Origin of the sequence: Staphylococcus nepalensis, from assembly GCF_014635045.1 — a bacterium.
GTDB classification, from domain to species: domain Bacteria; phylum Bacillota; class Bacilli; order Staphylococcales; family Staphylococcaceae; genus Staphylococcus; species Staphylococcus nepalensis.
On record NZ_BMCF01000006.1, the window covers coordinates 1 to 57,671 of the forward strand.

The following is a 57,671-nucleotide window of genomic DNA, read 5'->3' on the forward strand; positions in this document are numbered from 1 at the left end:
GCACTTAACTGAAGGTAAAGACGGAAACGTACAAGGGTTTAAAGTTATATTTGCGCTTATCATTACTTTAATTACTGTTATCGGTACTTATTGGGTAATGCAAGGTGGACACTCAAGCCACTTATAGCTCAAGCAAAGGCTTCTCGAAAGAGAAGCCTTTTTTATTTTATTTATTAACCTCCCTTTTCATTTTTGGATGATAGTTTGCTTTTTAACATTTTATTCGAGAAAAGTTGTAGAATATAATTAATAAGGTAACTTACGCAATAGGAGGATTAAAAATTTGATGAAACAACCAATTATTATAGATACAGACCCAGGCATTGATGATGCAGCAGCAATAAGTATTGCTTTAAATCATCCCAACTTCGATTTGAAAATGATTACTACAGTTAACGGTAATGTAGGAATTGAAAAAACAACTGCCAATGCGTTAAAACTCAAACAATTTTTCAATAGTAATGTCCCTGTACATAGAGGTGCATCTCAACCACTACTTTCAGAAATAGTTGATGCAAGCGATGTACATGGTGAATCAGGTATGGAGGGTTATATTTTCCCTGAAATAGCGGAAAGTAATTTAGCATCTACGCATGCTGTTGAAGCTATGAAAAATGCTTTGCTAAATAGTGATGCGCCGATTACGCTTGTCCCTATTGGACCTTTAACAAATATCGCATTGTTACTTACGACTTACCCAGAAGTAAAAACATATGTTAAGGAGATCGTATTAATGGGCGGTTCGGCATCTCGAGGTAATGTGACCCCTTTAGCTGAGTTTAATATTTACTGTGATCCCGAAGCTGCTCAAATTGTCTTTAATTCTGGATTGCCATTAACAATGGTAGGCTTAGATGTAGCAAGAAGTTCTAGTTTAACGCACGATACTATAAATGAATTACAATCCATAAATGACACAGGTAATATGCTACATCAACTGTTCAAACACTATAGAGGAGACGATTTTGAAAAAGGTATTAACGTTTACGATGCATATACCATCCTATATCTTCTTCATCCTGAAAATTTTGCGGTTCAAGAAGCTGATGTGCAAATTGAAACAAACGGCAAACTGACTAAAGGTGCTACAGTAACAGATTTCAAATCACATTTCCCTAATACATCAGTAGTTCTGTCAGTACAAGCAAATATCTTTAAACAAATGTTTATCGATGCCTTACAATACTGTAAATAAATTCGTATTAATAAAAAAAGCATCCAACGATTCATTTTATTAGAATCATTGAATGCTTTTTTTATTTTTTTAGTATGGTTGCTTTACTTTATTATATGACCCACCCTGTTGAAGTATATCAAAGTAAATATGCTTCATTTTCTGCTCGTTACTTGTTTTTCCGTTTTCGTAATTTGTAGCTAAAACGATAATATAATTATCATTAAAATATACAGTAAATATATTTCCATAAAAAATACCATTAATTCGATTTTTATCTGCAAAAGAATAAAAACCATAACGATATGCTTGAGGGTATTGTATAGTTAAACTTTCGTGGATAAAAGGTCTCGTAATCGTCGCATTAAAAATTTTATTTTTTTGTAGATTTAAAACGACTTTCCCCATGTCGTAAGGCGTCATATAAAGGTTGCCTGCCCCATCATATTGACTTAAAGTGTTAGGATTCTGTTTGACGCGCTTTCCAGTACTTTTATCCTTTTTATAACCAGTAGCCATATATTTTTTAAAATTTGAATCATTATACCGGCCCGTATATTTTAAATTGTAAGGCTTCACTATTCTATCGTTTAAATTTTGAGTATACGATTGATATGTAACTGCTTCTATAACTTCTGACAATACTAGATAATTGGCATCATTGTATTGATATTGATTATAATATAATGGGTTAATACCTCTTTTTATTATTGCGTGTATAGCTTCGTCTAAGGTTTTTAATTTTGGGTGAGCTTGATATTTATATAAACCGCTTTGATGTAACATCAACTGCTTTAAAGCGACAGGGTATGCTAATTCAAAATATGGTAGATATTGCTTCACGGGTGCTACCATACTAATTTCACCTTCAGTTTCTAATTGTTTTAACATAAGCCCTGTCATAAATTTTTGTGCGGAACCTATCAAAAACATTGTATTAGCCGTATTAGTTTCATTTTTTTCAAAATCTTTAAACCCATAACCCTTATTTAGACTTAATTGACCTTTTTTAAAAACTGTTACAGTACCATTAAATTGGCCTTCCTCTAAGTATTGATCTATTTGCTTCATTTGTGAATCACTGCGATCAACCACTGTTTTTAATTCTTTTTCCTTTTTAGTTGTTTGTTTTTTATTTACCTTTTGTGAAGCATGAGTAGGATGCATAGCGTCTTTAGTCTGTTTATCATGTCTGTAACTATACACCCCTACTATTATAAAAATAAAAATGATTATAACAATAATTAATTTGAACTTGTTGACTTTCATCTAGCTGCCTCTTTATGTTTTATTTAATATTATTAATAAATTCATCTTTAAATTGATCTGTTAAAGCAGTCATATGCTCTATATTTAATGAAAAATATAGTTTGATTTTAGGTTCAGTACCGGATGGTCTTAATGCTATAAAACCATTTTCAAAAATAAATCTAATTAAATTAGTTTTAGGTAACGTCAGTGCTTCTGTTGTACCTTCTTTAATATTTTTAATTGTACCCAATTCATAATCTTCAATTTGTTTTACTTCAAGACCACAAATTGTTGATACTTCTTTATTTCTAAATTGGTTCATTATTTTCGAAATTTTTTCAACGCCTTCTGCCCCTTCAAACGAAGGAGACAATGTTTTATCTTTATATGAACCGATATGAGCATAAATATCTTCCATAGTATCTTTAAATGTCATACCATTATTTGCTAATAAATTTTTATATTTTATTAATAATGGGATCATTTGAATTGCATCTTTATCTCTTGAAAAAGGTTTTGCTAAATAGCCATGACTTTCTTCAAAAGCAAGTAATAGTTGCTTTTCTTGTTCTGAGCTTTCTTGTTCTAGTAAATCAGAAATATATTTAAAACCAGTCAAGACATTTTTCACTTCGACATCTAAAGCTATAGCTAACCTCTCAGCTAGTTCGCTTGTGACGATTGATTTAACCATATACAGTGGTTTACCTTCATCTGCTAAATCTTGAAATCTTAATTTAGTTAATAATATACCAATTTCATTCCCATTAAAATATCTATACTCATTATCATTATAACGTTCAATAAAACCTAATCTGTCCGCGTCTGGATCTGTTGCTATAATCAGTTGTGCATCTGTATCATTTGCCAATTTTAGCCCTCGTTCAAAAACTGCTTCATCTTCAGGATTCGCAATTGCTACAGTCGGAAAATTGCCATCTGGCATTGATTGTTCTTTTTCAATTACAAAGTTATCATAATTTAATTCAGTTAAAATTTCAGATGCTAAAGGTAAACTCGTACCATGTAAACTTGTGAGTACCACTTTTGCTTCTTTTTCCGGAATTGTATCTACTAAGGATTTAACTTCATGTTTGTATGCTTCAGTGACTTCATGGGACATATATTGAATTTGGTTTTTTTGTAGCAATGCATTAAAATCACCTCGATGAATTTGTAATGGATATTCTATCGCATTGATATAATGACTTAAGCGCTCTGATTCATCTGGCAACAATTGACCACCGTTTTGGTCATATATTTTGATACCATTATAATGCTTAGGGTTATGACTAGCAGTAATCATCACACCTGCATCTGTTTTTAAATGTCTTACTGCAAATGATAATTCCGGCGTAGATTTGTAATTTTCTGATAAAATTGTTGTCACATTATTTTCAGCTAAGACAGATGCCATTTCTTCAGAAAATGCTTTAGATAGCAATCTAGTATCAAAATGTATCACTATTGAAGGTTCACTAAACTTTTCATTCAAATATTGTGCTAATCCTAATGCAACCTTGCGTATTGTAAATGCATTTAAACGACCAGGCCCTAATCCAAAAGTACTACGTATGCCAGCAGTGCCAAATGTTAATTCGTCTTTAAATCCTTCTTCTTTTTCTTTTTCAGTTTGTGCTTCATAAAACGTTTTTACCAAACTTTCGTCTATTCTATCCAACCATTCTGACTTCATGGCTAAATCCTCCTTGTTTCTTTAATGTGTTAGAATTCATTAATAAGCATCTATTATAATGATTTAAAAAGGATTATGCTTTATGACACCTTTTATAAGTTATTTTAAAATTTCAAACTATGCTATCCACTTTATTTTTAATCTTTGAACTTATTTTTTAAACATCATCTCTTTAACCATCAATAACATTTATCATATGCTAATTATATCGTATGTTTATAAATAAATCATTTTTAGCTACATGTCTTTTTTATAATTATTTTTAATTGTGATTGACGTCGTTTCTATCAGTGATCATATTCTATGATATACATTTCAAACTTTAGTTGGATAAATTCTTTGTTGATATTTTATTATGTTAGATATAAAATTATAAGTTATAGTACAAATTTCTCTTTACAATAATTTAATGAAATTAGCGAAATTTTAACATTAAACCAATATTGTAATATAAACCAAATCATATACAATGGGGAGCTTCTTACATGAATAAATTTTTTAAATACTTTTTAATATTTCTATCTTTAATTCTTGTAGTTGTTCCAGTTATATTTGCCATTTTATTACTTAAATCATCGCAAGGTGCTTTTGAAAATTCATTGAACACAAGTGATACGTCCAGAGAATCAAGTATTCGTGAAACAAAAGTCAACCCTTCTGAAGATCCAATTTCTATTTTGTTTTTAGGTATCGATGATAATAGTGGTCGTCAAAAAAATGGTCAAAGTGCTGAACAATCAAGAACTGACGCAATGATACTATCAACATTTAATGCAGATAAAGAACAAATACGAATGTTAAGTATTCCACGTGATACTATCAGTTATATTCCAGAAGTTGGGTATTATGATAAAATTACACATGCACACGCCTATGGCGGCCCTACAGCATCAATGGATTCTGTAGAAGCAACGATGAATGTTCCAGTCGATTATTATGTAAGAATTAATATGGAAGCATTTGTAGATGCTGTAGATGAACTAGGCGGTATTGAGTATGACGTTCCATACGATATCTCCGAGCCAAATACAAATGATACTGGCAAGATTAAAGTTAAAAAAGGTCATCAAAATTTAAATGGTGATGAAGCTTTAGCAGTTGCTAGAACACGTCATCAAGATTCAGATTTAAAACGTGGTCAAAGACAAATGGATTTAATCAAGAAACTATTTGTCAAAGCTCAAAAAGCAGATTCATTTAGTAAGTTAGACGACGTTATTGAAATAGTTGGTAAAAACGCCAAACATAATTTAAGCTATAAAGATGTTAAGGCATTAGCTACTTCTTACTTAAAAGACGACGTTGAAATTAAAAGTAAACAACTTGAAGGTGAAGATGATTACTTAAACGGTGTATATTACTACAACCCTAATATTAAAAATATACAAGATACTGCTAATATTTTGCGTGGTGATTTAAATTTACCTAAAATTACAGACACAAATGATTTCTTAAATAAACGTGTTATTGATTTTTATGGTACACTCGTACCACAAACAGAAATTGATAGTAGTTTATTAAGAAAAAACCAAAAGAGCAGTTCTGACCAAAAAGATGATAACTCAAACGAAGATAATTCAGGAACGTCTTCCGAAGAAAATAATATGAACCAACAAGAAACTGAAATGCCAAATGGAAACCAACAAAATAATAATCAATCAATGCAACAACCAAATGAATCAAACCAACAAATGGATCCAAATCAGCAACAAAATCCTAATCAACAACCAAACCAAAACCAACAACCAAATCAAAACCAACAGCAAAATACGCAAGAATTAGAAACAAATTTATATTAGGCTGTAGAAAGGAGCACGTGGTATGTCACGAAAAACATATGAAAAATTAGTAAACATAAACGGCATGTTCAATGTTTTAGAACAACAATTAATCCATAGCCAAGATATGGCACATTTTAGAAATGAATTTTTCTATGTTAATCACGCACACCGTGAAAATTATGAAGCTTTGCGGATATACTACAAAGATAGTGACCATAATCCAGTTGTGGATGGTGCGTGTTATATCGTTGCACTTCCAGAAATTTTTGAAAAAGTTGATGTTTTCCAATCAGAATTGCCCTTTTCTTGGGTTTATAACCAGAATGGCATCACGGAAACTATGAAACAAATCAGTGTGCCCTTACAATATTTAATTGCCGCAGCTTTGGAAGTAACAGACGTCAATTTATTTAGACCGTCAGGATTTACTATGGGGATGAACAATTGGAATATCGCGCAAATGAGAATTTTTTGGCAATACACTGCCTTGGTTAGACAAGAAGCTCAATAATTCGTAAAATAACTACCCTATCACACTATAGTTGTGATAGGGTAGTTTTATTATATTAATAGAAAAGAGGCTATTTATGATTTTTAAAATTGTTAATACATCTGATATGTTAAACGATGCATATGAAATTAGAAAAAAAGTTTTTGTGCTTGAACAAGGCGTCCCACTCGAAAATGAAATAGATCAATTTGAATCTTCTTCCACTCATGTTATAGGTTATGACAATCTTCAGTCCCCTTTTGCTACTGGAAGATTTAGAACCTATAAAAATGGCGCAAAAATTGAAAGAGTGGCTATTTTAGCTTCTCATAGAAAACTAGGATACGGTAAATCTCTAATGCAATTTATCGAAGCAGCAGCAAAAGAAGCAGACTATCATACTTTAACTTTGAATGCTCAGTGTCATGCACAACACTTTTATGAAACATTGGGATACACAACATTTGGTGATGTTTTCTTAGAAGAAAATATAGAACATATCGTTATGACGAAAACAATCTAAATAAATTATATTTAAAATGCATCTTTATTATGTAACATTCCAAAGGGTGTAATATTTTAATACCAAAAAAATAAGGCGTGTTTACGCCTTTTTTAAATGTTTTATACTTTTCCCCCGGCTTAATAAGATTAATTTTATATTACAAATCAATGAAATCAATTTATTAAAACTATAGTCGTATTATAATGGTATTAAATAATAACAGTAAAAGGGGCAGTTAAATGACTAAGAAAAAATTAACTTATAAAGTACCTTCAATCGTTGCATTAACATTAGCCGGCACAGCTTTGACAACACATCACGCACATGCGGCTGACAATAATCAAAACCAAACGTCAAGTAAGAATGTGTTAGACGATGGAAATACTTTAAAACAAGGCGAAGAAATAAAGTCTGAAATTAGCAAACCAACAACCAATATTTCAGGCACTCAAATTTATAATGACCCTACGCAAATTCAAGCACTTTCAACAGATGAACCTGAAAATTATGACGCTCAGTTAGATGAACTAGATAAAAACACATCAAGTCAAAATACATATAATGCTCAAAATCAAGAAGAACAAATTAATTCAGAACAAAAAGAAACTGAAACTAATGAAACTTCAAAACAATCATTAGAGAAAACTTCAACTACTGCTGAACAAATTCAACAAGATCTAGTTGAACCTACTTCTGAAAATGAAACTGCTACTCAAGCAGAAAAAACGAGCGATACTCAATATGACCAAGTGGATAATATTACAACTGGTACAAAAGACAATAACGCTTCTCATGAAAATACTGAAACAGAATCTGACAAAGCATCTACCAAAACGGGAGATATTAACGATGCTCAAGTTAATGGAAACACAGCTAGTGTAGCAAATAGCAACGCTTCTAATAATGATGCAGAAACTCAATCTGAGGACACAACTCCGTCTAATCAATCAGTAAACAATGATAACAGTGGCGAAGTGGAAACGGATGATTCTACTACTGTCGCTAAAGATAATGATGCTGCTAATGATGAAACTGAGGCAAAATCTGATGAAGTGGCTTCTCAAAAAAAAGATACAAGCGATGCTAAACATGCGCAAGACAATGACACAACAACTAACGTAAAAGACAACAACACTTCTAACGATGCAGAAACTCAATCTGAGAACACAACTCCGTCTAATCAATTAGTAGACAATGATAACAGTGACGACGTAGAAACGGATGATCCTACTACTGTCGCTAAAGATAATGATGCTTCTAATGATGAAACTGAAGCAAAATCTGATGAAGTGGCTTCTCAAAAAGAAGATACAAGCGATGCTAAACATGCGCAAAACAATGACACAACAACTAACGTAAAAGACAACAACACTTCTAACGATGCAGAAACTCAATCTGAGGACACAACTCCGTCTAATCAATTAGTAGACAATGATAACAGTAATGACGTAGAAACGGATGATTCTACTACTGTCGCTAAAGATAATGATGCTGCTAATGATGAAACTGAGGCAAAATCTGATGAAGTGGCTTCTCAAAAAGAAGATACAAGCGATGCTAAACATGCGCAAAACAATGACACAACAACTAACGTAAAAGACAACAACACTTCTAACGATGCAGAAACTCAATCTGAGGACACAACTCCGTCTAATCAATTAGTAGACAATGATAACAGTGACGACGTAGAAACGGATGATCCTACTACTGTCGCTAAAGATAATGATGCTGCTAATGATGAAACTGAAGCAAAATCTGATGAAGTGGATTCTCAAAAAGAAGATACAAGCGATACTAAACATATACAAGCAGTTAATAACAAAACAACTAATGTAGCAGACAGCAAATTTTCTAACGATAAGGTTGAAACAAAATCTGATAAAGTATCTACACCTTCTCCATCTGTCAGTACAGATATAAAAGAAAATGATTCAACAAACTCAGATAATAATACATCACAGGAAATTGCACATGTATACAGTAATGCATCTGCGCCAAAACTAAGAATGGCAAGATCTGTAAGTAGCAGCCCAACAACAGCAACAAGGTCTGCTGTTAGCACTAAATCTGCAACTAAAAGTGCATTACCAAAATATACACCAAAAGTAAATTCATCTATTAATAATTATATTCGTAATAATAATTTCCAAGCGCCAAATTATGAGCAAGATATTGCAAGTTATTTACCAAAATATCAGTATCGTTATGGCAAACCTGAAGGTATCGTTATGCATGATACAGCCAACGATAATTCAACAATTACTGGCGAAATTAATTATATGAAAAATAATTATAATAGTGCATTTGTACATGCCTACGTAGATGGTAACCGTATTATTGAAACAGCAAATACTGATTATTTAGCATGGGGCGCTGGCCCAGCTGCAAACGACCGTTTTATACACGTTGAGTTAGTTCATACGCATGATTACGATTCATTTGCACGTTCAATCAATAACTATGCTGATTATGCAGCTACAAATTTACAATATTATGGTCTCGCACCTGATAGTGCTGAGTACGATGGTGTTGGTACTGTTTGGACGCATCAAGCAGTCAGCAAATATTTAGGAGGATCTGACCATACTGATCCTCATGGTTATTTGGCAAACCACAATTATAGTTATGACGAACTTTACGATTTAATTTATGAAAAATATTTAATTAAAACTGGCCAGGCAGCTGCTTGGGGCTCAAGTTCATCAGGAAGTACAAGTGGCAGTAAAAATGAATCAAATAATTCTACGACGAAACCAAACACTGGTAAATTAACTGTATCTAAAAATGATGGTGTTGGACGTATAAATACTAATAATAATGGTTTATATACGACAGTTTATGATCAAAATGGCAAGAAAACGAATCGTACAAACCAAACATTAAAAGTTACAAAATCAGCTACTCTAGGAGATAAAAACTTCTATTTAGTTTCTGATTACAATAATGGTAATTTAATTGGTTGGGTGCACCAAGCTGATGTGGATTATAATACAGCTAAAACAGTTACAAAGCATAATCAAACTTATAAAATAAAACCTGGTGAAGTTGTTTATACAGTACCTTGGGGCACAAGTTCTCAAAAAGCAGGCACAGTTTCTGGTACTTCTAACCAAACTTTTAAAGCAACAAAACAGCAACAAATAGGTAAAACAAATTACGTTTACGGTACAGTTAACAATTTATCTGGTTGGGTAAGCGTAAGCAAGTTATCTTCAACAAATAATACAGCTACCTCCCCTACTACAAACACAGGACAATTGACTGTAAATACACTTACAAACAAACAAGGTACTGTAGCTAAATCGAATCATGGCGTTTATACATCTGTGTATGATAAACAAGGTGTTCAAAAATCTTATGTTAATGGCAATACTTACAAATTAAGTAAGAAAGCTACGTTAGGAAATAATTCATTCTATTTAATTACTGATAATAAAACAAATACAAACTTAGGTTGGATGCAGACACGAGATATCACAGTTAAAGAGGCAGCTACACAAGCTACTTCAACGCCGACTAAATCAGTTAGTAAGATTGGTCAATTAAATACAAATAATGCAGGCATCAAAACGACTGTTTACGATCAAAAAGGTAAAGATGCATCTAAATTTGCTGGACGTACATTTACAGTTACAAAGCAACGTACTCAAGGCGACAACACGTATGTTTTAATCCAAAATTCGAAACAGAATACGCCTATTGGTTGGGTCAATACCAAAGACATTAATACTCGTAATTTAAGTAAAACTAAAGCTACAAATGGACAATACACAGTGAAGGGAACTAATAATGGCTTATATGCAATCCCATGGGGAACTAAAGCACAGCAATTAGATACCCAAAATAATATTAAGCATAACAACTTCAATGCCTCTAAATCTGTATTCGTTGATAAAGATGAATACCTTTACGGCAACGTTAATAATAAAACAGGTTGGGTTTCTGCTAAAGATTTAAATGCAGTTCAATCGCAATCGGATATCACACCACAAAAATTCGATTATATCATTTACAACGCTAATGGAAGTTACTATCTTGATCCAAATTCTACAAAAGCAGCTGGCTCATTAAAAGATTTCCATGAAAGTATCTTCACGGTTTTTGAAAAACAAATCATTAATGGTGTAACTTGGTATCATGGTAAATTATCTAACGGCAAGGTCGTTTGGATTAAAGAAAATGATTTACGCAAAGAACTTGTGAAATACTATAAATCTAATTTAACTTTAGATCAGGCAGTAGCATTACAACATGGTTTAAAATTCAAGCCTCAAATTCAGCGTACACCTGGAAAATGGGAAGATGCTACAGCTAATGAAATTAAAAACGCTATGGATAGTAATAAACTTGCTAAAGATCCAACTCAAAAATATCAATTTTTACGCTTAGACAAAGCACAAAATATTTCTGGAATGGATTTAGATAAATTACTTGTTGGTAAAGGAATTTTAGAAGGTCAAGGGGAAGCATTTAGTGAAGCTGCACAAGCTTATAACATTAATGAAGTTTACTTAGTTTCACATGCACTTCTTGAAACAGGTAACGGCACTTCAACGCTTGCTAATGGCGGCGATGTTGTAAATAATAAAGTTGTTACTGATGGATCGAAAAAATACTATAACATGTTCGGTATAGGTGCAGTTGATAGTGACGCTGTTAAACAAGGCTTTGTCACGGCTAAAAACAATGGTTGGGATACTGTTAAAAAAGCAATTGTAGGCGGCGCTAAATTTATTGCAAATTCGTACATCAATCAAGGGCAAAACACTTTATATAAAATGCGTTGGAATCCGGACAACCCAGGGGTACATCAATATGCAACAGATGTTGCATGGGCATCTCATAATGCTACACGTATCAAAGGTTTCTATGATTCAATGGATAAATTAGGTAAATATTTCGACGTAGATACGTATAAATAATTCAATTTAATTGGCTCTTTGTCAAAGAGAACTGATACAAAATTTTGAGATTAAGCAACCTAAGTTGTTTAATCTCTTTTTTTGATCGAAGAAACGTCAAGTCTCGGAATTAATATGATATGCAGTATATATAAAAAAACAGGTCTGACTTTTATATCAGCCCTGTTTAATATAGAATCTTAAAAAGCCTTAGCCATAGAAAGTGTCTACAACCTTTATAATATTGGCAGAAGTTGATTAGGATAAGCTTAAACTATTATCGAACTATTTCATTCCCTTTCGTTCATATATAAATCAAGATAGCGAAATACTACTCATAAAGTTGATTTATATTAGTGAATAATTCTAAGTGTATGATTTTGAATCTTTTCTATTGGACGTAGGTATGCCGATTATTTAGTTTATGTAATAAGTTATTTAAACACTCAATATCCGTTGAGGTTAAATTTTGACATCTCGCTTCAATTAAAGCTACCCTTACTTCATTGATTTGTTGCACAAGCGCTTTGGTTTTTTCTGTAACCATTAAATCTTTACATCTTAAATCTTTGCTTGATTGTTTACTCGTAATATAGCCCATCTGACAAAGTTTTTTAATCCATCGAGAGACAATAGACTGTTCTTTATTAATTTTCATAGTTAAATCATATTGCGATAACATGTTGTAATGGTGTAAAATACGTAACATTTCTAATTGTTCTGATGTCAGATCAGTGCGCTGCCCAAACCTTCTGCTAACTAAATTTAAATCGTTACTTGTAAGTGTAATTAATTGCTCAAGTTGTTTATACATGTTGTTTCATCTCCACTACTTTAATTAAAATGTTCAATAGCATTTAAATTTATTATTTTATTTTCTAATATTATAATGTTATTCTTCCTAATATACAATGATAATCTACAAATCAGTCGATTTTGTTGCATTTGTCATATGTTTTATAATAAATTAGTAACAGTGATTATATTTTCACCTGCATTATAAAAGGAGCAACCACATGGCACAATTAAAAGAAAGAGACTTTTTCTTTGATAATGCAAGGATGATATTAATATTTCTTGTTGTATTTGGTCATTTATTACAACCATACACGGAAGAAAGTAAATATCTATCATCGCTTTATTTAACTATTTATAGCTTCCATATGCCGTGCTTTTTATTTATTTCAGGTTATTTTGCTAAAAAAGCAGGCCAAGCTGGTTATTTAGAAAAAGTTTCTAAAAAATTATTAGTACCTTATTTTATTTTCTTTGTATTTTTTACTTTTTATTATTATTTCACTGGAAAGGAAGATAGCGTTACATTTGATCCTTTTGATCCGGTGTTCGCATTATGGTTTTTACTTACCTTATTTTTCTTCCATGTCATATTAGTCATAGTAAAAGATTATAAACCTTATTATGTCTTACCTATTGCTATAATTATTTCTTTATTTGCAGGTTATTCTGATAATATTGACAATTATTTAAGTTTTTCAAGGACAATCATGTTCTTCCCTATATTTTATTTAGGTTATTTATTTACAAGTAATCACACACTTACATTAAGAAATAAAAAGTTTGCCCCTATCGCTATGGGTGTACTTGTAATATTTTTCATCATCTATACTATACATCCAATTAATTCTGATTGGCTTTTAGGCCACTCGCCTTATATGTCACTCGAAGGTAAACTTGACCTTTATAGTCCAATAAAACGTTTACTATTATACTTTATTATTTTAATAACGATGTTTTCTTTTCTAAACTTAGTTCCAGAGAAAGAAAGATTTTTCACTTATATTGGACGAAGAACAATGTATGTTTATCTATTACATGGTATCGTTATTGGCGTTATACGTGGGTTTGGTGTCTATCCTTTTAAAGAGCATATTTCTGTGATGACTTATATATATCTTATCCTGCTAACAAGTATCATTGTATACGTGTTATCAACAAAATTTATTTCGAAATGGACTAACCCAGTGATTAACTTGCAAGCCCCTTCTAATTTTAAAGAGTAATGTTATATTAATCCGATTTGTAGTGCATACAAATATGTTATGATAGTAGTAATTTGATAAATTAAGCTATCCGTACCTATTTTAACTACAAATCGGTATTTCTATTTTGAGGTGAAAACGATGAAACTATCATTAAATGACAATTCCAAATTTTTAACAGCGCCAAGTATTAGACAATTTTCAAATAAAATAAAAGACATTGATGATTGTATAAACTTAACTATTGGTCAACCAGACTTTCCTATGCCTGACGTAGTGAAAAATGCTTATATTAATGCTATAAAAGAAGACCAAACGAAATATTCACATAATAAAGGCTTACTTGAAACAAGAAATGCAGTTAGTCAATATTTCAAACAGCGTTATGGTTTTCAATATAGTTCAGAGGAAATTATTATTACTAATGGGGCGAGTGAAGCATTAGACACAGTTTTAAGAAGCATTATAAACCACGGAGATGAAATATTAATCCCTAGCCCTATTTACGCTGGATACATACCACTGATAAAAACACTTGGTGGCATACCTGTGTTTATTGATACAACTGAAACGAACTTTAAAATTACACCCCATGCCATAAAAAAACATATAACATCTAAAACTAAAGCCATTCTATTAAACTATCCTACTAACCCAACAGGTGTAATTCTAACTTATGACGAAGTTCAAGCGATTACTAATGTACTAAAAAATGAAGCAATCTTCATCATTAGTGATGAAATTTATGCCGAAAATACGTTTAATAACAAACATACTTCCTTTGCCGAATTCGAATCTATTCGTGATCAATTGTTACTAGTAAATGGTTTAAGTAAGTCGCATTCTGCAACTGGCATTCGCATTGGCTTTTTACTTGGTCCAGAATATTTAATAGAAAAATTAACTTTTATGCATGCGTATAATTGTATTTGTGCTAATGTGCCTGCTCAAATTGCATGTATTGCTGCTTTAAACGAAGGCCTAGATGCTCCACAATATATGAATAAAGCCTATATGGAAAGACGCGATTTTTTAATTGATAAACTTCAATCTCTCGGCTTTAAGTTAGATGCTAAACCAGAAGGTGCATTTTATATCTTCCCCAATATTGAAAACTTTACAGAAGATGATTTTACATTTTGTGTCGATGTGCTTGAAAAAGCCCATGTTGCAATGGTTCCTGGTTCTTCTTTTACAGATATTGGTAAGGGGCATGTACGTATTTCATATGCTTATGAACTCGATGCTTTAAAAGAAGCTATGAGAAGGTTAGAGCAGTATCTTATAGAACGATATTAATTGTATAACGGTGATGCTTTGTTATAGTATATTAAAACTTAGCGTCGCTGTTATAGTTTATTAATAAGGAAAACTGTAACGAAAAGAAAACGCATACATAAACAGTTAATAAATGTTTTTCTGCAAATTTTTGTATTAATTTATAAAACATTTCTATATCTTCTGGATTTATATAAAACTGTTGTAACATGTCACTGCAATTTGTTTAAAATGATCTTTTAATGCTGTGCCTCTTCCTGTTCATTTTACTTTAACGCTACGTTCGTCTGCCTCTATTCTTATTCGTTCAATCAATCCTTTCTTTCCTAGACTTTTATAATCGTGCTAATTATTCCTGAAGCTAAATAGCGTTTGTCGCCTAAAGTTTTAATATATACAGTAACTTTATTTTCAATATATAGCATTACCGCTCAGTTCGGAAAGCTAGTATCATACTGCTTTAGATGTCTATTAAACTTGTTTACTACTTCTTTACTTGGTACATAAAATAGAAAACACATTTCTTTCATTATATGGTCCTTTGTATTTTATGTCATACATACGCTCCTCTAACCTTTCGCAATTATATTAATAGAATTTTTATTTGCTGTAAAATATAATAATAAACTACTCAAAACTTTTAAAAATACTAGCGTTTATCAACGTAATGTCACCGAAACCCATTTTATTCTAATCATTTTCTAGTTTTACAGGTAACCCAAAAAATATTAATAGTATATTACGCATATATTTAGTGCCAAAACTTAGATTTGCAATTAATTTTCTCATTATAAAGCATTTTTCGTAAAAAAATAAACCAAACGAATCGTCGTTTGGTTTACCAAATCTTTATTGATTCAATTATGGGAATTTAGGAAATTGATCGAAATCAGGGTCGCGTTTTTCTTTAAACGCGTCTCTACCTTCTTTAGCTTCGTCAGTTGTATAATACAGTAATGTAGCATCCCCGGCCATCTGTTGTAACCCAGCTAAACCGTCAGTATCCGCATTCATTGCAGCTTTTAAGAATCTTAATGCAGTAGGTGAATGTTGCATGATATCTTCACACCATTTAACAGTTTCATCTTCTATTTCATCTAATGGCACTACTGTATTTACTAAGCCCATATCTAAAGCTTCTTGAGCATTATATTGTCTGCACAAGTACCAAATTTCACGTGCTTTTTTATGTCCTACAATACGAGCTAAGTAACCTGAACCATAACCAGCATCAAATGATCCTACTTTTGGACCGGTTTGGCCAAATATGGCATTATCAGCAGCGATTGTTAGGTCACAAACAACATTCAATACATTGCCTCCACCGATTGCGTATCCTCTAACCATAGCAATAACTGGTTTTGGGATGATACGGATAAGTCTTTGTAAGTCTAATACATTAAGACGAGGGACTTGATCATCGCCTACATAACCACCATGGCCACGCACTTTTTGGTCTCCGCCTGAACAAAATGCTTTATCGCCTTCACCAGTTAAAATAATAACTGAAATACGTTGGTCATCGCGCGCTCTTGAAAATGCATCCATCATTTCTTGGACAGTGTTCGGTGTAAATGCGTTACGTACTTCAGGTCTATTAATGGTTACTTTAGCGATTCCATTATAAAATTCATACTTAATCTCTTTATATTCTTTGATTGTTTCCCATTGTCTAGTCATTTTGCTCCTCCTTATAAATAAAGCCTAATACTATTTTATCAAATTCTGCCATTTCTTCCACATGTACTGTATGTCCACTATCAGCAATTTTGAACAAACGGTTATTTGGTATCAATTGACTCATTTTCTGACCAATGCTTACAAACTTTTCATCTAAAGCACCTACAAGGATACATGTGGACACGTTTATATCCTTTATTTTTGGCCATAAATTGGGCATTTGTCCAGTTCCATAATCTCGCAATGCTTTTGCTAAACGCATTGGCGCTTGCTGCATTCTCATCTGACGCATTTTTTGTCGCTTTGTTTTGCTCAAATCATATTGTGTTTGAAATAAAGGTAACTTTTCCCAGTCATTGACAAAAATTTCTAAACCTGCAATTTCCAAAACTTTTGCACGTGCTTGGTCTACCTGAATCCTTTCAATACGATCTTCTTCTTTTTTAATACCGGGCGACGTACTTTCTAAAATCAATCCGTTTAATTTATATGCTCCATATAGTGCATAGTATAATGCTATTCTACCACCCATGGAATAGCCATGTAAAAATAATTGATACGTATTAAATAACGATAGTGTATGATTTATTTCTTCACAAATAAACTTAAAACACCATGTATAACTTTGATTTGATTGGTCGTGGCCGTGACCAGGTAAATCAATCGTTAATACATTGACTTCTTCAGTAAACAGACTGATATGGTCATCAAATGTAGTTTGGTCACTGATAAAACCATGCAATAAAATCAATAGTTGATTCGTATCTTTCTTTGATTGGTGAAACTTATAATGTAACATTAATGATATCACTCAGTTTCGTATAAAGATTTTGATGCTGATTTAAATTCTCGTCACGATTTGTCATAATCTCATAGATATGAGATCCAAATTTTGATAGTTCTGCATACTTAAACATTTCTATTGACTCAAAGCGCTTAAATGTAAAATCATAGAGTAACGCAGCGTGTTCGAAGTTCAGGCCTGTCGGTGTACCAAATAGTCTTTCAAAATAACTATCTGCTGCTGTTTTCTGTGGTAAGTAAGAGAAAATACCTCCACCATCGTTATTTAACAGGACAATATTTAAATTAATATCATTTAATTTAGACATTAGCAATCCATTCATATCATGATAAAATGCTAAATCACCAATTAATAATGTTACACGTTTATGCGCTGCCATACCAATCGCAGTAGAAACGACGCCATCTATACCATTAGCACCACGATTAGAATAAACTTCCGCTTCACAATCAATAAATAAATTGTCAACGTCACGGATTGGCATACTATTACTTACAAATAGTGCATCATCTTTTGTCAATTTATCTAATACATTAGCTACAAATGCTGATTCGTCAGTTGCTGTTCTTAAATGGTCTTTTATTTTGATATGTGCTTGTTTTTCTAATGATTGCCATTTTTCCAACCAATTTTTTCGTTCAACCGCAGGTATTTCAGATAGTTGTCTAAAGAAATCATTAGCAGACATTTCATAAGATACATGAGGCACCTTTGGAAATGCATCTGGACGATCATTATTTTGCACTAATATCTGAAATGCTTCAGTCGCTTTTAACCATTGATTTACTTTTTTAGAAATGACTGGTTTACCGACTCGTATTATAAAATCAGCATTAATTGATAATCCGGATCTATACAATAAATCATACGTCGTCACCACATTAGGATGATGTTCCCTACGCAATTGGCTTAAAGGATCGGCTAAAATTGGCATATCATGTATCGTAGCAAATGTAAGAATTTGGTCTACATCTTGATGTTGCATATCACCAACAATAATGAGCCCTTTACGCTTTTGCATAATTGTGCTTATCTCATTAATACTCGTTGTTTTTTGATAATGTGGCAAAATTTTGTTATCTGAAGTTAGCCACTCTACTTTTTCTAAGTTAGGCGTTAAAGGTTCTCTAAATGGTAAGTTTAAATGTATCGGGCCTCGGTGTGGGCCGTATAAATATTGACTCGCTTTTTGCATTTGAAATTTTACAGTATCAGCCATATAATCTTGCACTTCATTAGCATCTGCTATAGGAAAATCAAATTGGTAATGTATATAATTTTCAAACATATTTGTCTGATTAATCGCTTGCGGTGCGCCTATACCCCTTAATTCATGTGGTCTATCACTTGTTAAAACTACTAAAGGTAAATGACTTAAATTACTTTCTGCAATCGCTGGGGTATAATTTGCAGCAGCCGTGCCAGATGTACATAAAACCGCAACTGGTCTTTCACTGCCTTTCATTAAACCCATAGCAAAAAAGGCAGCACTACGTTCGTCTGGATGAATCCAAGATTTTAACTTAGGGTGCGCCTCAATTGCGATTGCTAAAGGCGTTGAACGAGACCCTGGGCTAATTACGATTTCTCTTATGCCATATGCATATATTTCCGAAACAAGTGTGAAAACTTGTTTTGTTAAAGCATCTGTATGATTATTCATATTTCTCTACTCCTAAAGCTTTCATCATTGGACTAAATTTAACAGCAGTTTCTGCTACTTCACTATCAGCATCAGAATTATGCACAATGCCACACCCCGCAAATAATGTTGCTTGGTTCTTTTTAATTAACATAGACCTAATAGCTACAATAAATTCGCAGTTATCATACATATCTATATAGCCAACTGGCGCACCATATAGACCTCTTGTACCAAATTCATACTGCTCAATATAAGAAATTGCTTCGTCCTTAGGGTAACCACCTAATGCTGGCGTAGGATGTAAGTTATCTAGTAAGCCAATATAAGATGTCTTGGTTAAGCGGCCCTTAATTTTAGTGTATAAATGATATAAATGATCATTCGTTAAAATTTGTGGTTTTTCATTGAAAGTAATTTGTTCTACATAAGGTTTAATATCATTTAAAATACTTTCAACTACGAAACGATGTTCATTTAAATTTTTTTCATCATTTAAAAATGCATCTATATTTGCTTTATCTATTTCTTCTTGATGTGTTCTCTTAATTGTACCAGCAACTGCTTTTGTAGATAAAACATCATCGCTTACTTCCATTAACTGTTCAGGTGTCTGTGAAAAGAACACACTATCTTGCGATTCTAATACAAATAAATAACTATTATGTTCACCCTGTATTGCTCTGTTTAAGATGTATGAGATATTGACGTTCTTATCAAATATAATCAGTCGTTTTCTTGCAAGTACAATTTTTTTATTTTCGTCTAAAATATCAATTGTGTCTTTAACTAGATCACGCCATTCATCTTTATAAATGTCATCGATCCGCTTAATATCTCCTATTTTGTCATTTAGCTGTATATCTTTTTGAGTAAGCTTATCAATAATTGCTAAGAAAGCATCTATTTCAAAGTTCTCGGATTCTACAGTATATGTGATAAATGTTTTTCCTTGTTCCATCGTCACCAACACTTCTGGTAAGACAAAATGATTAATACCAAATTCGCGCCATTCATCCCCTGATTTATGTGATGAAAATTGAAAACCACCACATATTTTCAAATGATGTTTCTCGGAGCTTGGATGTATTAATTCAATATCATTCTTATATTTTTCCCACTCGCGGAAAATAGATTGCTTATTTTCAAAATCATTTTTAAATCTCTTAATAGCATGATAGCCAAAGAATGAAGTTTCGTTGTCATTTTTCTTGAAATAGAAACGGTCTCCTGCACAATCTTCGGTTACATGAAATAATATTGTAGGATCTAATTCATAATCTAATTTTGCTTCTACAGAAACCCAAGTTTGGTTACTTTCGTATACCGCTTCGACAATTTCACTTTCCTTGACATCTAAAGTCATCTATTTCACTTCTTTCATTATCAGTTTACACTCATTATAATATTGTACCACTTTTCAAAATCCATGTACGCTTTTCAGCTTATTTCATACAGACATTTTTACGTAATTTGACCTTTACCCCTTCTTCTATTAAAATAAATTTGATAAAAATTTATTACATTAAAAGGATTCGAGGTAAAAAATTATGGCATCTCAATACCAACAATATTCAACTGTCAGAAAATACTGGCATTTAATGAGACCACATACGTTGACCGCTGCAGTTGTACCAGTATTAGTAGGTACTGCTACCGCAAAGATTTTCTTGTTAGGCAGTGAAGATCATCTAAAACTTAGTTTATTCGTGGCTATGTTAATTGCTTGCTTACTTATACAAGCAGCAACAAATATGTTTAACGAATATTATGATTTTAAAAAAGGCTTAGATGACCACACTTCGGTAGGCATAGGCGGCGCCATTGTGAGAAACGGCATGAGTCCAAAACTCGTCATGAATTTAGCTATTGCCTTTTATATTATCGCTGCGATACTTGGCTTGTTTATTGCAACGCAAAGTTCTTACTGGTTGCTACCAATCGGCTTAATATGTATGGCTGTAGGTTACTTATATACGGGCGGCCCTTTTCCAATATCATGGACACCTTTTGGTGAGATTTTCTCTGGTTTGTTTATGGGAATGATTATTATCCTAATTTCATTCTTTATCCAAACTGGAAATGTACAGAGTCTAGCGATATGGATAAGTATTCCGATTGTAATTACGATTGGTCTGATCAATTTAGCAAACAATATCCGTGACCGCGTTAAAGATAAAGAAAGTGGTCGCAAAACTTTACCTATTTTATTAGGAAAAAATAATGCTGTGCGCTTTTTAGCATTAATGTATATCATCGCTTATTTGCTAGTTATCTATATTACATTCTTTAAACCAGGCGGTTCAATCTTTTTCTTAATTGCTTTACTATCCTTCCCAATGCCAATAAAAGCAGTTCGTAGATTTAAAAAGAATGATACCCCTACATCAATGATGCCTGCAATGGCAGCAACAGGAAAAACCAATACATTCTTTGGTGTCCTTTATGCTTTAGGTATCTATATTAGCGCATTGCTAGGCGGTATCTAATATTAAGACACTAAATTGAATAGCTTGAATTCAAAGTCGTTCTTCATTCATTTGAAGAGCGATTTTTTGTTACAATTATTTTAAGATTGAGTATATACTAAGTGATAATGCATATGACCATATAAATCAAATTCACTCATGATTTGGAACCCTAATTTCTCATATACATGCAACGCTGCTATATTTTCTACATCACAATTTAAACTCCATTTTTCGTTTGGATTATTATCTAATACATGTTTAATTAATTTTGTTGCTACACCATTTCCACGATATTGAGGGAACGTTGCGACAGTTTCAATATACCATTCGTCATCATTAGCTTCTTTCATTGGCATAGGCGTGCCATAAGCTTTAATATCTTCATCTACGTTTAGTTCTAACCACGCTTGCTCAAGTTCTAATTCTTGATCCCCTGGATAGGCTATCAAACACCCTGCAATATGACCATCTATTTCATATACCCAAACATTACTAATGTGCCCCCTATATTTTACGTCGACCATACTTTGTTTCATTATATTAAGTAAGCGAGACTTTTCTACTTCCTTTACCATATCTATATCTAATTGACTCCAGATGATATAACATAATTCTGCTATTTCTTTTTTATCATAAGGCTTCGCTTTTCTAATCATTTTAATTTCTCCTTTATGTTAATCCAACTATTAATTCTATTATATACGAATCCATGTGAAAATTTGAAGTAATCATAACGGTGCCCTATATACTTTTTCATATTGTTTTATTTGTCCTAATGCGTGATATAAGAGATAATTAAATCAATCAATTAAAGGAAAGGACATTATACTAATGAAAGTAAATAAAGTTATATATGTTGTACTCGCGTTTTTGTTAGGCTGGTGTGGTATACACAAATTTTATTCAAATCAATTACTACAAGGTATTATTCATTTAATATTTTTCTGGACTGGCATCCCTTACATTATCGCTATAATTAGCGGTATGCTAACGATTTTCTTCAACAAAGCAGATGAAAACGGTCTAATCACGCTTGAAAAGTAACCCGCATTTAACTTTCTAAAAAATTCCCTATCTTTATTTACACTGTCTTAAACAGGGTATAGTAGTTGTATATAAATGAGTGATTTTTTATTGGCTAGGAGGTTAAACTTATGAACATTATTAAACGCATTTTTAGAACCCTTATTGTAGGCTATATTGTTAAAGGAATTAGAAATTTAATCAAAAATAAATCAAAATAAATTTACGAAATAAATTGCACGAAACTTCAAGAACAAATGTAGGCAACCGCTTATACCCTGTTGGCATAATCAATATGGGTACGAGCGGTTGTTTTACGTATAGTCAGAGAAATAATCTTTCTATAATTGAATTTTTCAAACTTGGTTTTAATTATCTACGAGCATATTCGGAGTCAATTTAAATGCCACATTGCAATCTTGGATTAAAAGTGAAATTCTCAGTCTTAGAATTAACCATTTCTTTCTAACATATCATTAAGGCCTTTCAGCAAAATGTATATAATTTAAAATCAATTTAACAATACTTTGATTCTTCTGTAAAGTATAATTTCAAGACATTACGCTATTAGAGAATGAAATATAAATTATATTTATATGATGGTAGTTATTAATTAAACAACCTTTTCAATTTTATGTATATTAAACCCAATATTGTGTAAATGTTAAATAATATATTGCTATGCATACTACAAATAATTATTTATTTTTCGTATAATAATATTAATGTGTTTTTATAGCATAAATTTATTATTTGGGAGGAAATGACATAATGGCAAAGGAACAAAACGATATTTCTTTGGAAGAGCAATTAGCAAGGCAGCAGCAACAGTTTGAACAGTACAAAGAGGAGCAGAAGAAAGGCAAGAAAAAGAAATGGTTTTGGGGCTGTGGCGGTTGTCTAGTTTTCATAATTATTATGGGTATTATTTTTGCTGCATGTTCAGCAACCATGGTAAATGAAGTAGATAAAAATGTTAATGAAGAAAATACCTTAGATAAAGATGATGATACTGAAATCAAACATGTTGGAGATACTGTTAAAGTAAAAGATGTAGAATTCACTTTAAATGATGCATATTACACTGATGAAAGAAACGAATTTGCTGACGAAGATATTGAAGCAGATAAAATTTTAAAAGTTGATATGACAGTTAAAAATAATAGCGGTGACGATATCCCAGTTGGTGGAGATGTAAAAGTTTACACCGATGGAAAACAAGCTAAATCTTACCCTGTCGATGATGAGTTACTTGATGGCTTGTCGCCTGGAAGAAGTATAGACGGATCATCTGGATTCGCTATTAATGGCAACCCAGAAAAAATAGAATTAGAATATGAACAATTTTTAGATTTATCTAATGAAAAAGTTATTTTTGAATTAGACCCTAAATAGTTTTAAAAAGGCAGTCTTTACTGCCTTTTTTATTATTTAGTATATATGGTCGAGGTGCAGCACATCTAAGAAATACATAAAATATCTCTTTTAATAAAAATAATAGAAAAGCTTAACAATACAGAAAAATTTAAGATCTAAAATGAGTAAATTTAAAAACATCCAAATAGAGAATTTTAGACAAAATAAAAAGAACGCTGATATATCAACGTTCTTAAGGCATTCTGTAAAATAGAATTTTAAAGAATTTTGCGTTATTACGGAAACGGAGGGATTCGAACCCTCGCGCCGCTCTCGCGACCTACACCCTTAGCAGGGGCGCCTCTTCAGCCAACTTGAGTACGTTTCCAATGGCTCCACAGGTAGGACTCGAACCTACGACCGATCGGTTAACAGCCGATAGCTCTACCACTGAGCTACTGTGGATTAATTTGTATCTCTAATCAAGCACAAATATTATTATATCAATTAATAACAAATTTTCAAGTACTATTGCAAAAAAATATGCAGAACATTTACACTAAATTAATATAATATTCCGCATATCCTAATTTTACATTAATAATTTAAATAATTCTTAACTATTTGCTTTCAAACAAAGAGTATTTAGCTAATGCTTCGTATATATTAAGTTGTGGTTTCGTATAATCTATTGGAGATTCCGGATCAAAAGTTGCAACCCTAGCTGCTCTGTCCATCATATAATAATAATAAATACCATTTAAATATTGATGATGCATGCTATGTGCTGAAATACTGACAATGATAGACTGATTATCAACAAAGTTAACTCTACATTTTTTATCTTTTAATGATCTAATACTTTGAACATAATGGATGTTAATCCATGTATTTTGTGTTTTTCTATCAGAATGAGTTGGAAAAAAATAAGTGGGAAATAATGGAGTAAATAGAATTGGGGGTTTACTGCTAATACCAGTGATCCGAATGGTGTCTTCTTTCTTAAACACATAACTACTACCATAAAATCTACAGGAACGATCAATAATTTTATGTGTACGTTCTTTAATCACATCTTCATCTTCTTTATACCTTAGTACGCGCGTTCCTTCATATTGTCCAATAGCTAGATGGCAAGGTTGTAATGCCATATCACCTTTTTTAATAATGTACGGTTGATTCATAGTTGTGACCTCCTTGCAAAATTTGGTGATACTCAAATAATATACCAACACCAATTTAAAATCAACTTATATTATAAAATATTTTATAAATTTTCTGCAATTAAATTTTAGGTGCGAAACTTTTTCTATTTTTAAATTACTGAAAGTTGCATTTTACACTAATTTTTCCAGAAAAGTCAGAATATTCGTTGATTTAGGATTCAAAACCTTGTATACTGTACGTAAATATAGATAGAGAGGTTGTGTTTTCAATGAAACATAATACACATGTGAAATACAATACATTAGAGTCTTTTGTATCAACAATTAACGACTTAGGTATTGAATTAATCATTGACGAATCATTAAGGAATGTACGTAAACAGCAACTAGAAAATCTGATAGATAACGCTCTTAAAAATAAAAACGAGAATGATTTCAAACGTTATACTGAAGAATACAAAAATTTGGAGGAATATCTCGTTGGCTAATTTATTAGAAGTTCATTTAAATTAAGGTCTATTCACTAATTATTTAAAGTTAGAGAATAGACCTTTTTTCGATGTTGTATTTATTTATGACATTAATCTAATCAGTTCGTGTCGGTCAATATCACCGAAATAATGGAAAATATCATAATCTGCTAATGCTTCTTCAATACTGTCAAAATCATGTAATGTGCCTTCTAAAGCGTGTTCTAATTCAGTAACATCCCCCACGCCAAAGAAATCACCAAAAATTTTAGCATGTTCGATTCTACCTTTTTTAACATCTAATTTAATTTGTACAAAACCTTTTTCAAATTTTTCTTCTCGTTCGAAATTATATTTCGGGTTTCGACCATAATTCCATTCCCAAGTTCGATATTTCTCATTGCTTAACTTCTCAATATTCTCCCAATCTTTATCCGAGAGTTTATATTCTTCAACTTGCTTAGCTTCACCGAATATCGTTTTTAAAATAATTTCTTTAAATGTATCAATATCTAACGATTCTTCTAAAAACTCTGAAATGTTTGCCACACGGCTTCTTACAGATTTAATGCCTTTAGATTTAATTTTAGCTGGGTTTACTCTTAAAGCATTTTGAACTTCGTTAAGCTCGCTATTCAACATTAATGTACCGTGGCTAAACATTCTATCTTTTACTTTGACCATTGCATTGCCTGATATTTTGGCGTTACCAACTTGAATATCGTTTCTACCACTCATTTCAGCATCTAAACCAAGAGATTTTAAAGCTTCTACAATAGGTTCAGTGAATTTTTTAAAATTATGAAAACTATTACCGTCATCATCGGTTATAAAACTAAAATTTAAATTACCCGTATCATGGTACACTGCGCCCCCGCCAGAGATACGTCTTACTACATCTATACCGTGTTCATCAATATACGGTTGATTAACTTCTTCAATTGTATTTTGATTTTTACCAATAATAATTGAAGGTCGATTTATATAAAAAAGAAAATAACTGTCATCATTCGGCATATTTTTTAAAATATATTCTTCCATTGCCAAATTTAAAGTGGGATCGGTAATATTATGATTACTTATAAATTTCATTTACTGCACTCCTTTTCCTCAATATACCCTTACCTTATTTATGCAATACTTTTATAAAAAATGCCAATCATTTAACTGATTTTCTCAATATTTTTCAAAAAAAGAAGGATAACAATATATTTAATGGTTATTTGTTTATTTGTCTTAAGATTTTTTGTATAATACTATCTAGTTAGCATTTCTAGGGAGGACTAAAAATGACTGTTGCAGAAGTGGGAAATATAGTAGAATTTTATGACGGTTTAAAAGGCCGCGTAGAAAAAATTAATGATAATTCAGTAATTGTAGACCTAACAATTATGGAAAATTTTAATGATCTAGACTTGCCTGAAAAAACTGTCATCAATCACAAACGATATACAATCGTCGAACAAGAAGGATAGTTATATGAATAGAATTTCAAACGCGTTAATCTGGTTTATCATAAGCTTTATCGTATTCCACATTATTTTGTATATTATGTGGGGCGAAAAGCAAGAATATTGGTACCTTTATACAGGCATTATGCTTATAGCAGGTATTAGCTATATATTTTACCAAAGAGATATTGAATCTAAAAGGTTATTAACTTCTCTTGGTATGGGTATAATTACAGGTATCGTACTTATAATTATACAGCTTATTATAGCAGCAATCTCGCCAGATATTAAATACGCTTCACTGATTAAAGAATTAACTCGTACGGGTGTATACTTTAAATGGCAGATGTTAGTTACTCTATTATTTGTGATACCATGTCATGAACTTTATATGAGAACTGTACTACAAAAAGAATTACTAAAATTAAATATTCCTATGTGGTTAAGTGTATTAATAACAGCAATCTGTTCTGCTTCATTATTTTTCTATTTAGATAAAATGTGGATTGTTTTCTTCGTATTTATAGTTCAATTAGTACTTTCATTAAGCTATTATTATACACGTAGAATTGCTACGACTGTAATAGCACAAATTGTTGCAGTTGTTATTCTATTAATATTCCATGGCTAATCCAACTTGGATAATCAAGTCTATTAATAATGATGTAGAGGAGCCTTAGACATTTTGAAATGTTTAAGGCTCCTCTTATTTTATTCATGTATTACTTTTTATTAAAAGTTTTGGATATTTCCCTTTATTTCATAACGCGTTGTCTATTAACAAAACATTTCACATATCAAAGTTTCACATCGAATGTTTGCTTTTGCTGTATTTGATAATCATTATTTTTTAAATTTCTAGCGATTAATTCTACCATGGTAATTTCATCTGTTTCATGGATTACTGCATTTTCTAGATATTGTTTGTAATTCCTATAGCAGTAATCAGTCATACTAACACGGTACATATGCTCTAATTTTATATTTTTTAACGTCACGCGGTTAAATGGTTCGGCATTCATATCGATAGTATAATCGACCCCTTGCCAAAAAGTACATAGCGTTTCATCTACAATTGTTAAACTTAGTTCACCGTGACTGAATTCAATGTGAGAATAACAATATTCTAATATAGCTTGAATTTGTTGGCCTTTCATTGTTAAATCAACTGGTACATCAGGATGTGGATACGCATTGAATAAATCTTCATTTGTGATAATGCCATTGAGCCCTTTTTCACCACTTGTAGGTAAATGAACACAAGATATATCATAGTCATACGCCAAACGAATACTATCATGTAATAGCTGCGTAAATGGATGCGGTTTAGTAATCACATCTCCTAATCCATTGACCGATGCTGATACTGCCTTTTCGTTGATTACCTCTTCACTCCAGTGACAAACTGCTTTTCTATCATAAAATGTTAAATCTAATAAAGCTGCATCTTCTGGATAATCATTCAAATCCACAATTTTGGAATTTACATCTTCTAGTTCATATGAATTTGTACGTTTCTTAAAATTAATCATTACATGAATCAGCTGTTCGGCATTCTGCCCTGCTTGAACGTAAAGCGTTTGATCATCCCTACCAATAAATGTTTGATGTTGATGTCCAGTTATCAATAAATCAATAACACCTAAAGTTTGCATAATTTTTTCTGCTTCATTCACATGTTGCTCTCGCTCATTAGATGTTTTATTAAGTTGATTAAGTCCGCCATGATAAATAACAACTAAAAAGTCAGGCATTTCAGTTTCGTGAATAAATCGAATCCATCGCTTAGAAGAACGTAATGTTTTTTCAATACGTACATCGTTTTCCATCTCAAAATGTTCACGTTCCATCAATCCATCTGAAGTTAAACCCACAATTGCAATCTTAACGCCTTCTATTTCTTTAATTGTATATGGCGTGGAGAAGTATGGTTCTTTCGTACGTTTATATTCAATATTTGCAGATAGCCATGGGAATCTAGATAATGATACGGCTCTTGAAAAGAATGACAAGCCAAATTTAAATTCATTTGGACTAATACCACTTGCGTCATACTGCATGGCGTTCATTAATTTAATCATGGGATGACGCTTATAAGGTGCAACAATAGCGTAATAAAATGCTGCTAATGAGCCGGCTAAACTACCGCCACTATCTAATAAAATGACATGGTCATTCGTTTCTCTTACATCTTTAACATAGGAGCCTGCTCTATAAATATTTGAATTATTTTCACCGCTTTGAAAATAACTATGCATATCGGAAGTAGTAATGATATCTATTGCAATTTTTTCACTTTTTTTCATACGCCTCTCCCCTCATTAACACTAGTCTAACACGTTTCTAAAATAGCTTGAAATAATAATGCTAGAATTTTTTCAAGTTATATATAGCAGTTTAATTTTCAATTTAGTCCACAATATAAAAGCGCCAATACATCAATGATGAGATGTACTGGCGCTGATCATTATACAAACTGACACAATCCACTTTGCTCTTTAAAATAATTTTTATAATTAGCCGATTTGTATACGTTCTTTAGGATAATGAAATTTATCAGGTTCTCTACGTCCACCGATCATAATAATAAAACTAATTAAACCAACGCGTCCGATTAACATTAATAGCATTAACACACCTTTGGTCATATCATTAACATCATCTGTGATACCCAAAGACAGTCCGCAGGTTCCAAACGCTGACATAACCTCAAAAAACGCTTGTAAAAATGATACTTTACCATTTTCTACAACGAGTATAAATATCATGCTCGCGAATGTCAGTATACTAGCCATGATAAATACAGCAAAGGAACGCTGAACATCTGTGATATGAATTTCGCGATTAAAGGCTTTGATAGATGTTTTTTCTGGTTGATTACTAAAGTTTAATAAAAACAATATTAAAATAGCAAAGGTCGTAGTTCGAATACCACCGCCAACCGAGCTTGGTGAAGATCCTATAAACATTAGGATACCCATCACTATATTAGTACCTTCACCAAATCCACTTACATCCAATGTCTGTAAACCAGCACTTCTTGTTGTTGCTGATTGAAATAATGCGTAAAATAATGACTTATGCCAACTCATATTTTGAAATGCTTGATTATGTTCTAATAATAATATGATTAATACACCAAAAATAAATAACGCAAAATAAGTTACCGTTGTAATCTTGGCAAATAATGAAAATCTAAAATTTGGTATTCTATTTTTAATATACGCTTTCACTTCTAATAGGACTGGAAAGCCTATGGAACCTAACATAATTAAAAACATTACTATTGTTTGCACAAAATAGTCATTTGCATACGGTATGAGTGATTGCCCAGTAATATCAAGTCCACCGTTTGTTGTTGCAGATACGGATACAAACATACCTTGCATAATTGCATATTGAATATCTGGCGTATCTCTGTAAAAATAAAATGCTAATAACGATGCACCCACAAGTTCTATGATTAAAATTGTACGAACGATATCTAAAATCAATTTTACAGTTCCACTCATTGTATGTTTATTATTATCTAGCATAATTAATTGACGCTCACGCATACCAATATGTTTACCTAATACAACCCACAACATGGTACCGATAGCCATAACACCAATGCCGCCCATATTGAGTATAATCATTATAATAATCTGACCGAATGTCGTGTATGTATCGATTATATTAACAGGTGATAAGCCTGTTACACTCACGCCAGATACCGCAACAAACAATGAATCAATTGGGTCAACCGTTATATTGGATTTATGTACAAAAGGCAAATTAAGCATTAAAAATGCTACAATAATCGCCACTATATAATACATCACAATCCCTTGTTGAGGACTTGATTTTTTTAACAATTGATTGAAAATGGACAACGTTTCATCACCTCAACGTTATTTCAGTTTAATCTTAATATCCTTTTCTTTGCCATCTCTATATATTTTGGCTGGCAATGTTTTCAAATCATCTTTATGGCTAAAAATAATTTGTCTATATCTAAGATTATCTTCTAATTCTTTACCATCTAATTCTACTATGACATCATTTTTTTGCAACCCAGATTTTTCAGCTAATGAATCTTTTTTTACTTCCCCTATAAATACACCTTTATTTACATCATCAGGTAGATTAATGGATTGTTTTGTCGAGTCATTAATGTCGCCTATATTGGCAATTGTGATACCCGTATTAGGATATTTAACTTCACCTTTATCTTCTAGTTGCTTAGCAATACTTTCAGCATCATTAATAGGAATCGCAAAGGCTATACCTTCCACATTGTCCATGTCTATTTTCAGAGACGCTATGCCGACCAATTTACTCTCTCTATCAATAACTGCGCCACCAGAATTACCTGGGTTGACTGGTGCATCCATTTGAAAAGCACTCATCAATACATCATATTGATTGTCTTTGTCAATATCAACTGGAATATGTCGATTTAGTCCTGAAACAATGCCATTTGATATACTGCCTTTAAAATCTACACCTAATGGATTTCCAACTACTATAATAGGTTCTCCTAACACTAATTTACTAGAATCTCCCATTTTAATTGGTTTAACGTCACTATCTGATTTAACTTTGGCTTTAACCACAGCGATATCTGAGTATTTATCTGCTCCAATCACCTTCCCAATTGAATAATCATCGTTGCCATATGTAATCTTTTGCTCTTTTTTATCTCCAACAACATGTGCGTTCGTCATAATAAAAATAGAGTCGCCCACTTTTTTGTAGACGACACCTGAACCTAATTCATTCTCTTTTCCTGCTTCTTGTGTCTCTTTTTCAGCAGAGGTTGTATCATTACTTGTGTCATTTTCAACAGTTACTACGGAATGAATTGCGTTATTTGCACTTTTCATTGTTGTTGTGTATGTTTTGTCTGTATCTTGAGTATCATTGAAAGCATTGTGATTTGAACTGCCATTATCATCAACATTTTTAAATATTGCTTGTATTAATATTAATAGCACAATAATTGCAACAACGATTAAAATTTTAGCCCAATGCTCAATAAAAAACGTCCTTACCTTTTCTGTAGTACGTTGTTCACCTTTAGTTTCAGTTTCTGATTTAGATTGATGCAGTTGCTCTGATTCCTCTAATTTTGGGTTATGAGGTTGAGTCTTATTTTCATCATCATTTAAATAATGATCAACTCTAGACTGTTGTGCATTTTCTGAATAAAAGTGCTCCTCTTGTTCTTTTTTTAGCTGTGTATCTTGTATGTTCGGTTCATCTTGATTCAAACCACTGCCTTGATTATCAACGGTAAGTTTTGATGGCTGTTTATCTGTTGCATGTTTATCCTCGTTGTCAATTTGCTTTGATGCTTCATTAAATGTATCATCTAAAGGGATTTGCTGATCAGTGGTTTCTCCTTGTGAATATGTTGAATTACGCGCAGCAGCAGTTGCTTGTTGTTGCTGAATTTCTTCTTGTGTAAGTTTTTCTATGCGTGCCTTTCTCAGGTTTTCTTTAACACGTTCTTCATTGTTTTTAGCAAGAATTTCAGCTCTTTCTTCACGCTGTTTTCTAGCTTTACGCTCTTGTTGGACACGCTGCTCCCGTTCCTCATTATGAAAATATTCGCGTCGCTTACGACCGTATTTCCCTTTTGGGATGACATGTTTTTTATTTTGCGTCACAATAATCCCCCCTAATACTTCTTTATTATAACTATATTATGACATATCATATATCATTTTTCTGCTCTATTTTGTCATATAAAAATAGCATACTACAGATTATAGACCCTTGTAACAAAAAATTCTAATTTTACTACATATATGTGATAAGAAAAACTACCGTTCTATTTTTCTTTATAGATGCATGATATTAAAAATGGCTGACCTCATAAATGATATGAAATCAGCCTTGCTAAAAACTTTAATTATTTAATTGTCCACTTGATCAGACACAGTTCCAAATAAATAGCTTCGTATCAAATAAGGTCTTTACCAGTGGTTAACTAAACTAAAATATGCTTAGTATAGATATTCACACCTATTTGATATGACACCCTATTATTGCGTTGTTTACAAGCTAAATATATTATTTATTTTCTTTTTTATTATTTTTGACAGAAGTCAACCAACCAATGATGACAAGTACAATCATAACTGTCCAGAAGATAGATTGCCATGCAATACTATGTGGGAAATGCTCTGGCAATATTTTAATATCAGGATGTGCGAGTACCATAATAACCAATTTAATACCTACCCATCCAACGATAGCAAATGCTGCACCTTCTAAGCCAGGATATTTATTAAGTAAGTTGACAAACCAAGTTGCTGCGAAACGCATAATGATTACACCTAGCATACCGCCTAAGAACATCACAGCAAACTGGCCTAAGTCCATGCCTCCAAAATGTATACCTACAGTAGGTAAAGTAACTGCGATAGCAAGTGCTGCTAACATAGAATCGATTGCAAACGCGATATCCGCAAATTCTACTTTTAACACAGTACCCCAAAATGCTTTTGGACTTGCATGTATTTCTTCTCCAGATTCATCAAAGTGGTGATCGTCTGTACCATCATCTACATGATGCTCTTTCTCTTTAAAGAAGGATATGAGATTTTTAATGGACATGTACAATAGATAAAGTGCGCCTAGCGCTTGTATCCACCAAAAATGTGCGATAATACTTATTAAGAATAAAGAAATGAAACGAAAAATAAACGCACCTAACAAACCATAAAATAAGGCTTTTTTACGTTGCTCTGGTGGCAAATGTTTAACCATAACTGCCATTACAACAGCATTATCTGCTGCTAATAAACCTTCTAAAAATACTAGTACGACAAGCACCCATAAATAAGGTAATATTAAACTCGGATCCATATAGGCCAACTCCTTTAGTTTTTAACATAAAAATAGAGACCTAAGCTAAGTAAATGCTACCCACATCGTCAATGATACAAACATACTAAAATATAATAAAACGTTAGTATGTTTGTAAATTTTTGGTGTTTGTAACATTTATAGCAAAGGTCTCACTCGACAGTATCATTCTGCCCATTTTACCGGAAACATTGCATGTTTCGTAATGACGATAAAATGACTATGTTAAAAAGATATATAAAACAGATATGTTCAAACGATATCGCTACTTCATATATCTCTTTAAAAAAGTTGAATTACTCCCCTCTGACTACAAAGTCATAGGTATTCTATTAATAATATAGTATTATACACAATTAATTACTTTATAACAAACTGTATAATTTAATTTCTGGAAATTTCTCTTCAAACCATCTCGTAGCAAATTCATTTTCAAATAAAAATACATAATTATCATATACGTCTTTGACTAAAATAGAACGCGATGAACTCATGTTATCTTTAATATCTGCTTCGTTTTCAACCCATCTTGCAATTTTTGGACCTACAGGTTCCATTACGACATCTACATTATATTCATTTTTAAGACGATGCTCAAACACTTCGAATTGTAGTTGTCCTACTGCACCAATGAGAATTTGGTTGGTATGCAATGCTTTATAATACTGAATTGCGCCTTCTTGAACTAATTGTTCTATACCTTTATGGAAATGTTTTTGTTTCATCACGTTTTTAGCAGAAACTTTCATAAATAATTCTGGTGTGAATTGTGGTAGTTCTTGGAAACTAAATTTTTGATTTCCTCCTACCAAGGTATCACCAATTTGATAATTACCTGTATCATACAATCCTATAATATCTCCAGCTACTGCATGATTGACTGTCGCTTTATCATCAGCCATAAACGAAGTTGAACGCGTTATTTTTTGTTTCTTTTTCGTACGTTGTAACGTGACGTCCATACCACGTTCAAATGCGCCACTGACTACGCGCATAAACGCAATTCTATCTCTATGCTTTGGATCCATATTCGCTTGTATTTTAAATATAAAGCCTGAAAAATCTTGGTCATATGGACTGACTTCAATGTCTTCTTTAGTTTGTCGTGCGCTTGGCATCGGTGCATGATCAACATAAGCATTCAAGAAATTTTGCACACCAAAGTTGGCTAATGCTGAACCAAAGAATACGGGTGTTAAATCACCTGTGCTTAATGCTTCGTTATCAAAAGTTTCTCCCGCTTCTTCTACAAGCATTAATTCTTCGATTGCTTGTGTAAACGCACTATCATCTTTAATGTGGTGATCTTCTTCTAGTTCATAATCTTCGTTTAAATGAAGCACATTTTGTTCATCTCTGAATGGCTCAATTGTGTGTGTACCGCGGTCAATAACGCCGAAGAAATTTTGTCCCATACCTACTGGCCAATTCATTGGGTAAGTTTCTATTTCTAATGTAGATTCAATTTCATCTAATAATTCAAATGGTTCTTTACCTACTCTATCTAATTTATTGATAAAGGTAAAAATAGGTATGCCTCTCATTTTACAAACTTTAAACAATTTTAAAGTTTGTGGTTCAATACCTTTGGCACAGTCGATAACCATTACTGCGCTATCAACAGCCATTAAGGTTCTGTATGTGTCTTCAGAAAAATCTTCGTGACCAGGGGTATCTAAAATATTGATTTTATAATGATCATAGTCAAATTGCATAACTGAACTTGTAACTGAGATACCACGTTCTTGCTCGACTTTCATCCAGTCACTTGTCGCGAATTTCCCACTTTTTTTACCTTTTACTGTCCCTGCTTCTCTAATTGCACCACCAAATAATAGTAATTTTTCTGTTAAAGTGGTTTTACCAGCATCAGGGTGAGATATAATCGCAAAAGTTTTTCTAGATTCTACTTCTTCCTTTATACTCATTTGTTCTCTCCTTTAATTCTCAAATATCCATTGACCAATAACATCAGCAATCTGTTCTGCTGTTGATTCATCAAGTAACGTAAACAAGTGTATCACAAGTTCCTCCTTGATATCATCTTCATTTAATGAAGATTCAATTTCTATTGACCAATTTAAGTCTGGTATAACGATCAGGTATAACCCATCGCTTTTATTCTCATAAATATAACTACGTATATTGACGCCATCATGTTCTATATATTTAATCTTCAACAGGACCACCACCAAATTTTTTATAAGCAGCTTCTAAACCAATCAAATCATCTCTATGTGGTACTTTTACATGGCCTGGCATAATTTGATAAGGTTCGCGTCCTTTTGAAGCTAATACGACTGTATCTCCAGGGTTAGCAATCTCAATAGCGTGACGAATACCTTCAGCACGATCCTCAAACTCTACATAATTGTTGTGTGTAGCCCCTTTAGCTAATCCTCTAGTTAATTTTTTGGGGTCATCATTGGCCGGATTATCCGGCGTGAATATAACATAATCTGCTCTACATGCAACTCGCCCCATTTCAGGTGTTTTTCCCATATCACGTTCTCCAGCCATACCACATAAGAAAATCAACCGTTGTTTCGCAAATGGTTTCACTGCATCGATCAGCTTATCCATACCGTCTGCGGTATGAGCATAATCAATAATTAAATCAATGGGTAAGGATGAGTCTAATACTTCAAGTCTTCCTTCAACTGGTTCCAAATGCTCAACTGCTTGAATAACTTCTTTGAGTGACGGGCCCTTACTCCAAACTGCAATCATTGCTGCCATAATATTAGATACGTTAAATAACCCAACGTACGGCGATTTCACAGTGAAAGCGCCTTCTGGTGTGTTGAAATCAAAGGTCACCCCTTGTAAAGATTCATTGATATTTTCAGCCATAAATTGCGCTTCATTCTCAATTCCATAAGTAAACACTTCAAACGGCGTTACTGAAGCCAAGTACTCTGAAAAAGTATCATCTTGATTTAACACAACGTATTTTTCTCGTGATAAATCTTCTCCTAGTTGACTGAATAATAATGACTTAGCATGCCCATATGCTTCCATTGTGCCGTGAAAATCCAAATGATCTTGTGTCAAATTTGAAAAGATAGCTACATCAAAATCAACGCCGCTTAAACGTCCCAATGACAAGCCATGACTCGATACTTCTAGTGTCATCGCTGCTGCATCTTTTTCTACTGCTTCATGTATTTTTTTGGTTAAAGAAACTGTTTCTGGTGTAGTATTTGCACCTTTAGACTTCTCTTCATTAACTTGGAAGCCATTTGTACCTAAATAAGCACTACCTTTATTAAGTTTTCTATAAATGTGATGTATCATTGTTGCTATAGAAGTTTTGCCATTTGTTCCGGTAACACCATATGTAGTAAGTTGTTTACTTGGGTAGTTAAACAATACATTTGCAAGTAAACTTGCAACGCGCAATGTATCGGGTACAACGATTTGAGTTACTTCTCCTGCCAATAATTGCTCATGGGTTACTACAATGAGTTCACAGCCTTGATTTACGACATCTTGACAAAATTTATGACTATCAACTGTATAACCTTTAGAAGCAACAAAGATACTTCCTTGTCCAGCAGTACGCGAGTCCGTTGTTATATCAGTAATGTTTCTATCTAATGTTCCAATTACTTGTTTGACCCTTATTTTTTTAAACAACTCATTTGCATTCAACATTAATCGCTCCTTTATTTCCAATACTTCTATTATACACTTTTTCATTCGATTTTATAGAAACTAATATTGCCAATTAATGATTATTTGACTATTATTTCTTTCATGTTTCTTTTTCATGTATATTTATTTAATTTCTTAAATTCAGCTTATTTTGAAATAAAGCGTGGTATTGTGTATATATAGGACAACCTAAATTTACAAAGTATAATTTTTTAAATTAGTATGAATCATTTTCCATACATTTGTAAAATGATATAATCGCTATTCATTGTGTTTTTTCTTTCGCAAGACAATAAAATGCGTTAAACTTAGCATGAGCTAAATTTATACTATTGGAGGGTGACTCAAAATGGTTACTCGTAACAAAAAAATATTGATTATTACTGGTTCTTTTGGTAATGGGCATTTACAGGTTACTCAAAGCGTAGTAAACCAATTCAATGAAATGAATCTAGATAATTTAACAGTTATAGAACATGATTTGTTTTTAGAAGCTCACCCTATTCTGACTTCTATATGTAAAAAGTGGTATATCAATAGCTTTAAGTATTTTAGAAATATGTATAAATCTTTTTACTATAGCAAACCAGATCAAATTGACAAATGTTTCTATAAATATTATGGCTTAAATAAATTAATTAATTTATTACTAAAAGAAAAGCCGGATTTAATTTTGCTTACTTTTCCAACACCAGTTATGTCTGTATTAACTGAACAATTTGATATGAATATTCCAATAGCTACAGTTATGACAGATTATAGATTGCAAAAGAACTGGGTTACACCTCATTCCCAAAAATATTATTTGGCTACCGAGGAATTAAAAGACGAGTTCGCTGCAATAGGAATTCCTAGAAATCAATTAAAAGTCACAGGTATCCCTATTTCTGACAAATTTGAAAAAGATATAGATACAACTTCGTGGTTACGTCAAAATAATTTAAATCCAGAAAAACCTACTATCCTTATGTCAGCAGGTGCATTTGGTGTATCTAAAGGATTTGGACAGATGATTAATGATATTTTAACTAAAAGTCCACATTCACAAGTGGTTATGATTTGTGGTAAAAATAAAGAGTTAAAACGCACATTGGCTAACCAATTTAAAGATTATGATAACGTACTTATTTTAGGTTACACAAAACAAATGAATGAATGGATGGCGTCCAGTCAATTAATGATTACAAAACCTGGAGGCATTACTATCTCAGAGGCACTAACACGCCAAATACCAATGATTTTCTTAGATCCTGCACCAGGACAGGAATTAGAAAATGCTATTTACTTTGAAGAAAAAGGTTACGGTAAAATCGCTTATACACCAAAGGAAGCGATTCAACAGGTCGCATCGTTAACTAATAATTCAACTTCATTAAAAGAGATGACTAAAGCAATGAGTGAATCACGCATCCCCTATTCAACATATAAATTATGCAAAGACTTATTAGAACTTCTAGATCATTCTACTCGATATGAAGAAGTATATGGAAAGGTTCCTTTATATGCAAAGCTCTTCGTTAAATGATATTAACTATAACTCAAATAAAAACTTTATAATTATGTTGATCATTTTATTTTTAATGGAGTTTGCTAGAGGTATGTACGTGCTTAGTTATTTAGCGTTACTTCCGACAGCAACTTCTATTGCGGTAGGTGTTACATCTATCGCTATTTCTATTCACTTTATTGCTGATGCGTCCACAAATTTTGTCATTGGATTTTTACTTAAACGCTTAGGCACCAAGCTTGTGTTAACACTGGGTTTCTTATTAGCTTTTGGTAGCTTATTTTTAGTGATTTGGTTCCCAACATCACCCATTATATTAATCACGAGTGCTATCTTATTAGGTATTGCCGTTAGTCCAATTTGGGTAATTATGCTAGCAAGTGTAGATGAAAAAAATCGCGGTAAGCAAATGGGCTATGTTTATTTCTCGTGGCTTTTAGGTTTATTAGTCGGTATGGTCGGCATGAACTTGATATTTAAAATACATCCAACACAATTCGCTTTTATGATGTCACTCTTCGTACTCATAGCATGGATTTTATATTATTTTGTTAAAATACGGCTTACAAATTACAATACAAGACCTGTTAAACAACAACTAGGCCAAATTGTAAATGTGACTAAACGTCATCTCATCTTGTTCCCAGGTATTTTATTACAAGGTGCATCTATCACAGCCCTAGTACCCATACTACCTACATATGCAACAAAAGTCGTCGGGGTTTCAACCGTTGAATATACAATGGCAATCATTATTGGCGGCATCGGTTGTACAGTCTCTATGCTATTTTTATCTAAAATTATCGATAAAAACGGGACATCTTTTATGTATGGCATTATATTTAGCGGATTTGTCTTATACACTTTAATGATATTTACATTATCTATTATCACAGACATTAAAATCGTTTGGGGTCTTGCGTTATTTATAGGGCTAATGTACGGCATCTTATTACCTGCATGGAATACATTTATGGCGAGTCATATTCATATGGATGAACAAGAAGAGACTTGGGGGGTGTTTAACAGTGTACAAGGGTTTGGATCAATGATTGGTCCACTTGTTGGAGGATTAATCACAGAATTCTCTAAATCAGTTAATAACACTTTCTATTTTTCAGCACTAGTATTTTTATTTTTAGCAATATTTTACGGCATATATTTTGTTAAAAATAAAAACAAACATCAGCATAGCTAATTTAAACAAACCATTCACAAGTAAAAAGGGGTCGCTATCCTTTTAGACATCCTCTAAAAGTTGATAGTGACTCCTTTTTAGTTTCAATATTATATTTTCGGTCATCGAAATATAAGTTCATCTAAAATATTATGCAAAATTGAAATTCTCTAATACTTTCCATTTTTCAGCACTTTCGTCATAATAAACTAAAGAAAGTTGCTCAATTGCTTCTTTATAGTCAATACCCGCTAAGTTCAATTGACCAAAGATGTCTTCGAACTCTTGACTCGTCAAGCCTTGTGCAATTGTAAAATGTGGCACAAATGGATGTTCCGGACGACCATAAAAATCACCACTGTTAAATTGGTTAAATAATTTTTCTAAAGTTTCAGTTTTTGCTACTTTAAAATAAATTACGTTTGTAATTGGCGCAAAGTTAGATGCCTTTGTCGCGTGTACTTCAACAGGTGGTATCCCCTCGATTCTTGATTTGATTGTCTCTTTGACAGCTTCAAGATCACTTTCGTTTATTTTGAAATGTTCTTTAATCGTAATATGTGGCATGATTGTTGCATAATGCGCATCATAACGTTTACGATATGCGTTCACTTCATCTTGAAATGCTTTTGACGGAATTAATGCTAATCCTAAAATCATTTAAATTCCTCCTTTGTTTAACATAACTACATTATATCAAATTTCATAAAAATTCGTTACTTTTAACTAAATTTCCTTCAGATAATCAAAAAGAAATATTATCTGATAAAAAATATTTTAATAAATCATCTAGTAAATTTTTCCACGATTTCCATCTATGTCCGCCTTCGAACTCTGTATAATGGTAGGTAATGCTACTATTTTCAATAATTGTCCTAAGCTGGCGGTTAGGCGTTAAAAAATCTGCGCTTTTACCTGTAGTTGGCAGGGCAAAATCGTCTTCTTCTAACCCAACTGTATGCCAAATTGTCAATTGTTCCTGAAATTGACAACGCTCAATCAATGTTTGTATTACATCATCATGTTGAGGACTTAAAAGGCCGGCTTGACTAAATATTCTTGGATATGATAATGCTGTCATTAACGCTGCACTTCCAGCTAGACTATCACCTAGCACCACCCTACCATTACCTACCTTATAAGTTGGAAACTGAGCATCAATATACGGTAAAATTTCGTTAGCCATAGCTTTCACCGTCAAAGGCGTGCGAATTCCTCGTGGGTGAAATTCAGCTCTCCGTTTTTCAACATCTTCATAGTGAAATCCTACAAAGATAGCTCTTTCTATTTCATTTGCTTCCCATAATTTCTCGTATGTTCTGTGAATTTTCCCAAAACTGAAAAAATCTAAACCATCAAAACAAAAGATAACTTTATATTTAAACAGTTCTGTAAAATCTTTAGGTAAATAAATAGACAATGTTACATCTCTATCTAATATTTTACTAGGAAAATCTATCTTATTTATTCTTCCTGGTTGAAAATGATCCATAAAAAAATGCGCCCCCTCGTAGTCTTAATGACATTGTACCAAGAGACGCATTATTTTAAAATAAATCGATTAAAATCCATCTAATTTCCATATTTAGTTTTAATCATTTATGTTTTCTTTTCTTAAACGTTCCGGGTAATCTTTTAACCAAAATACAGCGTTAGGTACTTCCTCAGGATCTGGTTTATATATTGCTTTTTTACCAGAACCTAATTGTTTTTTCTGCATTTCATAATCTTTTAATGCATTAATGGCAGGCTTGTGTAATAACCAAATCGCAATAATATTAAGCCACGCCATCATTCCTACGCCTAAATCTCCCATTAACCACGCGATATCTGCTGTTTTGACAGCACCGTATACTGTAGCTAAAATCAAGACAATTCTTGTTATATTAATAAATATAAAAGAAGTTCTAAAATTTGCATTTCTTGTTAAATACGCAATATTCGTCTCTGCGATATAGTAATATGCCAAAATAGTAGTAAAAGCAAAGAAAAACAATGCTATAGCTATAAAATAAGAGCCTAATCCAGAGAATGCAGGGTCAAAGTGGTAACTGCCTCCTTGTAACGCTTTATCTATACCTGCCTGTGCATACATTGCTGTACCGGAATAATCTTTATCACCATTAGACATTTCCACAAAAATACCATTATCCTTAATTAAGCTTGCCTTATCACTCGGTGTATTGCCACCGTCAGTTACATTGTAAGTACCTGAAAGTAAAATGATCAGTGCAGTAGCTGTACAAACAAATAATGTGTCTATATAGACTGAGAAAGCTTGAACTAAACCTTGCTTAGCTGGGTGTGAAACTTCAGCTGCTGCTGCTGCGTGTGGTCCAGTCCCTTGGCCCGCTTCATTGGAATAGAGTCCTCTTTTTACACCAATTTCAATCATAGCGCCTACAATGCCACCAAACGCCGCTTCCATCCCAAATGCAGATTTAAATATTAATGCAAAGAGTGCAGGCACTGCTTCAATATTAATGATAATAATAATAACTGCCATTAATATATATATTATTGCCATAAATGGTACCACTGCAGTTGCAGCATTAGCAATCCACTTGATACCGCCAAATATAATTAGTCCAATAATGATTGCTAAGAAAATAGCAATCACCCAAGGATTTAACTGGAATGCATTTTTCATTGAACTAGATATTGCGTTTGATTGAACACCGGGCAACAATAATCCTACTGAAATAACAGTGACAATCGCAAAAATCAAACCATATATTTTCCCTGTTTTCCCCTTAATGCCATATTCAATATAAAAAGCTGGCCCGCCTCGGTACTGACCCTTTTCATCACGTTTATATATTTGGCCAAGTGTAGATTCAATAAACGCACTACTCGCGCCTAGAAAAGACGTAGCCCACATCCAAAATACTGCGCCAGGTCCTCCAATAAATATCGCTGTAGATACACCTACGATATTACCAGTACCTACACGACCGGCTAAAGATAATGCAATTGCTTGAAAACTTGAAATACCTGTTGGTGATTTTTCCCCTTGAAACATCAACCTTATCATTTCTTTAAAATGTCTTACTTGGAAAAATTTCATAAATAGTGAAAATAAAATCCCCGTGATAAGTAAACCGTAAACTAAAGGCTTGCTCCAAACAATGTCATAAAGCCAAGTTAAAAAACCTTCTATCATAACTTATCCCCCTTGTTTAACCATTATAGAAAATGATATTTTTTCATATTATACACATATATTAGGTTCCGCGCAACGCATTTTTTTAGTTATTATTTTCACAATTTATATATTAAGTTATGAAATTTTATAGAAAGTATATTAATAAATATTATATTTATTAAAACGAATACCACACTATTTATTAAAATTTCTTATATATTCATATTATGCGAATCCTTTATTATAAATATATTTTCTACGCGTAGATTCACAATTTTATCTTTTGTTCTATCTTTTTTTAAGATATACTGAATAGTAAATTCAAATAAAGTTTTTAGGAGGAACCGTCCTATGCTTAACAAGGTATGGTTTAGAACAGGAATCGCTTTATTAATCCTGTTTTTACTAGTCAAATTAGTAATGGAAGTACACACTATCTTTACACCTTTTATTATTATTCTTCAATCGGTGTTATTACCATTGTTACTAAGTGGCTTCTTATTTTATATTTGTTTACCTTTTCAAAAAATACTTGAAAAAAATAAAATCCCGCGCTGGGGTAGTATCACAATCATCTTTATAGGATTAATTATAATCATAGGTATTGTTATTGGCGTGTTAGCTCCGTTAATTGCCGAACAAATTGAAAACTTAGTAAATCAAATACCAGCTTTACAACATGAAGCTCAACACATTATAAACTTTGCGTTAGACCAGATGGAAAGATTACCTAATGACGTAACAGATAGAATTAATAAAATGGTTCAGTCTATGAGCGATAGCATCGCTGGCATTCTATCCAACTCGTTAGGATACCTTACATCATTTATTTCTACTTTGTTCTTACTAATAATGGTTCCGTTCTTCTTGATTTATATGTTAAAAGATCATGAACGTTTTATACCTTTTATCGCAAGATTGTTTAAAGGAGATAGAAAAGTATTTACTGTAGAATTATTGAAGGATTTAAATGAAACAGTTAAATCTTATATTCAAGGGCAAGTTACAGTTAGTATTATTCTCGGAATTATTTTATATATTGGTTATTCCATTGTAGGTCTAAATTATACACTTTTACTTGTTATGTTCGCTTGTGTAGCTAATATGATTCCTTTCTTAGGTCCTTGGATGGCTTTTGTTCCTGCAGGGGTCATTGCTATTATACAAAGTCCTACTATATTCATTTGGGTATGTATCATCACACTTGTTGCACAACAACTTGAAGGTAACGTGATTACGCCTAATGTAATGGGTAAATCTCTTAGCATTCATCCATTAACTATTATTGTAGTCATTTTAGCTGCTGGGAATCTAGGTGGATTCGGCCTTATCTTAATAGCTGTACCACTATACGCGGTAATTAAGACTGTAGTTCGCAACGTGTTCCGTTATCGACAAGATATTATCGCTAAAGCAAATAGCGATGTAAAAGAATAAAATAATTGGTAAACATTAACAAAAGCAATATGTAAATCTAATTAATTATAAAAAGTTGCTTGTCTTGCCTATAATAAAAAAGCTAGGATATCAATATCTCTGCCGCCTGATTAAAGAATAAACGTCCATTTCTATTGAAATAATATAGCAATGGACGTTTTACTTGTTTTTATGAAATTTTATCTCGTTGAGCTACTATTTTTCTTACATTGTATGATTTTAGGGCAAATACAAGTTTTTGTTTGTCTTTGTCCCCCACATTGCTCTGAATTTTAAATCATTCTTTTGGTTTGGTTCAATCTTCGTTCCTTTACGTAAATTGTGTTCTAAATTCATCCAACGCGTTATTGTGCCAAATCTGTATCAGTATTTTTAAATTTCTAATGCGGTTTTATCTTTCATAAGTCCATTGCAGCGTAATCTTATGTCTTGTTATAACCATTACCTATCATAAGTTTCCTTGTTAATTTAATTAAGTGGTGTTGATTAAAATGATATGTAAATGTAGTAGAAGTTGCGACATGCCTTCAACCAAAAGCAGTACATTAAAACTACAGGTTCAAGTTAAATCTACGCGAAGCGCGTAAAATAATACAAAGTGTTGTTATAAAATGAGCCCCAAGAAGATACTCTAAGTTAGAAATCTTTTTGGGGCTGAATGTTGGGATTTGTATCCCAAACATGTTCGCTTTTAAATAGTATTTGATAACAAACACAAGATAGCATTCAAACATTGCTACATTAATTTCTATCTTGCATTTTAATAAACATTTAATACGTGAAAATAGTTGAGATACATTGGTATTATAAAGCAATATTATTTTTTATCATATTGGTTTACTCACGAATTATTTAACGATATGATAGCCACTATCTACATGAATATTTTCTCCTGTAACACCGCTTGATAAATCACTTAATAAATATGCTGCTGTTTTACCAACTTCTTCTTGGTCTACATTACGTTTTAATGGCGCACGTTCTTCAATTTCTTTCATAATCGTATTAAATCCACCAACGCCTTTAGCGCTTAGCGTACGGATTGGACCAGCTGAGATTGCATTCACACGAATATTATCTTCACCAAGATCCAATGCTAAATAACGTACATTGGCTTCTAGACTCGCTTTTGCTACGCCCATTACATTGTAATTCTGTACTGCAAATTCGCCACCTAAATAAGTTGTAGCAACGATACTGCCGCCTTCGGGCATAATTTTTTTAGCTTCTCTTGCAACGATTGTTAATGAATATGAGCTAATATCTTGGGCTAATAAGAAACCATCTCGAGATGTGTCTGAAAAACGTCCTCTCAAATCTTCCATATTAGCAAATGCAATTGAATGGTAAACACCATCAATATGCCCCACTTCTTCACCAATTTTGGTAAAACCATCGATTACATCGTCATCGTTTTGCACATCTATTTGGTACATACGTGGCGTTTGTTGATCCAATTGTTCTACAAGTTTTTCCATTTCTTTTCTACTACGATCTTTACGATATGTAAAAACTAATTTCGCACCTAATTTGTCTAATACTTTAGCTACACCAAAACCGATACTACGTTTATTTGCAATACCCATAATGACGAATGTTTTATTTTCTAAATTTAACATGAAAATAACTCCTTTTTTAATTTTCATTTTAAATTGGCTCGAGAATTTATAATCAATACACTAATCATTTTGCTCAATGCCAATTCTAACAAACTTCATTTTAACATTGGTTTCATTATTTAAACAATTTATTTTACTAACTTCTATTTAAATTAAATAGGAGTAGGATTGAAATCATACCTTACTAATACGATTTCGTTGCCCACTCCCTTTATATTAATAATAAAATTCTAGTTCACGTTTTAATTCATCAACATATTCTTTTGAACCTGTCACAATAACTCGGTCTTTATAACGCAATTGTGTATCACCATGAGGTACGATAGATTCATTATTTCTAATAATTCTTACAAAAATAATGTCGCCATCAAATGGGAAATTACGTAATTGAATCTGATCATACTGATGGTTTAACATTGCAATTTCATATAATGATGTTTCCACGTTACTTAAAAGGTTTAGCATATTAGGTGTTTCTATTAAACCTTTCAATAGAATCTTGTTACTCATGAATCCACTAAACACTTCGATACCTTCGCTTTGTAAAGCTTCATCACCTGTACTTGCTTCTAATCTACAAATAACTCGGTTCACACCGTGGTTTTTAGCCATTAATGCAACTTTTCGGTTAATATCATCGTCGTTTGTAGAGCAAACCACGATATCTCTTTCAAATAAACCTAAGCGTTCTAATAAACCTTCTTCATAGTCGGCAATTTCAATCATTGAAATTGCATCGGATAATTTACGTTTATCACTTAAATCATTTCGATAATAAAGCGAAACTTGGTAAAGTTGCGATGTTAAATTTTGAGCGATCGGTATGGTTAATTGGTTTTTACCAATTAAGCTCACTTCAATTTGTCTCGTAGCTTCATCTGGCATTGGGAACATCTTTTTAAATATAATCGGTACAAAAACACATGTTATCACTGCGCTTAAAATTAAAATACCTGATATTTCTGAAGATATTGTACCTAGTTGTTCTGCAATCTTCGCCGAAGCAATCACTAAAGACAATGTAGAAGTTAATAGAAATGCTGAAGAAATCGTTGTTTTCATATCAAACCATCTACGTATATACACCACTGGTATTAATTTAGATATTAAAAATGCTAATATTAAAAATGGAATAATGATTAATAACGATGGTTCTTTTATTAACGTAGGTATATTTAAATCTACACCAACCATTATAAAAAAGATTGGAATAAAGAAGCCATAACCAAATGAATCTAATTTCTCTACCATGTCTTCATCTGGACCTAATAATGAAACGATTACACCAGCTAAGAAGGCACCTAAAATATTTTCTGCACCAACACCTTCTGCTAAAGCAACCAACATAATGATGAGTGCAAATACTGCACGAATACCAATTTGCGTCGTGCCATCCATTAACTTCTGCAAGAATTGCGCTTTTTTAAATATACCACCTAAGAAATAGAAGATAATCGCAAATACAACCAAGCTACCGATTAACCAAAGTGATGTGCCGCCTGAGGCATGTAAAGCACCATATACAGTTAATAATATCATCGTAACTAAGTCAGCTAAAACTGCAACAAGCAAGATAAATTGACCTATAGTCGTACGCATAATATTCATTTCTTTTAAAGTTGGTACAACAACGCCTAATGAAATAGTTGAAATAATAATAACCATAAGCAAGATATCGTCAATTAAACCAAACCATTTGAAAGCATATGCTAGGGCAATTGAGATAATCATGATTAACATAAATACAAAGAGCGCTAATTGTAAATGTCCTGGCTCTTTGCTTTTTTCTTTATCTTTAGTTACGTTTTTTTCTTTTTTAAAGGCTTTAAAATCAATTTCTAGACCACTTAAAAACATTAAGAAAATAAAGCCTAGCGTTGATAAAATATTTAACATCGCATCACGTTCAACAATATCTAAAAATGAATGACCGATGATGATGCCCATTAATATTTCTGCCACAACAACAGGTAAAAACGTAATTCGTAATCTATTTATTAAAATCGGTGTAAAGAACGCTGCCAATACAACGACGACAAGTGATAAAAATTCCATATACCCCCCTAAAGTAAATAAGACATGAATGAAGTTGCTAATCCAAAGTAAATCAGCATACTCACAATATCATTAATTGTAGTTATAAATGGACCACTAGCTACTGCTGGATCAATGTTTAATTTATTCATTACTAAAGGTATCATTGAACCTACTAATGTACCAACTGTCATGGCAATCGTTAAACTACTTGCAACGATTGTAGCTAATATAGGTTGTCCATAAAGGATGAGTATAATAATAAATAATAAAATTGCGCAAACTAAACCACTTAAAAAGCCACTGCCCGCTTCTCTTAATGCCACTTTAAAATTACTTTGTTCATCTATTTCACCTGTGGAAATATTACGAACAGAAACGGCAAGTGATTGTGTGCCAGAGTTACCAGACATACCACTAATAATCGGAATAAATGCAGCTAACAATGAAACTTGTGCCAACGTATCTTCAAATGACCCTAATATCGTTGCTGTTATCATTCCTAAAAATGTTAAAATGATAAGCCACGGCAGACGCTTCTTAGCAGTTTTAATGACTGAATCATTGGTAGCATCGACATCTGAAACCCCTGCTAAACGTGAGTAGTCTTCACTAGCTTCTTCATCTATAACGTCTAAAATATCATCAATAGTTATAATCCCTAATAAATGATCTTGATAATCGACAACTGGCATAGCAATAAAGTCATAATCACGCATTTTTTGAGCTACGTCTTCTTGGTCATCAGCTGCGTTTGCGCTGATAACACGTTCGCTCATAATATCTTCAATATAAGCATCATTTTCTGCCACTATTAAATCTCTTAAAGACAAGACGCCAGCTAATTGTTTATGTTCATTAACAGCAAATATGACATAAATAGTTTCTGCATCTGGCGCTTGTTCCTTAACATGCATCAAAGCCTCTTTGACAGGCATAGTTGACTTTAATGAAATATATTCCGTCGTCATGATACCGCCGGCAGTGTCTTCATCATAATGGAGTAAAGCTTTAATTTCTTTAGCTTCATCACGGTTCATGAGTGTTAATAAGCTTACTATTTTCTGTTTAGACAATTGGTTCATAATGTCAACTGCATTATCGTATGACATGTCCTCTAACACTTTACTAGCATATGTAGCATCCATGGTATCAAAGAGCTCTTCATAATCTTCTTCATCAATTTCTAATTGTTCGAAGAAATCTGCTACTTCTTCAGGGGACAATACTTCAAATATTTTTTGTCTAATCTCTTCGTCGCTATCTTCAAAGTATTCACTTTGTTCATATGTGTGCATCGCTAAGAATTCTTCTCTAAACGCATCTATATGATTTTCATGTAGCAAGTTATCCAACATTGCTTGATCATATACTTGTTCATCTTCTAAAACGATTTGATCTTTTTCATTTGCCAAAAGTCCCACCTCCATGGTTAGTCAAATTATATCATTTTAAATATATTTTCTATTGCGTCATATTTATCTTGAATTTCAATTGTTTCGTTGTAAATTGGGTGTATAAAGGACACTTTACTGCATCGTAATAATTGATGTTTATATATCGGATGTGTTCCACCATATAAATCATCGCCTACAATGGGGTGCCCTATATGTTGGAGATGTACACGTATTTGATGTGTTCTACCCGTTAGTAACGTTATCTCGCACAAACTAGAATGATTTTCATATTGTAAGCATTTATATTTTGTTTTTGCTTGTTTTCCAGCAATATCTACGCGTCGCTGAATAATACTAGAAGGATCTCTACCGATTGGCGCATCTATCAGGCCTTGACTCCTTATTTTTCCATAACATATACATAAATAGGTTTTATCTATTACTGTTTTAGACATCAGATGATGTAGAAAACCATGTTTTGCTAAGATCACAATTCCTGAGGTATTTCGGTCAATTCTAGTCACAATATGTGGGACCAACCATTGGTTTGTGTCTTTAAAATAGCCTAGCGCTTGTTCAACTAAACTAAAATGTTTATGGTCTCGTGATGGCGCACAATTTTGATTGGCTTCTTTAGATACAATTAATAAGTAATCATCTTCATATAAAATATTTAAAGGTTGATTAAATGGGTGTAAATTAGAACTTGCTGTTTCTTGACCTAATTGTACATTTAATATATCTCCTATTTCTAGTTGTTTTCGAACGGTTTCTGGTTGCCCATTAACTATTAAAGCGCCATTATGTTTAATGGCGCTAATTGTGTTCTTGGAATACTGACGTTCTTGTAAAAAAGTTTTTAACATACACGTGCTTCCAATAATATAAGTGAATTGCATTACTCGTCGTCCCCACTGGAAATAAACGAATCGTGCACTCTTTTCCAAAATGGAAATGGTCTAAATCTAGCGAATCTAATTTTTTCATTCGCTACTCTAAATTGAATTGCATTAACATTTTTATGTTTTATACTGACATGATCGATTGTTGTTAAAATTGTATCATGATTTACAGGTGTAATAAGACATGTGTGATGCTTCGGTAACACTAAAGGCGAACCAACTGTTCTGAAAACTCTATTGTTAATAGACGCTATTTCAGCAATTTGCATTGCTTCTAAAGATGGATGTATCAAAGCGCCCCCTAAAGCCTTGTTGTAAGCAGTTGAACCTGATGGCGTTGAAACACAAAGTCCATCTCCTCTAAAGCGTTCGAATTGATTACCTCTAATATTGACATCAACAACTAACGTTGAACCATTCTCTGTTTTCATCGTTGCTTCATTTAATGCTAAGTATCTTGTTTCATACCCATTGTTATTGTATCGTACAATAATTTCTAATAGTGGATATTCTATCACTTGGAATTCCGAATTATTAATTTCAATAATTAATTTTTCAACTTCATGTGGCAACCAATCAGCGTAAAATCCTAAATGACCTGTATGTACACCAACGAAAGCACACCGAGATAGCATATGGCTATATTGGTGGAATGCTTGTAATAATGTACCGTCCCCACCAACGGAAATGACAATTTCAGGATTTTCGGCGTCTTCAATCATTTTAAAGTCTTTCATATGATTAATCATCTTATGCTTTAAAGCGTTAGACTTGGAATCACCTTTAGACAAAATCGTATATCGCATGATTACACCCCCTAATCATTATTATGTTTTTTAGCGCGTTTTTTAGAATAATATTTTTGTGCTTCTTGTATTTCTTCTTTAATTTCTGACATTTCTTCATCAAGTAAAAATGCCGCTTCAGCCGCTCGTTCTAATCGGTGCTGAATTTCTGGAGGATAATCTCCATCATATTTATAACGTAAGGTGTGTTCAATCGTTGCCCAAAAGTTCATTGCTAATGTTCTGATTTGTATTTCAGCTAAAATTGATTTTTCGCCATTAAGTGTTTCGATTGGATATTCAATTATGACATGATATGAACGGTAACCACTTTGTTTCGTGTTACTAATATAGTCACGCTCTTCTACCACTTTAAAATCTTGACGTTGTCTCAAAAGATTAACAACAATATCAATATCATCTACAAATTGACACATTAATCTCAGACCTGCAATATCATACATTTCTTCGTGCAAACGGTCAAATGAAATTTGTCTTTTATTCGCTTTATCAATAATACTTGTCATTGGCTTAACGCGGCCTGTTACGAATTCAATCGGTGAAGCATTATCTTCTACATCGTATTGCTTTCTTAGGCCTTTTAGTTTAACTTTTAATTCATCAACTGCTTGTCTATATGGAGATAAAAACTGATCCCATTGATTCATTGTGCTTCACTCCGCTTCACTCTAATTCGAAAGTATCTTCCACAACAGAAACAAACGCCTTACCATAGTTTGAATTACCTTGAATATTATCTAATATGTAATTAAGTTCTCTTCCGAATTGTTTTAATTCTAAATGATCATTAATTATTATTTTTTTGTTTTTATTTTCATGTAACATTGACCATGTTTCTTGAACAAATATTAAATAGGAATAGGATTGGCCATCATCTAAGATATATGCAAAACTATAATTATCACTGTCAACAAGCATTTGTCCTGCTTCTTGTAAACCTTCCGTAGATTGTTCTGTATAACAATTTAAACTATCTTTTGTTACTTTAATTTCATTCACATAAATACGCATGCTTGTTCCTCCTCATTCTTCATCATTTTAACATAATTATCCCGTACATAACACGTTACATGTCTATTATAATGTCATCAATATACTTTAATATAATATAATCATTTCCACCTAGCGATGCAATTCAATTTAAATTAACTTACAAGTCCTTTAAAATGAATTATCATAAATATTTAAGGAGTGTGTATTGTGTCAACGAACAACGAAATCGAATTTAAGCAACTACTATCTAAAGCAAACTATCAGGACATTTATGACAAATATTTTTTAGATGAAAAAGCATTTAGCCAAACCAATTATTACATCGATACATTAAACTTCGATTTAAAATCACATCAATCCGCATTGAGAATCAGAGTTAAAAACAATGCCTATGAAATGACTTTAAAAGTACCTGCAGAAATTGGTTTACTAGAATACAACTTTGAAACCAATATTGAGCCTAAGCTAAATAAACAAATTGAAAGTCAAGATTTACCTGAAGATATATTAGATCAACTCTTAAATATGGGTATAGATATTGATTCATTAATTATTTTAGGTGATTTAACCACTGAACGCATCGAAAAGGAAATCGATGGCAATTTGCTTGTCTTAGATAAAAATCGTTATCTTGGTTTTGAGGATTTTGAACTTGAATATGAAGTAGATGATTATAATGAAGGGTTAATTCAATTCAAATCTATTCTTAATCAATTTAATATAAAACATGAAATGCCAAACAATAAAGTTCAAAGATTTTTCAATCGTAAATATAAATTAAGCAACAACTAGTTGCGCACAATATTAAGAAGTCGAATTACTTCCAAATGTAAAAATTCATGTTATATTAGTATTATATTAGCAGAATATGGTGATATTATGACGCAAACACCTTACGAGGTTATTGGACAAGATGCCTTATTTAAAATGATTGACCATTTTTATTATATGGTTGAACGTGATGATAGAATTAATCATTTGTTTCCTGGGGATTTTGAAGAAACAAATAGAAAACAAAAGCAATTCTTAACTCAATTTTTAGGTGGTCCGCAACTATACACAGAAGAACATGGTCATCCAATGTTAAAAAAACGACATTTAGAATTTGTAATAACAACTGATGAACGTGACGCATGGCTTGAAAATATGTACGAAGCAATTCAACAAGCACATTTTCCTGCGGGCGTCGGGGATTATTTATATGAACGATTACGTTTAACAGCGAATCACATGGTTAATTCCGAAAATTAATTGTAGGTGAAAAAAACATGGCTGAAGAATTAAAATTAATAAATGCTAATAGTCGTGAAGATGCAAATCTTTCACCTTTGAGTAAGATAGAAATTTATTCCTTTTTCGATCCATTCAGTAAAGAATGCTTTAAATTGTCAGCAATACTTTCAAAATTACGTCTCGAATATAAACAATATATTAGCATCAGACACATTTTGAATCCTTCCTTAAGGGTATTGACGAAATGCCAAGCACAGAGCACATCAAATCTAGATAATATTGCTTTAGCTTATAAAGCTGCCGAACTCCAAGGACGCATACGAGCAGAACGCTTTATACACCTTGTTCAAAATGAGATTATACCGAAGCGTGATATTATCACCGAAGAGATGGTTAATAATTGCATTAGTAACGCAGGTCTTGATTATGAAGTCTTTAAAGAAGACTTACATAAAAGTGCTTTAAAGGAAAGCTTACAAGTTGATTTGCATATTGCTCGAGAAATGGAAATTGAAGAAGCCCCGTCCCTTGTTTTCTTTAATGAAGATATACAAGAAGAAGGTTTAAAAGTTGAAGGCTTATACCCTTATCATATATATACGTATATCATAAATGAACTTATTGGTACACCAATTGAAAAAGAACTTCCACCAAGTTTAGAATCTTACATTCAACAACAACAATTAGTAACCAAAGAAGAGTTACTGACTATTTATGAATGGCCTGAAAAATTATTGAATAAAGAACTGAAAAAATTAGCATTACAACAAAAAATAGAGAAACTACACTCTCCTGATGGTAAATTTTGGAAATCTAAAGTTTGAATCCCATTTTATATTCAAAACAAAAAATGTAATACCATTTCAATTTTACAATCACGATATCCTAGTTCCAATACAAGAAGCACTGCCCAAAAATGGACAGTGCTTCTTTGTATGTAATATTTATTGTGATCTGATCTCAATGATTAAGCAAAGTTAAACGGTTAAAATAAGTCTAAATATAGCATAAGCAAATGCTCCTTTTTACTACATTAACCCCTTCTATTTTACTTTATTTATTTAAACATTAAATACAGTTTGGTGATGCTAAAATAACTGAATAGTTATTCAATATCTTATACATAACGTAACAGTTTTAAAAATAGGTATAAAAAAAACGCCGTGTCTGATTACACGGCGCTAAACAAAGGGGATGGGAGAAATTTTTCACTTCAAACAAAGGGGTATGTTTGTTATGTGATTAATTTCATGTATATAATATAACACGCTGATATATACCTTTCAACCTTTTAAATTAAATAAATCCACTTTGTCACAAACTTGTCATATTGTAAACGAATACATTCATACTAAGCTTTCATTAGTTTTTCAAAGGCGTCTAATTTTTGTTCAAATACTTGGCAAGCTTGTTCAATTGGTTCTGGTGTCGTCATATCTACACCTGCATTTTTTAAGATTTCAATTGGATAATCTGAGCTTCCTTTTTTCAAGAATTCATTAATATAACGTTCTACAGCAGGTTTACCTTCTGTTAAAATCTGATGACTTAAGCTCTGTGCTGCACTGTATCCGGTTGCATATTGATACACATAATAATTCATATAGAAGTGCGGTATTCTTGACCACTCTTTACTAATATTTTCATCCGTTTCAACGGAATCACCAAAATATTTTCTATTTAAATCCGCATATACTTCATTCATACGGTTTGCAGTTAATGGTTCTCCAGCTTCTTCTATTTGGTGAATTTTATGTTCAAATTCTGCAAACATTGTCTGTCTAAATAATGTCGCACGGAAACGTTCAAGTTCTTGATTTAATAACAGTAATCTACGTTTATCGTCTAGGTGTTTATCCATATAGTCACTCAATAAAGCTTCGTTACAGGTCGACGCGACTTCTGCTACAAAAATAGTATAGTCACTTAAGTTCGACGGCTGGTTTTGGCGACTGAAATAACTATGTGCAGAATGTCCGAATTCATGAACTAAAGTATATAAGTCTGAAACTGTATTTGACCAATTTAATAAAATAAATGGATTCGTTAAATGGGCGCCTGAAGAATAGCCGCCAGAACGTTTCCCTTTATTTTCAAATACATCTACCCAACGATTATTTAGCCCTTCTTCAACAACTTTCATATATTCTTCGCCCATTGGTTGTAATGCTTTTAGCATCCAATCTTTAGCTTCTTCATATGGCATTTCAAACTTAACATCTTTAACTAAAGGCGTATAAAGGTCATACATTTTCATATCTTCTAACCCTAAAAGTTCTTTGCGTAACTTAGTATAACGATGTAGTAAAGGTAAGTATTTATGAACTGTTTTCACTAAATTATCATACACCGTTTCTGGAATGTGATTATTGCTTAAAGCTGCTTCTCTTGCAGTATTGTAATGATGCGTTTTTGCGTTAAATACATTTTTCTTAACTTCTCCAGCTAAAGTCGCGCTAAGCGTATTATTGTATGCACCATATGCTTTATATAGGTTTTCATATGCAGACTGACGTAAAACGCGATCATCTGATTCTAAACATTTGATAAATGTACCTTGCGTTAGAGCGTGGCGCTGGCCATCTTTATCTATTGCATCTTCAAATTCTAAATCTGCATTGCTAAACATACCATAAACATTATCAGGCGTAGATAATGCATCTTGTGCCTCAGTCAATAATTTTTCTTTATCCGCGCTAAGCACATGAGGTCTTTTTTCATTAATTAATTTCAAATCAAATTGATAGCGTTTCAAATCTTCATTTTCTTCAATAAATGATTGAATCGTTGCTTCATCGATTTGTAAAATTTCAGGTACTAGGAAACTCCAAGCAGAACTAAATTTTATGATTAATTGATGTGCACGTGACTCAAAACCTGTATATTTATCATTTGCAGTATCTTGATCTTGCTTTAAGTGCGCGTAAACATACACTTTTTCTAATTTAGAACCTAATGCATCTTCAAGTGCTAAAGCATTGTAAAGTGTAGTTGAATTATCTGCTAAATGGCCAACAAATTGTTGTTCTTGACCTATATTATCTTCCACTTCTTTAAATGCTTTTTCAAAAGCTTCATCGGATTCAAAGATAGTAGATAAATCCCAAGTGTATTCAGGATATTTACGTTCTTGCTCTTCTCTTGTTAATTGTTGTGTCATAATATCTAGTAAACCTCCTATAAATTCATTAGTATAATTTTCTCACGTAATAGTCAATTTTGCACGCTATAACACCCATGGATACCATAGAATTGCTTAAAAGACTGTACAACATTATACGTAATTTGCATTGTATCTATATCTTCATTATAAAACCTATTAAATTTCAGTAAAGATTGAAATGCCCCAATTTGTAGCGTATGATTACGTAAAAAATACATGAGCTGTAATTGCCAATATATTGGATGGGATTTAATAAATATTTGTTCCGGAAAAACTATCCCTAAATAACGACTAACCCATTCATCCGTTAAGCGTAAGTTATACATAACACTTAAGCTAGGTTCCAAAACAGAACGCGCTTTACGACATTGGTTAATATAATGATATATTGATTTTCGAGTTAATTTAATCGACTGAGTTGGGCATTGAAATGCCTCTGCGCTCTGAATAAAATTGATTAAATCATCAATCTCTAGTAGATATCTTTTGGCAATAAATCGCTGTCCTCCCAAAAAATAAACTATCCTATATACATAAAACTTATCATGAATAGCGTCCCACGAAAATAGCAATCTATTGTGGCTATTTATAAAATTACGTTCA

Annotated in this window: 49 protein-coding genes, 2 tRNA genes and 1 pseudogene (1 of these 52 running past the window's edge); 21 read left to right on the forward strand and 31 right to left on the reverse strand. The window is 32.4% G+C overall.

Annotated elements, in window-relative coordinates:
• Positions 1-127, forward strand: a pseudogene (locus IEU88_RS09270) (cytochrome aa3 quinol oxidase subunit IV); the annotation flags it as partial.
• Positions 128-286: 159 nt separating this feature from the next.
• The gene (rihC, locus tag IEU88_RS09275; RefSeq protein WP_103373094.1) at positions 287-1,195 is read left to right on the forward strand and encodes a ribonucleoside hydrolase RihC; all 909 of its coding nucleotides are present in this window, start codon (positions 287-289) and stop codon (positions 1,193-1,195) included.
• Between the two features lie 69 nt (positions 1,196-1,264).
• Here the strand turns inward: rihC and IEU88_RS09280 are convergent, their stop codons facing one another.
• Both IEU88_RS09280 and IEU88_RS09285 read right to left on the reverse strand, forming a co-directional pair.
• Positions 1,265-2,443, reverse strand: coding sequence for a serine hydrolase domain-containing protein (locus IEU88_RS09280; RefSeq protein ID WP_103373092.1), 1,179 nt, complete (start codon positions 2,441-2,443; stop codon positions 1,265-1,267).
• 19 nt (positions 2,444-2,462) lie between these two features.
• Positions 2,463-4,121, reverse strand: a complete 1,659-nt coding sequence (locus IEU88_RS09285; RefSeq protein WP_103373093.1) for a phospho-sugar mutase — start codon at positions 4,119-4,121, stop codon at positions 2,463-2,465.
• Positions 4,122-4,606: 485 nt separating this feature from the next.
• Here IEU88_RS09285 and IEU88_RS09290 point away from each other — a divergent pair, with 485 nt between their 5' ends.
• From IEU88_RS09290 to IEU88_RS09305, 4 genes are all read left to right on the forward strand, one after another.
• Entirely contained in the window at positions 4,607-5,920 is a 1,314-nt protein-coding gene (locus IEU88_RS09290; RefSeq protein WP_103373569.1) for an LCP family protein, read from the forward strand.
• 22 nt (positions 5,921-5,942) lie between these two features.
• Positions 5,943-6,413 (forward strand): DUF2538 family protein, encoded by a 471-nt coding sequence (locus IEU88_RS09295; protein WP_096810437.1) that lies wholly within the window; start codon positions 5,943-5,945, stop codon positions 6,411-6,413.
• A 79-nt stretch (positions 6,414-6,492) separates the two neighbouring features.
• Positions 6,493-6,915, forward strand: coding sequence for a GNAT family N-acetyltransferase (locus IEU88_RS09300; protein WP_096811227.1), 423 nt, complete (start codon positions 6,493-6,495; stop codon positions 6,913-6,915).
• A 221-nt stretch (positions 6,916-7,136) separates the two neighbouring features.
• Positions 7,137-11,819: a glucosaminidase domain-containing protein gene (locus tag IEU88_RS09305; protein ID WP_115359574.1), complete on the forward strand. Its 4,683-nt coding sequence runs from the start codon at positions 7,137-7,139 to the stop codon at positions 11,817-11,819.
• A gap of 370 nt (positions 11,820-12,189) precedes the next feature.
• Here the strand turns inward: IEU88_RS09305 and IEU88_RS09310 are convergent, their stop codons facing one another.
• Complete coding sequence (locus IEU88_RS09310; protein ID WP_096810439.1) at positions 12,190-12,612, reverse strand: MarR family transcriptional regulator; 423 nt, start codon at positions 12,610-12,612, stop codon at positions 12,190-12,192.
• Between the two features lie 202 nt (positions 12,613-12,814).
• Between IEU88_RS09310 and IEU88_RS09315 the strand changes: the two genes are divergently transcribed.
• Together IEU88_RS09315 and IEU88_RS09320 are read left to right on the forward strand one after the other, a co-directional pair.
• On the forward strand, positions 12,815-13,819 hold the full coding sequence (locus tag IEU88_RS09315; protein ID WP_096810440.1) for an acyltransferase family protein: 1,005 nt from the start codon (positions 12,815-12,817) through the stop codon (positions 13,817-13,819).
• 120 nt (positions 13,820-13,939) lie between these two features.
• The gene (locus IEU88_RS09320) at positions 13,940-15,097 is read left to right on the forward strand and encodes an aminotransferase class I/II-fold pyridoxal phosphate-dependent enzyme (RefSeq protein ID WP_096810441.1); all 1,158 of its coding nucleotides are present in this window, start codon (positions 13,940-13,942) and stop codon (positions 15,095-15,097) included.
• Positions 15,098-15,937: 840 nt separating this feature from the next.
• On the opposite strand, the gene menB is transcribed toward IEU88_RS09320, so the two are convergent.
• From menB to IEU88_RS09340, 4 genes are read right to left on the reverse strand one after another with little or no spacing between them, the layout of a single operon-like run.
• Positions 15,938-16,756 (reverse strand): 1,4-dihydroxy-2-naphthoyl-CoA synthase, encoded by an 819-nt coding sequence (gene menB, locus IEU88_RS09325; RefSeq protein WP_096810442.1) that lies wholly within the window; start codon positions 16,754-16,756, stop codon positions 15,938-15,940.
• Positions 16,749-17,555, reverse strand: a complete 807-nt coding sequence (menH, locus tag IEU88_RS09330; RefSeq protein WP_096810443.1) for a 2-succinyl-6-hydroxy-2,4-cyclohexadiene-1-carboxylate synthase — start codon at positions 17,553-17,555, stop codon at positions 16,749-16,751. Before menH ends, menB begins: the two co-directional genes overlap by 8 nt.
• The gene (gene menD / locus IEU88_RS09335; RefSeq protein ID WP_096810444.1) at positions 17,542-19,224 is read right to left on the reverse strand and encodes a 2-succinyl-5-enolpyruvyl-6-hydroxy-3-cyclohexene-1-carboxylic-acid synthase; all 1,683 of its coding nucleotides are present in this window, start codon (positions 19,222-19,224) and stop codon (positions 17,542-17,544) included. Before menD ends, menH begins: the two co-directional genes overlap by 14 nt.
• Positions 19,217-20,569, reverse strand: a complete 1,353-nt coding sequence (locus tag IEU88_RS09340) for an isochorismate synthase (RefSeq protein WP_103373399.1) — start codon at positions 20,567-20,569, stop codon at positions 19,217-19,219. The genes menD and IEU88_RS09340 overlap by 8 nt, the downstream gene beginning before the upstream one ends.
• A 184-nt stretch (positions 20,570-20,753) precedes the next feature.
• Here IEU88_RS09340 and IEU88_RS09345 point away from each other — a divergent pair, with 184 nt between their 5' ends.
• Positions 20,754-21,692 (forward strand): 1,4-dihydroxy-2-naphthoate polyprenyltransferase, encoded by a 939-nt coding sequence (locus IEU88_RS09345; protein ID WP_103373398.1) that lies wholly within the window; start codon positions 20,754-20,756, stop codon positions 21,690-21,692.
• Between the two features lie 80 nt (positions 21,693-21,772).
• On the opposite strand, the gene IEU88_RS09350 is transcribed toward IEU88_RS09345, so the two are convergent.
• Positions 21,773-22,330: a GNAT family N-acetyltransferase gene (locus IEU88_RS09350; protein ID WP_096810447.1), complete on the reverse strand. Its 558-nt coding sequence runs from the start codon at positions 22,328-22,330 to the stop codon at positions 21,773-21,775.
• Positions 22,331-22,505: 175 nt separating this feature from the next.
• Here IEU88_RS09350 and IEU88_RS09355 point away from each other — a divergent pair, with 175 nt between their 5' ends.
• The 3 genes from IEU88_RS09355 to IEU88_RS09360 all read left to right on the forward strand — a co-directional run bounded on the left by IEU88_RS09355 (position 22,506) and on the right by IEU88_RS09360 (position 24,092).
• Entirely contained in the window at positions 22,506-22,718 is a 213-nt protein-coding gene (locus IEU88_RS09355) for a TM2 domain-containing protein (RefSeq protein ID WP_103373397.1), read from the forward strand.
• Between the two features lie 110 nt (positions 22,719-22,828).
• Positions 22,829-22,918 carry an SAR1012 family small protein gene (locus tag IEU88_RS13770; protein WP_249776154.1) on the forward strand — a complete coding sequence of 30 codons (90 nt, stop codon included), beginning with the start codon at positions 22,829-22,831 and terminating at the stop codon, positions 22,916-22,918.
• Between the two features lie 550 nt (positions 22,919-23,468).
• Positions 23,469-24,092 (forward strand): DUF4352 domain-containing protein, encoded by a 624-nt coding sequence (locus IEU88_RS09360; RefSeq protein WP_103373396.1) that lies wholly within the window; start codon positions 23,469-23,471, stop codon positions 24,090-24,092.
• 260 nt (positions 24,093-24,352) lie between these two features.
• Here IEU88_RS09360 and IEU88_RS09365 read toward each other — a convergent pair.
• From IEU88_RS09365 to IEU88_RS09375, 3 genes are all read right to left on the reverse strand, one after another.
• Positions 24,353-24,441 (reverse strand) — tRNA-Ser (locus IEU88_RS09365).
• A gap of 2 nt (positions 24,442-24,443) precedes the next feature.
• Positions 24,444-24,518 (reverse strand) — tRNA-Asn (locus tag IEU88_RS09370).
• Between the two features lie 155 nt (positions 24,519-24,673).
• Positions 24,674-25,237 carry a competence protein ComK gene (locus IEU88_RS09375; RefSeq protein WP_096810450.1) on the reverse strand — a complete coding sequence of 188 codons (564 nt, stop codon included), beginning with the start codon at positions 25,235-25,237 and terminating at the stop codon, positions 24,674-24,676.
• Positions 25,238-25,488: 251 nt separating this feature from the next.
• Between IEU88_RS09375 and IEU88_RS09380 the strand changes: the two genes are divergently transcribed.
• The gene (locus tag IEU88_RS09380) at positions 25,489-25,707 is read left to right on the forward strand and encodes an IDEAL domain-containing protein (RefSeq protein ID WP_096810451.1); all 219 of its coding nucleotides are present in this window, start codon (positions 25,489-25,491) and stop codon (positions 25,705-25,707) included.
• A gap of 84 nt (positions 25,708-25,791) precedes the next feature.
• Here the strand turns inward: IEU88_RS09380 and lplA are convergent, their stop codons facing one another.
• Entirely contained in the window at positions 25,792-26,781 is a 990-nt protein-coding gene (gene lplA / locus IEU88_RS09385) for a lipoate--protein ligase (RefSeq protein ID WP_115359575.1), read from the reverse strand.
• 197 nt (positions 26,782-26,978) lie between these two features.
• Between lplA and IEU88_RS09390 the strand changes: the two genes are divergently transcribed.
• Complete coding sequence (locus tag IEU88_RS09390; protein ID WP_002508073.1) at positions 26,979-27,164, forward strand: YkvS family protein; 186 nt, start codon at positions 26,979-26,981, stop codon at positions 27,162-27,164.
• Between the two features lie 4 nt (positions 27,165-27,168).
• Entirely contained in the window at positions 27,169-27,771 is a 603-nt protein-coding gene (locus tag IEU88_RS09395; RefSeq protein WP_096810453.1) for a CPBP family glutamic-type intramembrane protease, read from the forward strand.
• Between the two features lie 166 nt (positions 27,772-27,937).
• Here IEU88_RS09395 and IEU88_RS09400 read toward each other — a convergent pair whose 3' ends face one another.
• The 7 genes from IEU88_RS09400 to IEU88_RS09430 all read right to left on the reverse strand — a co-directional run bounded on the left by IEU88_RS09400 (position 27,938) and on the right by IEU88_RS09430 (position 37,652).
• Positions 27,938-29,446: a bifunctional metallophosphatase/5'-nucleotidase gene (locus IEU88_RS09400; RefSeq protein ID WP_096810454.1), complete on the reverse strand. Its 1,509-nt coding sequence runs from the start codon at positions 29,444-29,446 to the stop codon at positions 27,938-27,940.
• Positions 29,447-29,656: 210 nt separating this feature from the next.
• Positions 29,657-31,015, reverse strand: coding sequence for a TrkH family potassium uptake protein (locus tag IEU88_RS09405; protein WP_103373095.1), 1,359 nt, complete (start codon positions 31,013-31,015; stop codon positions 29,657-29,659).
• 18 nt (positions 31,016-31,033) lie between these two features.
• Positions 31,034-32,794 carry a S1C family serine protease gene (locus tag IEU88_RS09410; protein WP_103373096.1) on the reverse strand — a complete coding sequence of 587 codons (1,761 nt, stop codon included), beginning with the start codon at positions 32,792-32,794 and terminating at the stop codon, positions 31,034-31,036.
• A 406-nt stretch (positions 32,795-33,200) separates the two neighbouring features.
• Positions 33,201-33,998 (reverse strand): TerC family protein, encoded by a 798-nt coding sequence (locus IEU88_RS09415; RefSeq protein ID WP_096810457.1) that lies wholly within the window; start codon positions 33,996-33,998, stop codon positions 33,201-33,203.
• A 365-nt stretch (positions 33,999-34,363) separates the two neighbouring features.
• On the reverse strand, positions 34,364-35,926 hold the full coding sequence (locus IEU88_RS09420; RefSeq protein WP_096810458.1) for a peptide chain release factor 3: 1,563 nt from the start codon (positions 35,924-35,926) through the stop codon (positions 34,364-34,366).
• Between the two features lie 12 nt (positions 35,927-35,938).
• On the reverse strand, positions 35,939-36,178 hold the full coding sequence (locus IEU88_RS09425; protein WP_103373097.1) for a YueH family protein: 240 nt from the start codon (positions 36,176-36,178) through the stop codon (positions 35,939-35,941).
• On the reverse strand, positions 36,168-37,652 hold the full coding sequence (locus IEU88_RS09430; protein ID WP_103373098.1) for a UDP-N-acetylmuramoyl-L-alanyl-D-glutamate--L-lysine ligase: 1,485 nt from the start codon (positions 37,650-37,652) through the stop codon (positions 36,168-36,170). Before IEU88_RS09430 ends, IEU88_RS09425 begins: the two co-directional genes overlap by 11 nt.
• 352 nt (positions 37,653-38,004) lie before the next feature.
• Here IEU88_RS09430 and IEU88_RS09435 point away from each other — a divergent pair, with 352 nt between their 5' ends.
• A complete protein-coding gene (locus IEU88_RS09435; protein ID WP_096810460.1) occupies positions 38,005-39,180 on the forward strand; it encodes a diglucosyl diacylglycerol synthase in 1,176 nt (391 codons plus the stop codon).
• Positions 39,158-40,360: a lipoteichoic acid biosynthesis MFS flippase LtaA gene (ltaA, locus tag IEU88_RS09440; RefSeq protein ID WP_170006930.1), complete on the forward strand. Its 1,203-nt coding sequence runs from the start codon at positions 39,158-39,160 to the stop codon at positions 40,358-40,360. The genes IEU88_RS09435 and ltaA overlap by 23 nt, the downstream gene beginning before the upstream one ends.
• A gap of 129 nt (positions 40,361-40,489) precedes the next feature.
• On the opposite strand, the gene IEU88_RS09445 is transcribed toward ltaA, so the two are convergent.
• The 3 genes from IEU88_RS09445 to IEU88_RS09455 form a co-directional block, all read right to left on the reverse strand.
• Positions 40,490-40,999: a YjcG family protein gene (locus IEU88_RS09445; RefSeq protein ID WP_096810462.1), complete on the reverse strand. Its 510-nt coding sequence runs from the start codon at positions 40,997-40,999 to the stop codon at positions 40,490-40,492.
• Between the two features lie 85 nt (positions 41,000-41,084).
• Positions 41,085-41,831, reverse strand: coding sequence for an esterase family protein (locus tag IEU88_RS09450; RefSeq protein WP_103373482.1), 747 nt, complete (start codon positions 41,829-41,831; stop codon positions 41,085-41,087).
• A 99-nt stretch (positions 41,832-41,930) separates the two neighbouring features.
• Positions 41,931-43,502, reverse strand: a complete 1,572-nt coding sequence (locus IEU88_RS09455; protein ID WP_096810464.1) for an alanine/glycine:cation symporter family protein — start codon at positions 43,500-43,502, stop codon at positions 41,931-41,933.
• Positions 43,503-43,835: 333 nt separating this feature from the next.
• Between IEU88_RS09455 and cozEa the strand changes: the two genes are divergently transcribed.
• Entirely contained in the window at positions 43,836-44,921 is a 1,086-nt protein-coding gene (cozEa, locus tag IEU88_RS09460; RefSeq protein WP_103373248.1) for a lipoteichoic acid biosynthesis protein CozEa, read from the forward strand.
• Positions 44,922-45,769: 848 nt separating this feature from the next.
• On the opposite strand, the gene fabI is transcribed toward cozEa, so the two are convergent.
• The 7 genes from fabI to IEU88_RS09495 all read right to left on the reverse strand — a co-directional run bounded on the left by fabI (position 45,770) and on the right by IEU88_RS09495 (position 52,690).
• Positions 45,770-46,540: an enoyl-ACP reductase FabI gene (fabI, locus tag IEU88_RS09465; RefSeq protein WP_096810466.1), complete on the reverse strand. Its 771-nt coding sequence runs from the start codon at positions 46,538-46,540 to the stop codon at positions 45,770-45,772.
• A gap of 216 nt (positions 46,541-46,756) precedes the next feature.
• Positions 46,757-48,595 carry a monovalent cation:proton antiporter family protein gene (locus IEU88_RS09470; RefSeq protein ID WP_096810467.1) on the reverse strand — a complete coding sequence of 613 codons (1,839 nt, stop codon included), beginning with the start codon at positions 48,593-48,595 and terminating at the stop codon, positions 46,757-46,759.
• Between the two features lie 8 nt (positions 48,596-48,603).
• Entirely contained in the window at positions 48,604-49,932 is a 1,329-nt protein-coding gene (gene mgtE / locus IEU88_RS09475; protein WP_369967584.1) for a magnesium transporter, read from the reverse strand.
• Between the two features lie 83 nt (positions 49,933-50,015).
• On the reverse strand, positions 50,016-50,870 hold the full coding sequence (locus IEU88_RS09480) for an RluA family pseudouridine synthase (RefSeq protein WP_103373249.1): 855 nt from the start codon (positions 50,868-50,870) through the stop codon (positions 50,016-50,018).
• Complete coding sequence (locus IEU88_RS09485) at positions 50,870-51,679, reverse strand: NAD kinase (protein ID WP_096810470.1); 810 nt, start codon at positions 51,677-51,679, stop codon at positions 50,870-50,872. Before IEU88_RS09485 ends, IEU88_RS09480 begins: the two co-directional genes overlap by 1 nt.
• An 11-nt stretch (positions 51,680-51,690) precedes the next feature.
• Positions 51,691-52,326, reverse strand: coding sequence for a GTP diphosphokinase (gene yjbM / locus IEU88_RS09490; RefSeq protein ID WP_096810471.1), 636 nt, complete (start codon positions 52,324-52,326; stop codon positions 51,691-51,693).
• 16 nt (positions 52,327-52,342) lie between these two features.
• Positions 52,343-52,690 (reverse strand): UPF0738 family protein, encoded by a 348-nt coding sequence (locus IEU88_RS09495; RefSeq protein ID WP_096810472.1) that lies wholly within the window; start codon positions 52,688-52,690, stop codon positions 52,343-52,345.
• Between the two features lie 189 nt (positions 52,691-52,879).
• On the opposite strand from IEU88_RS09495, the gene IEU88_RS09500 reads away from it, so the two are divergent.
• The 3 genes from IEU88_RS09500 (at position 52,880) to yjbH (ending at position 54,729) form a co-directional block, all read left to right on the forward strand.
• Positions 52,880-53,464 carry a CYTH domain-containing protein gene (locus tag IEU88_RS09500; RefSeq protein WP_096810473.1) on the forward strand — a complete coding sequence of 195 codons (585 nt, stop codon included), beginning with the start codon at positions 52,880-52,882 and terminating at the stop codon, positions 53,462-53,464.
• Between the two features lie 87 nt (positions 53,465-53,551).
• Positions 53,552-53,923, forward strand: coding sequence for a truncated hemoglobin YjbI (locus IEU88_RS09505; protein ID WP_103373250.1), 372 nt, complete (start codon positions 53,552-53,554; stop codon positions 53,921-53,923).
• A 17-nt stretch (positions 53,924-53,940) separates the two neighbouring features.
• A complete protein-coding gene (gene yjbH, locus IEU88_RS09510) occupies positions 53,941-54,729 on the forward strand; it encodes a protease adaptor protein YjbH (protein WP_096810475.1) in 789 nt (262 codons plus the stop codon).
• Positions 54,730-55,256: 527 nt separating this feature from the next.
• Here the strand turns inward: yjbH and pepF are convergent.
• Both pepF and IEU88_RS09520 read right to left on the reverse strand, forming a co-directional pair.
• Entirely contained in the window at positions 55,257-57,065 is a 1,809-nt protein-coding gene (gene pepF / locus IEU88_RS09515) for an oligoendopeptidase F (protein ID WP_096810476.1), read from the reverse strand.
• 53 nt (positions 57,066-57,118) lie between these two features.
• On the reverse strand, positions 57,119-57,671 hold the 3' portion of the coding sequence (locus IEU88_RS09520; protein ID WP_096823896.1) for a competence protein CoiA. Its footprint extends 449 nt past the window's final position; only the last 553 of its 1,002 coding nucleotides appear in the window; the start codon falls outside the window, past its right edge; the stop codon is at positions 57,119-57,121.

Coding starts and splice junctions, on each gene's coding strand:
- rihC (WP_103373094.1), top strand. CDS start 287: ATGAAACAACCAATTATTATAGATACAGACCCAGGCATTGATGATGCA.
- IEU88_RS09280 (WP_103373092.1), bottom strand. CDS start 2,443: ATGAAAGTCAACAAGTTCAAATTAATTATTGTTATAATCATTTTTATT.
- IEU88_RS09285 (WP_103373093.1), bottom strand. CDS start 4,121: ATGAAGTCAGAATGGTTGGATAGAATAGACGAAAGTTTGGTAAAAACG.
- IEU88_RS09290 (WP_103373569.1), top strand. CDS start 4,607: ATGAATAAATTTTTTAAATACTTTTTAATATTTCTATCTTTAATTCTT.
- IEU88_RS09295 (WP_096810437.1), top strand. CDS start 5,943: ATGTCACGAAAAACATATGAAAAATTAGTAAACATAAACGGCATGTTC.
- IEU88_RS09305 (WP_115359574.1), top strand. CDS start 7,137: ATGACTAAGAAAAAATTAACTTATAAAGTACCTTCAATCGTTGCATTA.
- IEU88_RS09310 (WP_096810439.1), bottom strand. CDS start 12,612: ATGTATAAACAACTTGAGCAATTAATTACACTTACAAGTAACGATTTA.
- IEU88_RS09315 (WP_096810440.1), top strand. CDS start 12,815: ATGGCACAATTAAAAGAAAGAGACTTTTTCTTTGATAATGCAAGGATG.
- IEU88_RS09320 (WP_096810441.1), top strand. CDS start 13,940: ATGAAACTATCATTAAATGACAATTCCAAATTTTTAACAGCGCCAAGT.
- menB (WP_096810442.1), bottom strand. CDS start 16,756: ATGACTAGACAATGGGAAACAATCAAAGAATATAAAGAGATTAAGTAT.
- menH (WP_096810443.1), bottom strand. CDS start 17,555: ATGTTACATTATAAGTTTCACCAATCAAAGAAAGATACGAATCAACTA.
- menD (WP_096810444.1), bottom strand. CDS start 19,224: ATGAATAATCATACAGATGCTTTAACAAAACAAGTTTTCACACTTGTT.
- IEU88_RS09340 (WP_103373399.1), bottom strand. CDS start 20,569: ATGACTTTAGATGTCAAGGAAAGTGAAATTGTCGAAGCGGTATACGAA.
- IEU88_RS09345 (WP_103373398.1), top strand. CDS start 20,754: ATGGCATCTCAATACCAACAATATTCAACTGTCAGAAAATACTGGCAT.
- IEU88_RS09350 (WP_096810447.1), bottom strand. CDS start 22,330: ATGATTAGAAAAGCGAAGCCTTATGATAAAAAAGAAATAGCAGAATTA.
- IEU88_RS09355 (WP_103373397.1), top strand. CDS start 22,506: ATGAAAGTAAATAAAGTTATATATGTTGTACTCGCGTTTTTGTTAGGC.
- IEU88_RS13770 (WP_249776154.1), top strand. CDS start 22,829: ATGAACATTATTAAACGCATTTTTAGAACCCTTATTGTAGGCTATATT.
- IEU88_RS09360 (WP_103373396.1), top strand. CDS start 23,469: ATGGCAAAGGAACAAAACGATATTTCTTTGGAAGAGCAATTAGCAAGG.
- IEU88_RS09375 (WP_096810450.1), bottom strand. CDS start 25,237: ATGAATCAACCGTACATTATTAAAAAAGGTGATATGGCATTACAACCT.
- IEU88_RS09380 (WP_096810451.1), top strand. CDS start 25,489: ATGAAACATAATACACATGTGAAATACAATACATTAGAGTCTTTTGTA.
- lplA (WP_115359575.1), bottom strand. CDS start 26,781: ATGAAATTTATAAGTAATCATAATATTACCGATCCCACTTTAAATTTG.
- IEU88_RS09390 (WP_002508073.1), top strand. CDS start 26,979: ATGACTGTTGCAGAAGTGGGAAATATAGTAGAATTTTATGACGGTTTA.
- IEU88_RS09395 (WP_096810453.1), top strand. CDS start 27,169: ATGAATAGAATTTCAAACGCGTTAATCTGGTTTATCATAAGCTTTATC.
- IEU88_RS09400 (WP_096810454.1), bottom strand. CDS start 29,446: ATGAAAAAAAGTGAAAAAATTGCAATAGATATCATTACTACTTCCGAT.
- IEU88_RS09415 (WP_096810457.1), bottom strand. CDS start 33,998: ATGGATCCGAGTTTAATATTACCTTATTTATGGGTGCTTGTCGTACTA.
- IEU88_RS09420 (WP_096810458.1), bottom strand. CDS start 35,926: ATGAGTATAAAGGAAGAAGTAGAATCTAGAAAAACTTTTGCGATTATA.
- IEU88_RS09435 (WP_096810460.1), top strand. CDS start 38,005: ATGGTTACTCGTAACAAAAAAATATTGATTATTACTGGTTCTTTTGGT.
- ltaA (WP_170006930.1), top strand. CDS start 39,158: ATGCAAAGCTCTTCGTTAAATGATATTAACTATAACTCAAATAAAAAC.
- IEU88_RS09445 (WP_096810462.1), bottom strand. CDS start 40,999: ATGATTTTAGGATTAGCATTAATTCCGTCAAAAGCATTTCAAGATGAA.
- IEU88_RS09450 (WP_103373482.1), bottom strand. CDS start 41,831: ATGGATCATTTTCAACCAGGAAGAATAAATAAGATAGATTTTCCTAGT.
- IEU88_RS09455 (WP_096810464.1), bottom strand. CDS start 43,502: ATGATAGAAGGTTTTTTAACTTGGCTTTATGACATTGTTTGGAGCAAG.
- cozEa (WP_103373248.1), top strand. CDS start 43,836: ATGCTTAACAAGGTATGGTTTAGAACAGGAATCGCTTTATTAATCCTG.
- fabI (WP_096810466.1), bottom strand. CDS start 46,540: ATGTTAAATTTAGAAAATAAAACATTCGTCATTATGGGTATTGCAAAT.
- IEU88_RS09470 (WP_096810467.1), bottom strand. CDS start 48,595: ATGGAATTTTTATCACTTGTCGTCGTTGTATTGGCAGCGTTCTTTACA.
- mgtE (WP_369967584.1), bottom strand. CDS start 49,932: ATGTTGGATAACTTGCTACATGAAAATCATATAGATGCGTTTAGAGAA.
- IEU88_RS09480 (WP_103373249.1), bottom strand. CDS start 50,870: ATGCAATTCACTTATATTATTGGAAGCACGTGTATGTTAAAAACTTTT.
- IEU88_RS09485 (WP_096810470.1), bottom strand. CDS start 51,679: ATGCGATATACGATTTTGTCTAAAGGTGATTCCAAGTCTAACGCTTTA.
- yjbM (WP_096810471.1), bottom strand. CDS start 52,326: ATGAATCAATGGGATCAGTTTTTATCTCCATATAGACAAGCAGTTGAT.
- IEU88_RS09495 (WP_096810472.1), bottom strand. CDS start 52,690: ATGCGTATTTATGTGAATGAAATTAAAGTAACAAAAGATAGTTTAAAT.
- IEU88_RS09505 (WP_103373250.1), top strand. CDS start 53,552: ATGACGCAAACACCTTACGAGGTTATTGGACAAGATGCCTTATTTAAA.
- yjbH (WP_096810475.1), top strand. CDS start 53,941: ATGGCTGAAGAATTAAAATTAATAAATGCTAATAGTCGTGAAGATGCA.
- pepF (WP_096810476.1), bottom strand. CDS start 57,065: ATGACACAACAATTAACAAGAGAAGAGCAAGAACGTAAATATCCTGAA.